Source organism: Sphingobacterium sp. E70 (assembly GCF_019285695.1).
GTDB lineage: Bacteria > Bacteroidota > Bacteroidia > Sphingobacteriales > Sphingobacteriaceae > Sphingobacterium > Sphingobacterium detergens.
Genome location: NZ_CP079104.1, coordinates 108727 through 165279, shown reverse-complemented (window position 1 = coordinate 165279; position 56553 = coordinate 108727). Strand labels below are relative to the sequence as shown.

Sequence of the window (56553 nt, the reverse complement as noted above, 5' to 3'; positions counted from 1 at the left end):
TACCGATGTGCTGTATACCCCATGTCTGATAAAATTTTAAACAATCGATTGCATGGCTTTTAATTTTTTGCAATTTGATTAAATCTCCTATATTTCGCCGACAGAACTGTTTTATAAACAATGGGTAGTACCGATCACCTAAGTAAAGAACATGCTTTTAAGGCTCTTTTTGACCAATACAAAGATGATGTGTTTGGTTATGCCTTACGTTTTTTAGGTCGCGGGAACTATCCGAAGAATTGGTGCAGGATGTTTTTATGAAACTTTGGCTCAACTGGGAGTCAATCGATAGCGATAAAAATATCAAGTCTTATATCTTCACCATTGCCAAACATACCATTTACAACAAATTGAAGTCTTTTGTGGTTCAGCAGACTTATTTGAACGATGTTTTCTACAACTATTCCATCGAAAGCAATGCGGTCGAAGAACTCGTCCATTATAAAGAACTGAAAGGGATCTACGATCAGGCGGTAGAGAAGCTGCCTAGCCAGCGTCAGCGCATCTTTAGACTGAGCCGCGAAGAGAATTTGAGCCATGAGGAAATTGCGGAACAACTGCATATCTCCAAAAATACCGTCAAGGACCAAATGGTGAAATCACTTAAGTTTATTCGCCATTACCTGGAGGTAAATGCAAATTTAACAAGCTTATTGTTAGTGTTTTATCATTATATTCAAAAAAAAAAAAAGAGGATCGTCCCTCTAGCTGACTTGGTTGTATTAGCTCTATATAACCGAGTAAATATGATGACCAACCAAGAAGTAACCGCGCTTTATATCAAGTTTATCCATGGGCAGTGTACCCAGGCTGAAATAGATGTATTGCTATCGGTCCTTAAAGAGGAACAGTATAGGGATGCCTTTCCTGAATATGACCAGATTGCCCCATTTATTTCCAAAAAGATGTACTGACAGCGGATGCTTCGGACCGTATTTTTGCAGCTATTGTCGCGACGGAAATTCCAGCTCAGCCAGTTGCAGATCCACGTTTCAGGCCCGGAAGGTGGTGGGCGGTGGCTGCCTCATTGCTGATGCTATCAGGAATATATTATCTCTTTACGGTACAGCAGATCCCCAAAAGTATTAAAACGGTCTATCGTGCAGCAGATGAAAAGAAAATCTATCAGCTTCCGGATGGGACAGCAGTTACGCTGGACAAGGGTTCCGAGCTCGAGGTATCCAACCATTTCGGCATAGATTCCATCCGGGAGGTCTGGATCAAAGGGGATGGCTACTTCAGTGTCGCCCATGACAAGAAAAAGCCTTTTATCGTGCATACCCTTGCTGGCATGAATGTCAAGGTATTGGGTACCGAATTTAATGTGAGCGCCTGGAAAGATAAAGCATATGTGGTGCTCAATAAAGGTAGTGTCGAAGTGAATGCTGCGGATCAGCAGCTGCGGCTGCAACCAGGGGAGAGGGCTCTTTTCAGTACTTTGGAGCAGCGCATGGAAAAAAATCGGTCGATACGGTCTTCTATAATGCCTGGAAAAATAACTTGCTGGCCTTTGATAACGATCTGCTGAAAGACGTGGTGCGGAAAATAGGACGTCAATATTCCTGCTCCATTGAAATCGCAGATACCAATTTATCGCGGATGACATTTACGGGCTATATACCGAGGAATGACCTGAACCTGGCGTTGAATACCTTAAGTAAATCATTGAATTGTACCGTGGAGCTCATCGACGGCAAATATATTATTGAACCCAACCAATTAAACTAATTATTATGAGTAAAATTCTGAAAGGAATTGCTGGGCCGACATTTGTCCTTACGGCACTGGCAATGTCTCCTGCTGCCCTGGCCTGGGGAGTACCTGGCGTGAAGGAGTCGCCATGCAACGTGTGGAAACGTCAAAATCTATCATCCAGTTGCTGAACAAAATTGAGCGAAAATTCAACGTAAAATTTAGCTACAGCCCGGATTTGCTTAAAGAGATTTCGGCCAATGGATCTGAAGCGCCAAAGTCAAAAGGAGCTGATCCAATTTTTGCAAGAACTGATGCCGGATGCCACAGTCACCAAACTAAATAATGAGCTGTACTCCATTGCGCCCCGCGAACGTCGTACGACAAATTTAAATGCGATGGAATCTGCCACAAATAACATCACTGCACAACAGCAGGGGATCAAGGGGACCGTAAGAAACGACAAAGGGGAAGCGATCAGCGGTGTCAGCGTCGCTGTATTGGGCAAGGCAACTAGCACCAAGACGGCCGAAGATGGTAGTTTCACATTAGAAAAAGCTGCAATTGGTGACCGCTTGGTCTTTAGCTCGGTGGGCTACGACCGGCAGGAACTTATTCTAGAAAATCTAGGTGAACTAAAAATCGTATTATCATCGTCTAACGTCGGTCTGGATGAGGTGGTTGTCGTCGGTTATGGCAATCAAAAGAAGCGAAATATCACGGGCTCCATTTCCAGCGTGTCGGGCAAGGATCTAAATACCTTCCCAACATCCAATATCACCAACGCCCTTGCTGGACGTGTGAACGGGGTATTTGCCAGCCAGCGCAGTGGCGGCCCCGGTTCGGGTTCGGACATTGTCATCCGCGGTAAAAGCACGACCAATGGTACCGCTCCGCTGTATGTCATCGACGGTATCCCGCGTACGCTCAATGATTTTCAGGCGCTGAGCACGGAAGAGATCGAAACGATTTCCATTCTGAAGGACGCCACATCGGCAGCCGTATATGGGGCCCGGGCGGCAAATGGTGTCGTCTTGGTCACCACCAAACGCGGCAGTACGCAGGCGCCCGTCATCACCTATTCCTCTTTTGTGGGAAAAGATACCTATACCCGTGTGCCCGAAAGAATGAACGCCTATGAACATTCGATCTATAGAAATAGGGTAGCCAAATTCAATAATCTCCCTCTGACGGATCCAAGTTATTATACGGATGATGAAATCCAATATTTTAAGGACAATCAGACCAATTACGACTGGTTTAAAGGTGCCTGGCATGATCCCGTTTATACCAAGCATGACCTGACGGTGAATGGCGGGAGCGAAAATATTCGTTATTTCTCATCCATTGGCTATTATTATCAGGACGGGGCGTTCAATAACCTGGACTATAACCGCTATAACTTGCGGTCGAATGTCGATGCAAAGATCTCCGAAAGGCTGAGTGTGTCGCTCAACCTGGATGCCTCCCTGCAAGGGCGCTCAAGACCTTATTGGCCTTACGATGGTGGTGATGATGACCGAATGTTTGACCTCTATCGTGGCCTACTCAACAAACCGCCGATGATGCCCTGGAAAATCGGGGATAACTATGTGCGGGCCTACCAGCAATGGAATCCAATTGCATTGATTGATAATGCAGGTTTTAGCAAATGGAACCGTAATACCTTCAATGGGCTTTTGCGTCTGGATTATAAAATACCGGGCATTGAAGGACTGAAAGCCAATGCGACGATGAACTACCGGAAATACTATGATTATAATAAGACCGTCCGGAAGAAATATAATGTGGCTGAATTTGAAACAACAGGTGGACACAATCACATCACGACAGATAAGGTGATCCGGACTTTGCAGCTGGGGACTGGGAAAACAGTGCCTATGCATCCTTTAATCAGAATAATTCCTATACCCTGAATCTCTCGTTGGATTATAACCGCGTCTTTGGTAAGCACGCGGTGACCGGACTTTTCCTGTATGAACAGAGCGAGGGCAATACCGCTTATCTCTACGGATTCCGCAATAAAATGCTGTCGACCTCGATCGAACAGCTCTTTATTGATGCCGCCGCAGAAAATAAAGATGCGACGGGTAGTGAAACCGAAACTGGTCGGCTGGGCTACGTAGGCCGTTTTACGTACGGCTATGACAATCGCTATCTCCTGGAAGCCAATTTCAGGTACGATGCTTCATTAAAATTTGCACCCGAAGGACGCTGGGGTTTTTTTCCTTCTGTTGCAGTAGGTTGGGTGTTGTCAGAGGAATCTTTTGTTAAAGATAGATGGAGTTTTGTGGACAACCTCAAACTCCGTATTTCCCATGGACTTCTGGGGAACGATGGTGGCGACAATGTGGCTGAATATGGTTATATCAATCGTTATTCAATCACACCAGGTGCTGTATTTGGCGGCGCCACAGCGGGAATTATGCCTGGTGCCTTACCGAATTACGATATTACCTGGGAGAAGACCCGTATTACCAATGCCGGAGTTGACTTTAGTTTTTTAAAGGTGGACTTAGTGGTGCCCTGGAATATTTTCAAAAACACACGTATGATATCCTTGGCCAACGGCTAGCGTCAACACCAAATACCTTTGGCGCCCTGTTGCCAAGAGAAAATTATGGTATTGTGAACAACTATGGGATCGAGCTTTCGCTGCGCCACGATCGGCAGATCAATAAAGACCTGAGTTATTTTGTGGGTGGAAACTTCAGTTTTGCACGTAATAAAGTGGAAAAATGGGATGTCCTGGCCGGAGCATTTGACTATCAACAGCGTGTGGGAAGACCGATCGATTTCATTACGGGCTACCAATCGGAAGGATCGCTCGTACAGCCGCTGACCTTGCAGGGCTACCTACCTATAATGGATTTGCTTATAGCCTAGGCGATGTAATGCTCAAGGATCAAAATGGTGACGGTAATATTACTGGTGCGGATAATGTGGTCTTAAGTAAAAAAGCATCAATCCGGAAATCATCTACGGATTTACCTTGGGTGGAAAATGGAAAGGACTTGATTTAAATGCATTTTTTCCAAGGCGTGGCCAACCGCGAAATTATGTTTCCCAATCGAGCGGACCTATGGGACGAACAGGCTGTACTTCGTATTTTCACGGATAGCTGGTCGCCGGAGACGCCGAATGGAAAATATCCTCGGGTAGGTGGAATCGGTGCCAGTAGTCTTGGTGCCAGCAGGGACGCTTCGTCATTCTGGTTGATGAACGGCAACTACATGCGTTTGAAAAATCTGGAGATTGGCTATACGCTCAGTGACTCATTGATCAAACGCCTGGGAATTGGTGGATTGCGGGTGTATGTGTCGGGAACCAATCTGCTGACATTTGACAGCATCAAGGTGGCCGATCCGGAGGCAATAGCGGGTGACTATGGCGTATACCAGTATCCGATTATGAAGAGTGTTACGGCTGGTTTATCCTTCAAATTTTAACCCCAATGATCAATTAATCTTTTTGAGCAATGAAAAATTTTAACACATTATATAGTTTATTAGCCGCTGGGGTACTCGTGATGAGTTCGTGCAGCAAGGTATTGGACAAGAACGATCTATCGGCGATCAGTGAACCTGTGGTCTGGTCGGATCCCAAATTGGCGACTGCCTTTGTCAACAATATATACATGACACTGCCCGGTTGGGATGTCGGTCTTGCAGACGCTACGGATGAAGCGTCCAGAAAAACAAGCTGGATCGACGGAACAACGACTATTGATAATGGTGGACCTGGATATTGGCCCTATAGTGATATCCGGAAAATGAATATTTTCCTGAAGGAAATTGATGGGCCTCAGAGTACCATTGCCCCAGAAACACGTAAGGTGCTGAAAGGACAAGTGCGCTTTATCCGGGCTTACACTTATTTTGAGATGGTAAAACGTTATGGTGGTGTACCGTTGATCTTAACACCACAGGAGCGTACCGAGGATTTGCTCGTGGAGCGTAACAGCACAAAGGAATGTTTTGATTTTATCGTCAATGAACTGAATCTGGCGGCTGATGAGCTTCCTGCAAAATATACATCCGCAGATGATCTGGGACGGGTTACCAAGGCTGCGGCATTGGCGATGAAAGGTCGTGTGCTGCTGTTTCGCGCCAGCCCACAGTTTAACCCCAATAATACAGCATCCACCTGGGAGACAGCTTACAAGGCCAATCAGGAGGCACTAACGTTTTTAAATGCCAATGGCTATGGTTTGGTAGACAAATATGACAACACAAGTTTATTCCTGGCCGAGATGAACAAAGAGGTGGTCTTTGCCATCCGCTACTTGCAACCTGGACGCAGCCAAAACCGGGATGCTGCGGTTCGCCCCATTGATTTTACGGCCAACGCAACGGGCGGCTGCCATCCAATACAGAAACTCGTGGATGCCTTTCCGCTCAAAAGCGGCAAGAAAGTACAGTGGAATAGCCCACAATTTAACGGTAATGCATCGCTGAGCTGGCAAAATCGGGATGACCGATTTTACACCACCATTGTGTACAATGGTGCCAGTTACCTGGGGACGACCATGGCGCTCTATGATAATGCACAAAATGGCTACGCTTATGGTAAGCAAAATGGTTCACTGACAGGTTACTATTCGCGTAAGGCGATCGATGAATCTTTGGATATCACCAATTCTCAGATCTCGGGAACGGATTTTATCGAAATGCGCTATGCCGAAGTGCTGATGAATATGGCTGAAGCGGCCCTGGAGACAGGCCGTCTGGCTGAAGCTTTTGATGTGCTGAAAACCATTCGCAAACGGGCGGGCATCACCGAAACGACGGCCGGGGATCCCGAACTGGCGGGTAAGCTCTATGGACTGAACCCTGCCATGGGACAGACAGAAATGCGGCAGGCAGTACGGGATGAGCGTTATATTGAATTTGCCTTTGAACAGAAGCGCCTCTGGGATCTCCGTAGATGGAAAGCCATGGATCAGATCATGGTAGGCCAACAGAAACGTTTCGCTTTGGTATTGCATCAGCAGGCAGGAGCGCCGGGAGGGTATACGTATACCCTGACCGAACGTGATTTTTCACCGATGATCTATAACCAGAATATGTATTTTCTACCCTTATCTACAGCGACCATGCAGGGCAATGCAAAATTGCAGCAGACAAAGGGTTGGGGAAATGGTATATTTGATCCATTGGCAGGATTATAAACCCAATAACATACGAGTGCCCTGCTCCAACACCAGCAGGGCAACATTGAAACGACGATTACTTTCCTAATTTATACAGAACATGAGATTGAAGTTACTTTTAGTTGCATTAGCGTTAATAGCCGCGGAAAATGGATTCGCACAGAAAAAGGAGAATAAGCCGCAGGACTGGCTGATCAGTGGTGCTGTACCTTACCAATCCCGCATTGCGGTCGATGGCCAGAATATCGTCTTGGACAACGGGCTCGTGCGCCGCTCTTTTGGATCAAGCCGAATGCCTTCTGCTATGATTTTACCAACTTAACTACAGGACAACAGTTGATTCGTGCCGTAGAGCCTGAAGCTCAGCTGCAGCTCAACGGCAAGTGGTATAATGTCGGTGGGGTGGATGGGCAGAAGGAACGCGCTTACCTGCGACCGGAATGGATGCCTACATTTACGGCAAAACCTGAAGATTTTAGTTATGTCAAACATGAGATCAGTGAACTGGATCCACTGTTGCCCTGGAAGGGGATAAGTGGTGGTCTACACATAAGGCTGCCGGAAAAGGGAAGGTCCTGACTTTTACCTATGCTGCTCCGGCCGCCGCCGCATTACCCGGAATTGAAGTGAAAGTACATTATGCCATCTACGATGGAATCCCGCTGATCAGTAAATGGGTAACCATTCAGAACAGCGGCAACCAGACCGTGCAGATCAATCAGGTGATCAACGAGAAGCTGGCGCTTGTTGAAGAAGAAAGTGCGGTGGTAGGTTCGGTGGAGGACATGAAAAAACAACATGGCCTTTACATCGAAAGTAATTTTGCGTTCAATAATGCCATGCGGTATCATTTGAGCGATCAGTCTTTACATTGGAAAGCGGATTCTACTTATACCTCACAGGTGAACTACGACCTAAAAACGCCCGCGATCATGGAGGTGTACCCGACGGTGGGCGTAGGTATCAAACTTGCTGCAAAGGACAACTTCAGCTCGATCCGCTCCTGGGAGCTGCTGATGGATAGTTATGATCGGGAGCGTCGTGGACTGGCCATCCGAAAGATGTATCGGACCATCGCGCCATGGACCACTGCCAATCCGATCTTTATGCACCTGGTGAGCAAAAAGATGAGCAGGTTTACACCGCCATTGACCAGTGTGCCGCCACAGGGTACGAAGCACTCATCCTTAGCTTTGGCAGCCATGTAAATATGGAGGATACAACAGCCGGAAACCTTGTGGCCTTGAAAAAGTTGGCAGATTATGCGCATAGCAAAAACATAAAAATCGGAGCCTACTCTTTATTTAGTTCGCGCAAGATCAGTGAAGCGGATGATATTATCAACCCGAAGACGGGAAAGACAGGTGGAACGTTTTTCGGGAATGCACCTTGTTTTGGCTCAAACTGGGGATAGGTTATGCCCAACGGATCAAAACATTTTTTGAGAAAACAGGATTTGATATCTGGGAAAATGATGGCCCTTTTCCGGGGATCAATGTGCTTCAACAAGCCACCCTGGTCATCATGGACTCGAAGATAGCCAATGGGTGCAATTTAATATGCAAAAGCAGCTCTATCATTGGCTGAATGCCCGTGGCGTATATATCAATTCTCCGGACTGGTACTTTTGGACGGTTCCAACAAGACGGAATAGGGTATCGGGAAGTGAACTTTTCACTCCCTCGCGAAAATCAGCGTATCCTCAACAGGCAGAATATCTTTGATGCACTTTGGGAACAGAACCCATCCATGGGCTGGGGATTTGTACCCTTAACTGCTTATCAGGGAGGGGGAAAAGAGGCGGTATTGGAACCGCTACATGAGCATCAGGAGGATTATAAACAACTGATGATGCAATACTATGGTGCTGGCGTGCAGGCCTGCTACCGCGGTCCCCGTCTCTATGATACGGAGCAGACCAAGCAGACAGTGATTGATGTGATCCAATGGTATAAAAAATACCGTACGATCCTCAATGCCGACCTGATCCACTTGCGTCGCGCAGATGGCCGCGACTGGGATGGCTTTTTACATGTGAATGCAGCTGAGAAAGGAAGCAAGGGATTGGGGATGCTGTTTAATCCGTTGAAAACTGCCATCACAAGGACCATTGAGATCCCTCTCTACTACACGGGATTAAAGGGAAATGCGAAAATAACTTTTGATGACAAGACGGTAAAAACAGCCTCTTTAGATCATTTGGCTAAAACAACAATGACTATCACCATACCGGCTGAGAGCTACCGTTGGTTTACGGTGGAGTAAATCCCCTGGATGCGGTATCGCTTGAGCACAGGGGTATGAGCGACTATGGTGATCGTTTTGAACTGGGATTATATCCTGAAGCTGGGGTGAAGATTCCAGCAAAAGAATAGGCGTGGTATCTGTTACAGTAGGGTGTGCTTTTAACAGGCTGCATGGCCCCTCTATTTTTGGAGGGGCTTTTTATGTTTCAAGCCTTTGTCTACTATTTAGGGCCAGATGTTCGGGACAATCAATCTGTAATGCTGCGACAGCCATATACTGTTGCAGCAGATTACAGTAGTGAAGGTTTTCTTTCTTTCGGTAATGCTGGCAGGTCTGACACATTCGCTGATGACTGATGACATTGATACAGTATAGCTTGTGCAGGAGCTGCGAAAGGGTGGAAAAGAGATTTTCTTTATCTGTATCAGCCATTTCTCCGATACCCGACAGCAGCGCCCTGTCAAAAAGAGCGGCCTCCAATGCGCTCGTACGGCCTTTCGCAAGTAGCTGGATCGTAAACTTTCTGGAGTCCGAAGGATTGTATACTTTTTCAATCAGCATTTTACGTTCCAGTAGTTTAATGGTGTCGCTGATGCTGGCTTTGGAGATATTAAACGTGCCGGAAAGTAGACTTACGCTAACCTGCTGCTCCGGATGCTGGAGCAGGAAAACAAGGATCTGTAGCTGTATCGGGTTGATGGACTGTTCCGTCGCCTTCTTCCAGGCAAGCGTGCGTATCACCTGCGATACTTTCTCCAGGGCAGATGCGATCTTACGGTCGATCGCTGTCGGAGTGCTGACTGCTGTTTTGGAGGAGCTAATCACAACCTTCCATTTCCATAATAAAATAACCTTTTGTATGCAGGCTCTCCAGCATCTCCGCACTGGCAATTTCCTGATGGCATAAGCGGCATTCCTTGGCTGTTAACTGCAAATCTGCATGTTGTTTTGTGGCCAGGTATTCTTTCCCCATTTGATGGATAATGGCCTCCTCACGGATGTACTCCGAGCAATAATATCAAAATGCATCGTATCGCCATTTTGTTTTTTTACATAGGTATCCCAAACTGTTACTTTCATTTTTTTAATTTTTTAAGATTGAAAACAAGAAAAAGGCTGCAAGGTAGTGGTGCTCTTGCAGCCTTTGCAGCTAGCCCTTTACATCTGCCAGGGAGGCACCGAAGTTGATATGTAAAACATTTCCATTGGGTGTGACCAGCGCCGGTACTGACTGGATCCCTGCTGTTTCCGCTTCGCCGATACGTGCCCGGTCTTCGCCAATATTGACAACTTCTACATTCGCTTCGCCGATAAGGCTAATAATGTCTTGTTCTGCGCTGACACAAACCGGACAGCCGGCGTGATAAAAATTGATTTTTTCATGATAATTGAATCATTAAGTGATGACCTTATTGTCAATACAAACTTAGTTAGGTGTCCTAACTTATAGCTGATCCAGAATGTCGAAATTTAGCACAAACTGGTGGGTATTGTTAATTTACCTTAAGGTTTGTTAAATGTCTGCCTAGCCTCAAAAACATTTGTAATTTAAGTTGTTAATTAGCAATAAACGGAATAAAATGGTTTCTGAATTTATCAAAAATAAACATTTGGCGAATCGTGCCGGATTTGGAATTAGCCTTGAACAGATCGCGACTTTCGAACGGCAGTCGACCGCCGAGGTTTGGCAAAGCTATGCGAGGGCACGCGACTTCGAACCAATAAGTTTCAACAGTACGGACAGGGACGCTGATTATGCCGCACTTTCAACATTGGATGCTGTAGCGAAAAAACAAATACAGCAGCGAAACCGACAACGGAATATTGAGATCAACCTTAATTTTCTGACAGCCATGGTTCATTCGGAGGATCAGCTGCGTGGTCAACTCAACTTTGCAGGAGATCTGGTTTATTCGGAGGATTTCAGAAAAGTGTATGCCACGCTATTGAAAAACTGGCTAGGTGCAGATTCTTCCAAAATATTGGGCTGGAAGAATGGTGTTTATGATTTTATTTAAAGGTAAGAGCCTGTAGGTTGCCATTAACGCATATGCTTCAATCTTGTTTTTTAGACCAGAGCTCCGTACTCGGAAACTTAAATTTGCTGTTGTCAAAATAACGGATCTATCGTGGGTTTCTGTCGCTTTCTAAATAATACATAGATTATATTGATAAGATCGTTTTTATGTATCTATTGTCTCTATACTCTTGGTTTAACGGTAATGGAGTCTTATTAATTTCATAATTGTTGTGAACAATTATGCGCTTTGATTGTTGAAAATGTAAATAAAATGGCTGTTGTTTGAAGAATAATTAATCTTTGATTATATTGAGCCCCTTACTTTACATTTTTAATAACTTTTAGTGCTATGAACAATTTAGAATTGAACGATGTCCAGCAACATTGGGATAACTTTATTTCCTCAGCGATTGCTTGGGCTCCTCGTGTTATTACTGCCGTAATTTCCGCTTTACTCATTTATTTGATAGGTTCGTGGATCATCCGTTTGATCAAGCGGATGATTGATAAAGGCTTTGAAAAGCGCCAGATGGATATTTCTCTGCGACGATTTTTAAGCAATCTGATCAGTTGGATCTTAAATATATTATTATTTATCGTTGTAGTCACCCAGTTAGGGTACAAACTTCAGCTTTTGTCGCGATTATCGGTGCTGCCGGATTGGCCATCGGTCTGGCGCTACAGGGATCATTGTCCAATTTTGCTGGTGGGATTCTTATTTTGTTGCTAAAGCCTTTTCGTGTAGGTGATTATATTTCATCGAGTGCGAATGTATCTGGAACCGTTAATGAAATAGATATTTTCAATACCAAATTGACCACGCCGCAAAATCAACAAGTGGTTGTTCCAAATGGAGTTTTATCAAACAGTAGCATTACCAATTTTACCCAGCTCGGTACGAGGCGTACTTGGTTTGATATCGGCGTTGCCTATAATTCTGACCTAAAACAAGCCAAGGAAATTTTACTTGATGTTGCCCAGAAAAATGAATTCGCTTTTAAGGAGCCCGCTCCACAGGTGGTGGTGACTGAGCTTGGTGACAGCGCGATCAATCTCTCCGTGAGGGTCTCTACTTCAAACGCAAACTTTTGGACCATGCAGGAACAACTGATTATCGATAGTAAGGAGGCCTTGGATAAGGCCGGAATTGAAATCCCCTTTCCGCAACGCGATATTCACATCAGAAGCAACGCATAATCGTTAAAAATCACAAGCGGAGATTATGATTTAATCTCCGTTTATTTCTATTATATAAATAAATTTTAGTGTTCTTATCCAAATCGACTTTTAAAAAGGAATTGTTATCCCCAGTCTGATCTTTATTATTGGGATCTGTCTGTTATCGGTATTTCTCCCAACATTGACAGTACATATCTTAGATACTGTCAAGGAATTTATCTTTATTAACCTCAACTGGGTCTACGTATGGGGGTGACCTTGTTTGTGATCTTTCTGGTCTACCTGATGTTCAGTAAGTTTGGAAATATCAAACTGGGTAGCAATGATAGTAAACCTGAATATTCTTTCTTTTCCTGGATCTCCATGTTGTTTGCCGCTGGGATGGGTATTGGATTGATGTATTTTAGTGTGGCTGAGCCCATGCAACATTATTCGACTGAAGTATTTGCTACAAATCATTATATCAATCGTGCAAAGAATGCGCAGCTCTATACCTTCTTCCACTGGGGTATCCATGCTTGGGCCATCTACGGGGTGGTGGGATTGGCGCTATCTTATTTTGCCTACCGCTACAGGCTCCCGCTTTCCTTACGCAGTTGTTTTTATCCGCTATTGAAAAACAGAATCAATGGAAAATGGGGAATGCCATTGATGTATTTGCACTGTGTAGTACATTCTTTGGTATTACGACAACCTTGGGCTTTGGTGTAGTTCAGGTCAATGCAGGTCTTCAGACACTGGGTGTTGTCCCTGAAAGTAGTTTTACTTATCAGATCATTATTGTCGGCGTTTTGACCTTGCTTTCCATTATATCGGCAACCTCAGGGGTGGATAAGGGCGTGAAGCTATTGAGTAAGATCAATATCATTACGGTGGTCGTGCTGTTATTGTTTGTCCTCCTGCTCGGCCCAACGGTTTATCTGATCAGTAGTTTTACGGAGGGAATCGGCAACTATATCAATAATTTTTTTAGCCTGACATTTGATACCCACGTCTATGATGAAGCTACTTTACCTTGGTTCTACAGCTGGACAATTCTGTACTGGGCCTGGTGGATCTCCTGGTCTCCTTACGTGGGACTGTTTATTGCAAAAATTTCAAAAGGACGGACGATACGCGAATTTATTGCCGCCGTGCTAATTATTCCAACATTGTTCAACTTTATATGGATGTCTGTTTTTGGAAATAGCGCCATCTGGTTTGACATCAATATCGCCAAAGGAGCACTGAGTGCTTTAGCGGATAATCCGGATGCGCTGATGTTTAAATTCTTGGATTATATGCCCTTATCAGGCTTGGTCAACTACTTGGTCATCCTGATCATTATCATATTTTTGTGACATCAGCAGATTCTGGAATATTTGTGATGAACAGTATCGCCACCAAGAATGCCATGAAGTCTCCAAAATGGCAGATGGTCTTTTGGGGAGCCTTGTTGGCCATTCTAGCGTTAATGTTGTTGAATACAGGCGGATTGCAGGCCTTGCAGACCATGACGCTGATTACGGCTTTGCCATTCTCCATTATTATGCTGCTTTTCTGTGTCAGCTTGGTGAAAGCCTTGGTGATCGACAGTAGCTATTATGAACGGGATTTTTCGGTCAGCACAGTGCCTTGGTCTGGAGAGTTTTGGAAGGATCGACTAAAACAAATTGTTTCGTTCAAAAGCCGCGAATCTGTCGATCAATTTATCGAAACTACGGTAGGGGCCGCCTTCGAAGAGCTGCAGGCAGAATTTAAACAGAACGATATTGAAGCCAAGATAAAACTATTGGATAATCCCAAAAGAGTGGAAATCGAAATCCGCTACGATCTGGTCAACAACTTTATATATGGTGTCAAAAACCAAGTTAAAGTGGTTTCTGACTATGTGATGGAGGAGGAAAACCTTCCGGATCTTCAAGATAAGAAGACCTATTTTCCGAAATCTTATTTTGGCGATGCACGTGATGGGTATGACGTACAATACTTTACTAAAAACGAGTTGATCAGCGATGTACTCAAACATTATGAACGCTTTTTAGAAATTATTTCAGAAGAGAAAATGAAATGTTTATCAGCAGTAATGCAAACAAGAAAATGAGTTGAAACGATGGTGATACTTTTACCGTCGCTGGATTTTGCCTGTTGAAAAGTAAAAAGCACTTATTTATTAAAAAAACACTGACATCAGTACTTAACGATATCGACGTAGAGGATTCAACACAGGTATCGTTAAGTACTTTTTGGTTTAATAATAGGAGATATTAATCCTATATTTAGCGTAGAAAATATAGGATCAATTTTATGAATATAAAAACACAAATAAAAGCTATTGCGCTGATGTCCCTTTGTCTGTTATGTACCATTGGTCATGCACAGGAGAGCAACAATAATAAAAATTATGGGCAAAATCAATTTTGAATAAGAAGGCACCAAAGCTGGAGGTAGAGCAGTGGCTGTCTGATGCGCCGGACACAAAGGGCAAATTTGTGCTCATTGATTTCTGGGCCACATGGTGCGGACCTTGCCGCAGGGTCATTCCGGAATTGAATGAGTGGCATAAAAAGTATGGGGACAAGCTCGCGATAATTGGTGTTTCGGACGAAGCGGCTTCTGTAGTTCAAAATGCCAAGGAAATTAAAATTGACTATTACAGTGCTGTAGATACTAAAGGCAAGCTGAAAAAGAACTTGAAGTACAGGGGATACCACATTGCATTTTGCTAGATCCTGATGGTATTGTCCGTTGGGAAGGATTTCCGACCTTGGAAGACCATGAACTGACAGAAACCGTACTCACTAACGTTATAAAAAAATATAGTAAAAAGTAAGAATAACGGCTTTAAATAGTGCTGCTAGTGGGCTACACGATGCAGCGGTATGATTGATTAAATAAATTTATTAAAAAATTGTGGGGTGAATTAATCTTTATACGAGCGAAAGAGTCATAGTCTTAAATAATCTGTATTTTATGTTGAAATATACCCTCGTTTTTTTCTGGTTCAGTTGATCGGAATTAATCTACAAGCCCAATATCGTCCTTCCAATATGGGAAGAATTACAGTTGTCTCCGACAGTCAGCCCTTTATCCTTTCCTTGAATGGGGTCGCCTATAACGATCGGCCGGAATTGCAAGTGACCATAGATGGACTTTCGGATCAATTGTATGCGATTAGCACCCTAATAAGTGGAAGAGGACAGCGGGAAATGGAACGGAGACAGATTACCGTACGTAATGAAAATGGTGATTTTGTGGAGATGATCTTTAAAGTCGGAAGCCAGCGTAATACACGGAGCCGTGGCCAGCTTATTAATCTATTTGCTCAAATTCCAATAGACATGTCATTGGTAGACAATGGCAATGGCGTGGCTTATGCTTACGGTGCGCCGGGCAGACCTATCCATCTGGGGATAATCCGGATATGGGGATTCCACCAATAAATTCCATTACACCGATCAGCAGGGCAGAATTGGATCGTTTATTCAGTCTTATGAACAGGGAACCTTTTGACGATGCGAAATTCAAAATAATTAACCCGATCTTTTCTGAGACAACACTTCGCGTTGAACAGATTAGTGAAATCATGAAACGTTTTCAATGGGATGACGAAAAGCTGAAAGTCGCCAAGGCTGCCTACGGAAATTGTTCGGACAAAAGAAATTATTCCACACTGACAGGAAACTTTACTTTCCTGGGTAATAAAAACGATCTGCTTGACTTCATTGAAAAGCAGCAAAGAATGAGGTAGAACTAATTCTTAAGGTATACAGTGAGCCCAGCATATTTGTTGGGCTTTTTTATAAGCACCTCAATCCCATCAGCAGGGGCTGGACGAATTTAGGTTGATATCCAACGGATTTAAGTTGACGTCCGGCGGATTTAAAACGCTAGTTTGTTCCTAATGACCAATGACTTAATATTACATTGATTTTGATGCCTATGCTTACACTTTGGAATGTAGTTTGATAGAAATTACGTGAACCAAATGTGAGCGGCACCTTGTAAAAGATAGGTTTTTGGTAATATGGCGAATGTAAAATTTGGTAGCTATTCCCCACAAAAGGTGGAGAAAGTAGAAAATGACTTTATTCCGATTGTGTCGCACAATAGAAACTGGGGTGATCCAATTAATTGCTTCTATGTGGAAAATCCACAGAAGAGAATCACAACACTATCTTCGCATCTGGATTCGGATAAGGTGAAGCAAAATTTGGCAATTGTATTACAGGAAAATTATATGATCCTAAATTTTAAAGTTGATAAGGGCAATAAGGGCGCGAACGATAACAGGGGTAATATTACCGTGAAATCGGATAAACTGAAATTCGTTCCGCCAGGCAAAAAGCCTAGCGATGCGCAGTCTTCGATCAAGCTAAAGCAAACCTATGGTTCGAGCTTCAGTTTGTCTATTGTCGCCAATAATATCAAGGATAAGACCGAATCGTTTATTGATTTTTATGCCGATGATGATGATTTCTATTTTTATAATGTGAGCAATGTTTTCTGTGGTCGCGTCAGTCTGACATATTATGAACCTTTGTTTCCAAAAATTTATGCGAATTATCCAAAGCCATATACATCCAAGCCTTGTAACGAAGATCATTTTAATCAATGTGCTATCCGGATGAGTATAGCCTTAATGAAATCTGGAATCGCACTCGATAACGTAAAGAATCTTTCCAATCCTGGTGGTCAGACCTATTGTGGGCACAAGCATGTGCTTGGTGCATTCAACTTAATGAAACATATCGGCACCTTACACTTTTGGAAAAGACGAACAACCTATGATGGGACAAAGCAGCGTGTTTATGATATTGTACGGGATAAAACGGGCATACTCTATTTTGAGAATTTCATCGAAATTGAAAATGAACGACCACGACGTAGTCATTCATATGCGCACATTGAAGTTTGGAATGGATCTGCATTGGTCAGTGGATTCGATATACAGATGTTTGACGCAACGACCATTGTTTTTTTGAAATAGAATAAGACTAGAACGGATGATAAGATTTACTTTTTTGGTGGCATATTACTTTTTTGTTGGGCCTGCAATACAAAAGGCAACAAGGATAAAATTGGTGGAACTGATTCGCTGGCGGCATTGGAGGCCTTTATAACAAAAGACTCAATGGATTTGCTTTCGCACAAAGAGCGCAAAGACAAACAAATATGGATAAACAGGCGTCTAGAGGACTACCTATTGGGCAAGGATTCGGTATTGCCGGATCGTTCGCCTATGGCGCTGACAATAGACGAAAAGGGAGCTTTTCTGAGTTATCGCTACGAGGGTACAATATCTTATTTTCCGTTTAAATTGGGAATGAAGGATTTTAACTATCAAGATATGACCTTGACCACGGTGGCAGACTCGGTCATTGACCTCAAGATGAAAAATGGTGATGATTTTACCTTTGTCCTAAAGCGGGCCAACGAAAATGGAATGCCAGATATCAGTAAATCTTTATTGCAAACTTTGTTGCCTACAAAGAGGCTTGAGCGTATGAGCAAAGGGAGCCACACAGTGGAGAATGGGATAATATGTACTGAAAGAAGCTGGTCGGATGCCGCATATTGCATGTGCGATAGCACGCTGTTTAAATACAAACTAGGTTATGACTATCCCGTACAAACAGGCTTAGGAATGTCTAAACCAGTCTATTACGTAGGAATAAGTGACCGTCAGGGACCCGAAAAAACATATAAAATGGACAGAAGGGAAAATGAGATCCTGCTGAAAGATCTGACGTCGGGAGAGGTTATGTACATCTTGTATACCGATAAAGCGGGAACCCAAAATGTTCCTGTGCAACAATAATAAATATATGGCCGGATAGAAAAATGTATGTGTTTTGTTACATATCAATTTATTCTGCACAAAAAATAATTGACGTATGAATGCTTTTTTTTGCAGCGTAAGCGCGGTTTTTTGCAAGGCTTGGTAGGATTTAACATTTTTTTAACGATAAGTTTGTTCTTTGGAATGCAGTTTGATGTAACTTAGAACAACAGGAATCATGGAAAGATTTCACTAATTTTTTTAAACTTAAAAACACAAGTTATGGCTTTCAAAGCAAGACTCCAGTTTTCAGGTAACGAGTATGACGTACTGAATGCTGACTATTCCTTCACACGTGACGTCGATTCAAAAGGACGTCCTTCATCTTCAGTTTATGGTGGAACGATCAATGTAGAGGTAGAATCTACAGAAGACACTTCGGTGATCGAGGCAATGGTGAACAACCAATACAAGCCGATCGCTGGTACACTATTGATCAAAAAACCGGACGAAGATGCCAAAATGAAAGAGATCAGATTTGAAGATGGTTACATTATCCGCTACGAAGAGGGAATCAATATTGTAGGATCGCATGCAATGACCTACAAGTTTGTGATCTCTGCGCGATCGATCAGTATCGGCGAGGCAACGAGCGAACAAGATTGGCCTAAAGCTTAACCACAGGAGGTTTTGCACCAGGAGATTTAACAAAGATTTGTAACCATTAAAAATTACGATTATGTCATTTAAAACAAGATTATCCCTAGGCGGGAAAGAATACGATGTTATCCAATGTAAATTTTCATTACATCGTGATGTGGACTCAAAGGACGTCCTTCATCTTCAGTATATGGTGGAACAATCAAAGTAGAGGTTGAGTCTACAGAAGATACTTCGGTCATTGAAGCTATGGTGAACAACCAGTACAAAACTGTCAATGGTAAAATCACTTTCAAAAAGAGTGAAGAAGATGCAACTATGAAAGAGCTGAAATTTCAAGACGCTTATATCATCCAGTACAACGAGGGTATCTCTATCACGAACGATCGACCAATGACATTGACACTGGTGCTGTCGTCCCGAGTATTGGAAATGCAAAATGCAACATTAGAAAACGATTGGCCTAAAGCTTAGTCTTAAAGATTAGACCATGAAATTTGGAAAGACGGTCTATCAAGTTGAAGACCGTCTTTTTATAAACTCCTTTAAAAGGTAATGTTATGTATTTTGATAAACCAAAATTAATCATTGAGATGCATATTGAGGGGAAGGAGGTAACGCATTTTCTTTCTTTTAATATCCGTCAGCGATTCAATGCCCACCACGAATTTGAACTTCGTATCGAACATGGCAAATTGGGGATTCCGGGATTGATCAATCTGCAGGATAGCCGATCATATGTTGGCCGCACCTTGGCCATTTCCTTTGGATATGTGCAATCCAGCATGCAGAATTTTTCGGGTATCATCACAGATGTGTCCCTAACGCAGAGCCATGGCTACCAGGGGATATTGCTGATCAAAGGATATAGCCCCACCATCTTGATCGACCGTGGTAAGGATCTGGGATCCTACTATGGTAAGACCCTGAACGATATTGTAAAGCTTGCAACCAAAGATATCGTACAGAACGACCTGCATATGAATGTAAATCCAACGCGTTCTGAACCTATAGACTACTTGATCCAATACCGCGAAAGCGACTTTGAGTTTCTGAATAGACTTTCCGCAGAATATCTGGAATGGTTTTTCTATGATGGTGAACGTTTACACTTTGGGAAGCCGGCAGAATTGCCCGCTGGAAAAGTGACCTATGGCCGCGAAGTGAGCCGACTGGATTATGGCATCCAGATCCGTCCTGTCAATCACTGCCGTTTTAGCTATATACCGCTACATGATCAACTGCTTGAAAGCACAAGTAACATCAAAGCTGAAGGCCATCCGGATCAGGTTTTTGCGATGCAGCGGGCTTCGGAAACCTTTAGTAAAGTATTTAGCCAGCCACTGGATATCCGGGTGGATAGCCAGGGTGAGCTGCAACGTGTTGTACAACAGCAAGAAGAAGCTAATGTTGGTCAGTTGCTGCAGGTATCATGCGATAGCGACTCGCCACAGATCAGGCTCGGTGCACAAGTGGAAATCGAAACCAGCTTGCGCCAGGATCTCAACTTCGTAACGGATACTTTGGGTAAGTTTTTGATCACAAATGTCGAGCATCACTTTGATGATGTCGGCCGATATACCAACCGCTTTGATGGCATCCTAGCGACCACAGAACGTATTCCTGTACGTGACTACCTGCGCCCGCAAGCGGATATGCAGATGGCTGACGTAATTGATAACAACGATCCCAGTGGACAGGGAAGAATTCGTGTGCGCTTCAAATGGCAATGTGCAAATAACGATGAAACCGAATGGTTGCGCGTGATCACGCCAAATGCGGGCACCGGAGACCGTGGCATGAACCGTGGTTTTATGTCCATACCCGAGATCGGCGACCATGTTATTGTAGCCTTCGAAGAAGGAAGTGTAGCCCGCCCTGTTGTACTGGGGAGCTTATATAACCAAAGTACAGCAGATAGCACGCCGCAGATTCAAAATCATCTAAAAAGCATCACGACACGCACAGGACATTTAATCGAATTTGATGACAGCCAGTCCAGTCAAGGGATCAAAATCACAGATATCAAAGGGAATATTGTCCATATAGACAGCCAGGGTAGCAATGTAACCATTACTGCACTCGAAAATATGACCTTGAATTGTAAGAATATGCAGATCAATGTGACTGAAAATATGGATGTACAGGTCGGAAAAGATCAGAGTACCTCCGTGGGCAACAATCAAACTGTATCAGTCACTAAAGATATCGCTACGACAGCCGGAAATAACTATTCACTTTCGGCGACAGGAGATATCTCTGAAGACTCAGACAATCGGACCGAAATTGCCAGCAAGGATTTTAGCCGACAATCTGAAACATCGAATGAACTCGCTTCTGAAATGACCATGTTCAGCAACAAAGAGAATATGACGCTGCAGAGTGGAAAAACCATAGAAATAAATAGTGTCGAGAAATCTAAACTCTTTTAATGAATGTGGGAGATTAAAGGAACATGGAATATTGAAATAAATCCTTCGCCTAGACAGCAAGGGTCTGGCAAGAAATCGATCTGTGCAGACAAGATATTCTTGTTGTTATTCATGTTACTGAGTGTGGTTTCCAGTTGTCAAGAATCAAAGATGAACGAAAAAAACAAGTGTGGGCTGGTGCTGTTGTTGCGCCCAAGGAATATCCAGTAGAGATTTATAATGGTGCATTGAGCAGTAATGAGTACGCTTATAACTTTGGCCCGATCTACGGGATACTTAAACAGGGCTGGAGTTCGTCAGGTAAAAGTATGGGTAGACCGGATACGCCCATTGAATTTCCGGATGAACTAAAGATGACTTGGTACGCTATTCAAGAACAAAAATTCTATACGGGAAATTGGAAATTGGATAAAGAGCAAATTTCCAAGGTCTGGCAGGAGGGAAGCCTAAATGTAAAAACAGGGACTAAAGAAGAGTTTGAAACACTAATTGTTGGTTTAGCGCCTGGAGGGAATGTCGCATTGTGGGCCGAAGGGGCACGGCAAGTGCTATTGGCTACTTTTCAGGCACATGATACTACAATCAATAAAGAAACTGCAAATCCGGATTTTGAGCATTTCTTTCGTCAAGAATATAGGGATGTGGCGTATACACCGGAAAAATTATACGGCACTGAGCTTTACGCGCAATTGCAGGGCAAAGGGTGGCCGGATCCTAAGCTATACCTCGATTATAACAAAAAGTATGCGTGGAAATTTGCAGTGGAAGGTATTGGCATAGGTCCCAAAGATTATTTTTATTACAAATGCTTTAATGGTGAAAGAGATCAGTTGCTCAATACAAGTGATGGCAATACGGATCTGCCGAAAGCGATCCCTGAACATATATCTGTCAAATGGCAGGATAGCAAACAGCAGCATTGGGTTGCAGATACAAGATTTAAATATGATGTGATAAAAAAGCTTTTGAACAATTTGATCCTGCAGAAAAAATAGATCTTCTGATTCAGGTGGATATTGCTTCAAATGTATTGAATACTTATCTGAAGTCATCCTCAAAGCAGGTTAAAATTGTTGGATATGATCTGGCCTTGGTACCGGTAGATAATTAATGAATTTATGGCAAATGTTGTATTTAAAGACTATAATCCATCGCCTCGGAATACGCAAAAACGTATTCAGTAACGATAAATATATTTTTGATGGCACCAAAAACAATAAGAGTAATTCGGATGCCCGAGTGAACAATCACAGTTCATTTGAAAAATACGGTAAATCGGACGATGAGTCCAGTTACCAGAATGACTGGTCCAATGTTGCCCGATTATGGGAGAACTGTACCAATCCGAATCTCTTGTATATTGAGGGGATAGGTACTACAGACCTTAAGGGTGACTCGACAATGGGCTACGCTTTTGGGTCGGGCTGGACAGGTATTCGGTTTAAAGTGCGTAAGGGTTGTGAACAGGCGGCCGCTATTATCAAAAAGAAATGGATGCCAATCAGGGAAAGTGTTGCGGGAAATTATATTTAATGTATATGGCTTCAGTCGCGGTGCCGCTGCTGCGCGGAATTTTGTCTATGAAATTGGGAAGGCTGCTTATAAAGGGCGAAAAACTGAAACCGAAGAGGTGACAACCTATTCCGATAGCGACAATATGCCCGGTCGGGAAGAAATGCCCGCAGGTGGACACTTAGGTTACGCGCTCAAAGTCAAAGGGGTAACCTTAAATCCGGCTTTTGTGAAAGTGAATTTTCTGGGCATTTTTGATACTGTAGCTTCTTATTCACCGACTCCTGTACCCCGATTTTCAAACGATATCGGCGAATTGAACCTCAATACGCTGGGCAAAGCACAGCATGTCGTCCATTTTACAGCTAGGGACGAGATGCGGGAAAATTTTCGCTGACTCGATCGCCAAAGGGGCTCGAAAGAGATTTGCCAGGGTGCACTCCGATATCGGGGGAGCTACCTGACCGGTCGCGAGGTGAAGGAAGAAATCGAAACGGCGAAGCTCTCTTATGGAAAGTTAGAAACTCTTCGGGACCGTTTGATTGCAGATGGATGGTACAAGCCTGGGGAGTTGACAATCACTGGTGGTTGGTATTGGGCGTTGCGTGGAGAGAAACAATTGGTATACAAGGAGTATAGCTTTATTCCATTGCATTTTATGGGATATTTTAGTAAAGATCATAATGCACAAATAGACCAAGAAAAAATGAAAGGCAAGTATAGCATACAAGGGCATCCTACCTTGGTCAGTGTGGAAGCAAAGCTGAAAGCCTATGTTTTTGATGGTGCTCCTTATCCCTATGCTGGCAGGGAACTGAATGCAGCGAATTTAAATGAGTTAAAAACACTGCGTTACAGCTATTTCCATCGTTCGGCGCGAAGGGAAGGTGTTGGAATGGATCCAAACAACGATTGGAAGAGAGTGGAACTGGAGGAATAATTTGATTAAAATAAATAGGCTATGGCAATATTAAAACAAGCAGCTAATATCAAGATACGTGTTCAGTCTGATTATAATTTAGAGGTGGCTGGTAAGGTGCAAAAGCTTGCTGACAAGCTGAATGTAGAAGCTAGAGAAGGCAATCTGGTATTGGCTTGTAATAAAGTCATACATGGAAGAGGAAATAAGGAGGTGTAACCATTATGTTCAACAAAAGCAAAAGTATTTTCTTTCAAGAAGGGGAGCTGGATCCCGTAGGTGCGGTAGTTGAAGAAAACAAATTGCTGCTCGAGAGTGTGTTGTCGTCGTTCAATTGGAGGGTTGGTCAAAAAATGGATTACGGTATGCTGTTGAATTTTGGACCTGAATCCAAGCAGACAGAATTAAAATATACCTGCAGTTTGACTAGACTTTCCAACGATGCTGAAGGCAATTTTGTGTTTGAGCTGAATAGGACAAGTGCAGTATATATTGACGAAATACTACCCGATCTGATAGCAGATAAATTGGCTTTTGAAGTAGGTAAGGTTTTCTATCCCTTGCATTTGATGGTTGATCCATCCGGTGAATTACGCGGTATTGCCAATACAAACCAGATACAGAGTCGTTGGCCTGGCGTGAAAGATGCACTCAGAAGTTACTTCCAAGGAGATTTCTTTGAAGACTATCTTCAAAAGATGGAAAAACTGATGCTTCATGAGCATAATATATTTTCGGCGATCAACAGGACAGATTGGTTTATACGTGTGTTTTTTCAACCTTTCTATAAGTTGTATCCTGCTCAAAATATTGCTAGAAGGCAATTTTTTCCAAACCTTCCAACATTGTCGATGCAGTATCAACTCATAGAAAACATGATGCCAGAATTGAATCATTTCGGGGCAATAGAATTAATACAACAGGGGCTGTTGGAACAAGATGCTGATTACGGAATAATCTGTTCTGGTCGTAGCGAAGCACATTATATTTTTCATCCACAAACGCGGATTTTATTGGCTGCCAATGGCTATTGGGAGTCCAAGGTCGAAGGTAACCAGGTGCTAGTGGGGCTGAGGATGTTCTATCTGCCGGAAGAGGATGGCGATTTTGTGTTTGATTATAATAAAAAAATAATACAACTGCACAGGCCGATCTTGGTACGGGAAGCCTGAATAAACAAAAAGATGAAAAGAGTACCTGGGCGAAATTATTTAACCTTTAAAAAGATGGCAGAAAAACATGTAGTTGTTCAAGGGGCACAATGTATGTGCAACTTCGGTACAGCGCCTGATAAACTGAAGGTGCTAACGAATGATAAGGACTTTGCAAATGATAGCCAAGGAAGTAAGAAACCGATTGCTACAACAAAAGATATTGGAACTACATTCGAAAAAAATATGTTTGGATCCTGTTCCAAAATGAATAACAAACCTTGTAATGCTGTTGTACAGAGTTGGTCGGGGTTCTATCCGGATACTATTTTATCCAATGGTGGAAAAGTACTATTGGAGGATAGCAAAGCGAGCTGTCCAATAGGAGGGGCTGACTGTATCCGTGTGATTCAACATGGTCAGCAAGCGGAACCGTCTCAAAAAAATATAGACAACAGCTCGAAAGAAGTACAGGGACAATTGAATCCTATGGCAAATATGATAACTGATCAAGGATCTTTTGAAGGTATTGAAGTCGCAACACGATAAATTATGGCTAAAGGTGTTAGAAAAATAAAATGGACTGGGGAGGGGCCAGTTTACAACGGGACAAAAGGATCTGTTCCAAATTCTTTACTTGTAATAGCTCCCGGAGAATACGTATGGTTTCAGGTGGGGATTGGCATCCGGGTACTACCGAAACGGAAAAAAGAAGGATCTGAAATGGGCTGTACAAAATAAAGAAGGAAGAATAGAATACCAAAAGACGCTAGGATGGAACTACAAATATGGGTTTCGTCTTTCCAGAAAATTATGTGGCCCTTATACCTTTTATGTGGAGGCTTCTTGGAGTGGCAACTTTGATGGTAAAGCAGGCTTAAGTCTCCGTGGAGAAGCTCCAGCGCGAATTGTTGATAGCCGATGGACGAGAAATGAAGGAGGGGAAGACGTGCGGAAAACATATCAATTTTCGTATGGTGAATTGATTTGGCTCCGTCTTTTACCGAAGGGCTAAACGGGTATAATAATGTGGAAGTACGTGTCTTTAGACGATTGAGATCTGCATTTGGCCTGCTTCCGAAAGATGATGAAGTAACCCGGAAAATCTATTTATGCCAGGTTATCAATGGGGAGATTAATTTGCGTATCCCAAATACTTATTCTTGGGGTAAGAGTATACCCGATCGGGCATCTGTGGAGGAATTTTACGTTAGGGTAGTACATCCCGTCACCAAGAAATATATCGCAGATACGATGCCGAAGCCCAGTACAGCTCATGCTCGGTTTTTAAGAATCAAGGATAATGAGGTTTCCCAAGTAATAGAAACCCCTCAAAATAGGGTGCCTGTAACGATTTATGAACCGGATAAGAATGCGGCCAGATTTGAGCCCTGCAGATTTGAGCAAATTAAAATTACCGAAGTAGGAAAACGCCTGTTATCGTATTTGATCACGGCGGCGGTGTCAAAAATAAATCAAACCCTAGGGAACCTGTGTTGGAATCGATATTCTTTGAAATAGGAAAAACAGAATTAACCCCGGATAGTCGCAAGAAGATGGATACCATTTTACAATTTATTTTGGAACATAATGGTTCTTCTATCCGATTGGATGGTTACGCTTGTGTGATTGGTAAGCAGATTGACAACCAGGTGCTCTCGGAAAATAGGTCAAAGACGGTTAAGGAATTCTTTATTAAAGGAAAATTGGCGGGAGGCCGGATCACAACGGTGGGCCATGGCGAACTAAATCCTACCGACGATAAAAAAGGAAGGGACAATCTAAAATATAAGGATGAAAAAGATTATATCAATAATCGTAGGGTTGATATTTCATTTGAATATTACGGACATAATGCTGATACAATTGTTTATGATACAATTTTGGGTAGTAAACCCACAACCATAACCGTTGATCCTGTCAATTTTGATACAAAGGCATGTTTTAGTAAAACCAAACACAAAAAGAAATTAAGTTTTCGAACACCAATATCAAAAATGGACTTGGGGCAGTATTCCAGCTATCTCTCGTCTATCAGATACGAATCTCGTACCACTGAATTATATCTGGCCGAGGTACTGTCTGACCAATATACGGTCTTTCAGTTCGGCTAACGATTATATAGTTCATTTTCATTCCTGCAGGTACTTTTCTGTTGAGAATAATCCACCTCTAAAAATCAGGGTGTTCCCAGATATCAAATGGAAACTAAATTTCTTTCTTAATTTAACAAATGACTTAAGTGTTAAGTGGCAGAATGTTACACCAGAGCAACATAGAGAATACCAGAGCAAAGCTGGTAAAATTGGCGCGGAGAATAGGTGGAAGCAAAAAGATGCTTCATTTGGTTTTGGCTTGTTGGCTCAATGGAACAAGTCTGGTGAAAATTATGGCTCAAAACTAGAACTCAAAACTTCATATGAAGGAAAGTTCAAGAAACTTTATGATATCTTCTCCTCGATGGGAGATTTAGCAAAAGCATTACTGCTGAAACAAAGGGGCCGTCAAAACGAGTATTCCAGGTGTTCCAGTGATGATAGCGGTCAAACCACCTAATTTGAGCTTGGAAGGGGAATGGTTTCTTAAAAAAGTGAAGAATAGTGCAAATGTTGACGAGATCGGAACGGAGGTTTCAATTAAGTTGGCTGCTAATCCACTAATAGCCTTGGAAATCACAATAGACCTGCTAGGAGCAATTGTTTGGGGAGTTTCGGGAGCAATCTCGAGGGGCGCAGCGGCACCAGGTGTGTTAAAATTGTATCAAAAAATCAAAGACCAGTTGATGACTGGCGCGAATGTTGGGACAGACGATTTGGGGTTTAAAGCGAGTGTAGATATATATATGGACTTGGTTATAACGAACGAAATATTAGTTGATAGTACTTTTGCTTTTAATACGGTAGGAAAGCCTTCTGACTCTAAAATTGATATATCCGCAAAAGGCAGATTGAAAGTAGAACTGAAGGTAGGTATTAAAGTCAAAGGTGAACTTTCTCTAGTTGTGGTTAAAGTGCAAGGATATTTCGAAGCATCTGCATCCGCAGAAGGATCTATAACGTTTGGACATAAATTAAATTATGATGCTAAAGGCTTATACTATCGCCCTATTCTAGGATTTGATGGTTTGAATGCCAAATATATTGTAGCTGTATCGCTCTCTTTGGCAAAGAAAATTAAAAAGATCAAACGAAAATGGAAATGACTGAGGAAAAGAAAGTCGTGCTCGCAGAGGGTAATTATGATAACGTTATTCCAAAATTTGATATAATAGAAAAAATTGAAAAGACCTTCAATGTTGACGCAAATATTCCGTTAATTACAAACTAAAAAAACTATGAAAATATATTTATTGATGTTACTATGTCTAATTGGAGTTACTTCCTGTAATTCTCAAAATAGGAATGATTTGCTGGCAATTCATTTTAATCAATCCGTTTCCACCTTGATTAGTGCGCAAAAATTGGAAGAATTCCAAGATCCGAATTATGGAATCTATACGTTTAAAACAGATAAGTTGGAAGGATTCAAAATCGGAGATATAGATTTGTCGACCTACAAGTATCCGAATGGCCCAGTAGCAGATTTTAATAGAATACAAGTATATGTGGACGACCGAACTTCTCAGCAATATTTAGGTTTCCGGTATACTACGGTAAAACAGGATGAAATAAAGGAATTAGTTAATTATCTGAAGAAAAAATATCCAAAATTTGAACAAAGAAAAGATTCAACCGGTGAGGTTTACTTTTGGGATATAGAATCTTTAAATGCCTGGCTTTTCTATTATCCAAGTGTTTCTGTGGATAGCAATGGCAAAGATTTCCTAAATTCTAATTTCCTCTATGTAAAGAAAGGAACTCGTGTAGAGAATAGTCAGGATACGAGTTACAATACCATTTTGGACAATTTTAATATGATGTATCCTAAAAATTAAAACTCATGCAAAAGCCATATTACAATTTGGATTTTGGAGCGACGATGTGTAAACTTCAAATTAAAGTGAATGATCTTGAGGTCTTTATGTTAAATATTGATGGCCAAGTGGCTTCTGAAATACCTTTGAATGGTGGAATATTCGGTAGTGGTGAACAACATATTGAAATTAGGGCCTTGCCTCTGGAGGGTGAAAAACTGCTCAATCCGCAAGCAAATTTTCATTACCAAGTAAAAGCTGTTGACGTAAATACACCAAATTGGGATTTTATAAAAAGTTTTGGAAAACATCAGATTGGACCTGAGCCAGAACCTAAACCTTTTCTTCTGAGCAAGGGTGTCTTTCATGCGGATGTTCCCTATGTTGTATCCAATTGGGGAGATCTCGGGAATGTAAATGAAGATGATCTCAAAGAGAGATTATTTAGGATATATCGCGAGATCATAGACGCTGGTAAAAAAGGTGACTATAACAAATTGTTTGCTGCTATTGAGCTCACCGAAAGGAGGAATGCTTTGACTCTTTATCTTTCTGAAGTAGAGGTGAAAAGCAGAGTAGATGCCATAAGGAAGGATATTAAGGAGGGCTTCAAGATGATGGATCTGGATAAACACAGTGTTGTTGAAGTAGCTGGCAATGGTCGATTGTGCCGCTTGGTACGGATAGATGGAAATTCGGCATTGGCATTAGAAAATAATGAAACAGCGGAGGAGCTTATTATTGAACTTTGGCTAAGCCAGGATAAAAATAACAATTTAACTGTTTTCTAGTAAAACTGACTAGGATTGTTCGAGGGGTAAGGTAAGAATTTGAACTAAATAGGCGTGGGGTTTGTGTGCTATTTATACTGCTGTCTTTGTGGTTTTTGATCGGTTGTACATCTAATAACCCAAATGAACAAGTAGATTTTTCTGTAGTTAGGTAAAGCAGCCCCAAAAAATATTAAAAATGTAGCAAGCAGCGAAGGGGATAAAAATGATCTGTTTGAATTTATAGAAAAAGAGTAAAGAATAAGGTAAAACTAATTCGCATAGTATTTCGGAAGCCCAGCATATTTGTTGGGCTTTTTATAGCAATCTTCATCCAATGTTGGGGCTGATACGAATTTAAGGAAATATCCAACGGATTTAAGATGATAACTGACGGATTTTAAACCGTTGTTTGTTTCTAACAGGCAATGCCTTAATATTACATTGGTTTTGTTGCAGTAGCTTAGGTGTTGGAATGTGTCAGGATAAGAAGCGTTAACGATAAGGTAAGTTCAACTTTACAACAAATAGATTAGTCACTTAAAAGAATTGTCGTAGTGGTAGGAGAAAAGAGTTAGCCTGCGATAGGTTATAAGGATCGGGAAGAAAATAAAAAATCACCGCTTAAATAATAATAATAAATTAATATAACTATGGAAACTTGTCTTTTTACTTGTTTTAGGATATTATACGAAAAGTGCTGTGGGGATATTTTTTAAGAAATATGATTTTGATTATTAATGTTTTACCGCTATGCTTTTTGAGCATTTTAGCTTGTGTGATCAAAAGGAAAAACAGGTATTGTAGTTCTCCGTTGCAGTATTACAATATGCTAAATCAGGTGTCTAGTATAAATAATTACCTATTTGTGGCCTGTTTTTTGCTTTTACGTTCAACGAAGTATTTTGAAGTATCATACTAACGTTAGTTCATATATTGAATAGATTAATGCTTGTGCCACTAGGTTTATTTTGATCTGTTTTAATTATCCAAATGCTGGAATATATGATTGCGATAGTTTTAGAAAAAGGAGTATTGAAATTATGAAACCAATAAACCAAAAGGAAATAAGTGCGGCTTATCGCAAGTTTATTATTTTGTTTACGATGCTTTTACTGGTATCACTATCGAGTTTTTTCTCTACTTGAAAGCTGCTGAGAAAGAGTATGTGGTCTTGAAAGAGCAGTATGAAGAGGTCGAAAATCTGATGAATTCGAGGGCGGATATCAATAGACAATTTGCACAGATCAATCAATATTTTAGAGATATTGGTCAGGGAATGCGGATATGTCAGCTATCGCCAGAAAACGGGTGCTTCAGAATGAAATTGCCAAAAGTTCGGGCCATATCAGTCGAGTAATTGATGGTTTAAAGGCAGATAGTAGCAGAGCTAGCCTGAAATTTTATCGACAGTTAAATAGAGATGTGATTTTAGTTTCCCGCTTACAAGATTCATTATTTTCTACCAAAAATCTGATTGAAAGTAAACGTATGCAGCTCGAAAGTTGTATCCTAATGAATAACCAAATTAACAAAGTTGTAAACCAAGGCTCGATTGTAGGGAGGTAAAATATGATAAAACTTAGTTTAGCTGAAAGACGTGAACATTTTCTTTTATTGCTGGGAGCTTTTGTACTGGCAATGACAATATTAGGCTTTGTTCTTTTCTATAGTGACGGTCCTCGGTTTGCAATATCAAAAGAAGACCTTGCATTGCGTATCCAGGATGACCAGAAATTTGAAGAGTCTGCAAAAATGGCCTTACGCTATGTGGATAGTGCCTCCTTGCAGATCAAGCGATTTGATCCATCAGTGCAGGCTGTATTCATTGAAAATGATATTAAAAAACATTTAATGATGTCAATGCCATTTATGCGCAGAATAGTTTCGACAACAGATATGGCATATTTGCACAGGCAGCAGTCCTCTATGAGAATTACTATGTTGACCGTCGGGAGCTTAAAGGCAATATAAATGATATAGACCGTATATCTAAAAATCTGGATGATTGCATCGTAAACAGGAAACAATTGCAGCAGACCATCAATATGATGAATGCGCGTTAATACATATAAATAATCAATTATAGCTAAATGGATAATAATTTTATTGAAGAGGAGTCAGTACAGAAGGTTTCCAAGAGTAACCCTCGTATCTATTTGTTTATCATCATCTTTTTAGTCATTGCGATTTTAGCGGGATTGCTATATTTCTTTAAAATCTATACCAAAGCAGAAGAGAAGATCAGCGCCAAGATAAACAAGACTGAAATTTATTTGAATGAGGATCTGATCTATGCAGATAATACCAATGGTGCAAAGAAATGGGTTTGGGAGTTTGGAAATGGCGATAAATCGACAAAACAACAAGGGACTTATCGCTTTCCGGCTGTAGGCTCCTATGTCTTAAGGCTCACGGTAAACGATAAACTCCGTGAACAGTTTTTTGTGTCGGTGAAAGACAGTGTCGTTCATTCTTTGGCACAGGATACAACCTTATTTATCAGTGGTTCGACCAATGGCATTGTACTGGAGGAGATACGACTGGAAGCAAATGGTCCTGGCGAAGTGTTTGAATGGTGGTTTGGAGAGACAGGAAAAGTGGATGCAATAGGTAAATCTGCGCTCTATACCTATACAAAACCTGGTATCTATAAGGTGCAGCTCCGTTCGGATAAAAGCCCAAAATTTGTTTTTCACACGATACGTATCGTCGATCCAACAGCTGATATCAACCAGCTTGTCACTCCAGGAAAAGGAGCTCAGGATGCACTCAATGATCTGAAAGAAAAAATACAGGATATTGCAAATGGCGCAGATTTTAATGCAAAGTATAATTATATCCTTTCAAAATATCTGTGTGGAGATGAAAAGGTCAAGGTAAATGTAGAGATGGACGGGAAAAAGAAGCAAATGGATATCTACACCTATCTGATGGGACTTACTTTTTCCAAAGGTGTCACGATCAATGAGGTAACTGTAGAAAGTGCTTCGACACCAAATGCAACAAAAGAATGTCCTACATTAATCAAAGTTAAACAATCAAAATAATAGCAAAGTCTTACTATGAGTATAGCTAAATATTTCCTGCCTTATACCTTATGCCTTGGCTTGTTATGGGGAGCGTTGGGTACAGATGCTGTCAAAGCGCAATCTGCAACATCCTTTGGTGGAAGTGTTGTCGGTCTACCCGTGCCTTATCTTGAACCCAATCCTGCGACCTCGACTAAATTGTCTCTGGGCAAATCTAATCTTCCTTGGATTGTGTTTTCTGACCGTAATGATAATTACACCACGACCTCGCCAGGAGGAACACTGATGATGGAGAAGTTGACCTTTATGCAGCCATTCTATGTTTCGGAAGAAAAGATGGTTATCTAAAGCTGTTACGCTTCAGCGAGAATATGGTGCGTGGGCTTAAATTGAAAGACAAAAACATGCAGAAAGTGTGGGATGGATTGCTAAAGATAAATTATTGTTATGGCAACGCTCTTTTGTTGATGTCGCGACCCGTTTTCCAAATAAGGCATTGACGATTATTAATGATGTTGAACCTTTGGTCGCCGGACAATATTATTTTGACAAAAAGATTCGATTTATGTTTTTGATGGTCCAGATCTGAAAAATGGAAAAGCGAAAGTTGCACTTCATAATTATGTATATGTCTTTAAAAAATCGGATGATGGCAAGCAGCTGCTTATCGGTTCGGCTGATCAGTTTGTTCCCAGAGAGGCTGGCAAATATGTGAAAGGATGGGTATCCTCATCTGTTGTTCAGAACTGGGGCCACCGTTTGTATTTTGCGCCCTATACTTTCCAGTCTCCAGAAGCTGATGTTGTTATGGAGAAGATCAATAAAGATCGTATCGATGGACTTGAGCCTTACAAAATAGACCCATTGATCGATACGGCAAACATTACTTTATTGGGCGTACCTGTGCAAACGGTAGATGAATCGGGAATCGTGACAAACTATGCCATTGACGTATTCAATAAAACTAATAATAAACTATTGACGATCAACGGTGCCGAATTGACTTACCCTGGGTTAATTAACCTCATTAAAAATAGATCGAAAATCAATATTATTTTTGTTATCGATGGTGGAAATGCCATGCGCAACCACTTTGCGAGCTTGACTAATACTATTCAAGGATTTGAAAATAGTGTTGAAACGATTTTTAACAAGCAGAACATAAAGTATGGTAGTGTGGTCTTCCGAAACCCTTCTTCTTGTGGTGGACGAACTGCAAAAATGGAACTTACCGAAGACTTCCGCAAGTTGACGGGCTTCTTGCGCGAGCAATCCAAGATCACAAGCAACTGCGATCGCGGTAATTCTGAACAACCTCTTTTTGAAGGCATAGGCGAGGCGACCAACTTGGTTAAAGATGTGGCAAAGCAAACGAATCTATTTGTGATTGTAGGATCTACAGGCAATTTAGGCGGTGCCAATCCCAGTCAGATCTCCTCTATTGCCCGAAGGGTTGCGGATGTAGAAGGTCGGATGGTTATGTTACAAGCGTATAATAGCACGCAGACGACATTCAATGATTTCATCGTACAATCGAGAAAATTGGTGTCCAGTGAAGCTTATTATGCTGCTGAACGACGTAAATTTCAATTGGTTAAAGGAGAAGCTTTCGAAATCAATCCTACGATTTTAATCTGACGGATTCAATATCGTATTACTTGGATTTTCCGAAAAATAGCCTTATCCAGGGCGGAGTGGTGTTTCCAACCCGGGGTTCATCGCTCAACAACAAGAGTTTCAATGTGGCGTTTTACCGTTTCATGGATGAAACCCGCGAGGATATACGCTCACATATACACAGCTTGGATAGTGCCTTCCGCCTAACGGGAATTGAAAATGCCAACATCAATCCAAGTGTTGCTAAGTCATTGGGTGGCAAGTTTAACCAGGATGTCGGTGAATCAATGCCACATAATGCCTTTAAGTTTGCTTCTATGCTGAAATTTAGCCCTGACTTGCAGTACCAATTAACTAAGGGTTTGGATTTTGATCTTGTTTTGAATACGGGGAGTTCAACGAATTCAACAGCACCTTGTCTGTGATGACCGGAGATAATTTGGTCAAAGATGATAATTCATTCAGAAAGAAACTGTATCAGAATTACATTGAGGCCTATAAGAAGAAATGGCCAATGTATAGTGCTGGAGCTGTCGACAAATGGACCATTGGAAAGTATTTTTCAGTTATGTTAGGGCTTCCTATTATCCACAATACATTTACAGATATGAAAGTGGAAGCATTAAAAATAAGAAGGAAATGACACTGGAAACTTTTGAAGCTTATATTGTTTATCTGCAACAGGTGATGGCAATGACTAGATCGTATGCTCAAAATCAAGGTAAATTTTTCTCCAATGGGGAGCAATATTACCGTGTCCGTGGTAGTTTCTTTAATATCAATGCACCTCAAACAACCAGCAAATGACGATCAGCAACTTTAGTGAATCTGTTAAATTAGCCATTCATATTGCTCAAGCTTTAGCGGAGGAATATCATCAGAACCAATTTGGTCCAGCTCATTTGCTGAAAGCGTTGATGCATAAGGATGTTGGCTTGCGACAATTTGTTCAGTCTATTCATAAAGATGATCAATATATTGCTGAGTGGGCCGAAATTCGTATGGACGAGTTGGAACGATCGAATATTGCGGTTCCAGCCGAAGAAATAAAAGGAAATGAAGGGGTCATTCGTTTGCTGGATGAGGCTGATCTCGTCAGGATCAAACTCGGACTTGATTTAATTACACCCATCTGTTTGCTCACGGCCATTTCAAAGGCAGGAATTGCTTTTGATGTCAATCAATTAAAATCCTTCCCGATCAAGGAGAAAGAAATATATGACCTCTACGTAGATCAGAATCAAATCGGTCAGGCTGTTTCGAAAGGTGGAAATGAAAGTAGCGATATGAATAGTAGCGCTACGGTAAAAGGAGCATTGCATCAGTATTGTGTGGATCGTCTGCAATTGGTGCGTGAAGGTAAATCTGACCCGATTGTGGGGCGGGATAAGGAGATCCGGATGATGATGGAGATCCTCTGTCGGCGCAACAAACCCAATGTTATTATTGCTGGTGAAGCCGGGGTGGGTAAAACTGCGCTAGTGGATGGTTTTGCGATTGATATTGTGAATGGAAATGTGCCGGCACTGCTGAAAGATGCTCAATTATTCGAACTGGATCTGGGGCTTTGATCGCCGGGGCAAGTTACAAGGGGGAAATCGAAGATCGCTTAAAAAAGATTATCACAGAAATAAAAGGTTTTGATAAGGCGATTTTGTTTATCGACGAAATCCATACGTTGTTGGACAATAAAGGACCGATAGGCTCCGGTGCCGGAAATCTGCTGAAGCCCGAATTGGCAAGGGTGAAATCACGGTAATAGGAGCAACAACCTTGGATGAATACCGAAAGATCATCGAACCTGAACAGGCATTTAACCGACGCTTTGAGTTGCTCCAGGTAGCAGAGCCCTCGGAGGAAAAAACCATCAAGATGCTCGAGAAAGTGTTGGATAAATACGAACAGCACCATGGTTTAAAAGTCGAGCTGGATGCACTTCCTGTCGTCGTGACGCTGGCAAAGCGTTACATGAAGGATCGGCATCTGCCAGATTCTGCATTTGACCTCATGGATCGTAGTATGGCAGCTTTAAAGTTGGCACAAAGTGGTTCATTGGAAATTCTTGAAAATGCCGATAACGAATTTGAAGTGTTGAAATCGGGTCAGCAGCACAAGAATGAGATTCAGCTCTTGAATGATTACAAATGGCTGACGGAGGTACTTTTTAATAAGTTAAGTCCGATTCTGTTGGGCTTGCTGACCGAGGAAACAAGTTTTGAAGATTTTGACTCCGTGGCACAATACAATGAATATCTGGAGCGTATTGTCCCTTTGTTAAAGGAGCAGGCGCAGCAACTATCAGACACAGTGACTAAACAGGATATTGTGGCGGTGATGGCCTATAAAACAGGGATTCCGATGGGTAAACTGCAGGCTGGAGAAAAGGAAAAGTTGCTACAGATCGAAAGTTACCTCCAAAAACGTGTTGTGGGACAAGATCAGGCTGTGAAAGCAGTGTCCGAAGCGATATTAGAATCAAGAAGTGGGCTGAATAAAAAGGTCAGCCGATAGGTTCATTTTCTTATTGGGACCGACTGGAACGGGAAAAACGGAGCTCGCTAAATCAATTGCTGAATTTTTGTTTAATGACGAAAAAGCAATGATTCGTTTTGATATGTCCGAATTTAAGGAAGAGCATAGTGCCGCATTGTTGTATGGTGCTCCTCCGGGATATGTGGGCTATGAGGAGGGTGGATTATTGGTCAACAAAATTAGACAGCAGCCCTATTCTGTATTATTGTTCGATGAAATTGAGAAAGCGCATCCGTCGGTATTTGATACTTTTCTTCAAATATTGGATGAGGGGCTTATGCATGATCGTTTGGGTAAAGAAGGTGATTTTAGCAATGCGCTGATCTTGTTTACCTCCAATATCGGTAGTGAATGGATTGCAGGGCAAATTGAATCAGGGCAGGGCTTTCCAAAACATAATCAACTCATGGATATTATGACCGCTCATTTTAGACCTGAGTTTTTGGCCAGAATATCTGAAATTGTGCCTTTTGCACCTATATCTGAAGGTAATGTCGTGAAGATATTTGATATACAATTGCGACAGCTTATCCAACTATTGGATAAGCAGGCTGTAGCACTGCGATTGACAGAAGAGGCGAAAAAGGCGATTGCGTTGAAAGGTTTTACACCTAAATATGGTGCACGACAACTTGCTGCAGGAATCAGAAATGAACTGCGAAGACCCATTTCCAAAATGCTGATCGCGGGAGAACTGAACCGGGGCGATCTGTTGACGGTGGACTGGGATGAAAAGGCAGAAAAATTGATCTGGGATATAAAACAGAAATAACCTGTATGTCGTTTTAGGACAGCGGAATAGCGGGCGTAAATAATGAATATTTACCAATATTTTGTTATATTGTATATAAAATAGGAAAAATTTAAATAAGTATAAACTTAATTTTTTGAAATATGTTTGAGTACGAAATTGGTGGAAACGAAAGAAAAGTAGAGACTTCGGAGTCCATTGTGGACATCTCGTTCAATAAAACGATGTTTATTCAGAAGCTGACTGACAATGAGCCCTTAAGGCCTGAAAAAGTTGAAGGACTAAAGAAAGTAGATGATGTCTTTGCCCATTTTAAACCGAATGTGGATGTATCGTTTGAGGACGAAGATGGAGCGGCAGTAAACGAGAATTTGAAGTTTCAAAATCTTGGCGATTTTTCGGCCAAGAATCTAACGCAACAAAGCGATTTTTTATCTAACATTAGTGTACAGAAAGAACTTTCTGCGAGTGTCATCAAACAGCTGAAGTCTAATAAAACGTTGAAATCAGCAATTGAAAACGCGGAGACTAAAGAAGCATTTATTAATGTGCTAAAAATTTCATCGCAGAATTGGAAGCAAATAAATAGGAAACAGATGGCAAATACACAACAAGAAAAAGCGGCGCAAGCGGGTACCGCTGCCGGATATAAAGAAGTAAAAGATAGGTCAGCAAAAGAAAACCTGCAAGATAGCTTGGATAAATTGGTTCGTGTCGGTGGTTTTGATCTTTTGGAAGCCTCTGTGGACGGGATTCAGAATTTGAATCCTGAAAGGAAGGCACGGAAGCAGATTTTTTTGAGTGATGATCAGAAAAAAAAAGAACGGGAGCAGCTGAAGAAGAAGATGGAGTTATGGGTGGATCTTTTGGAGAACTCGGATTCTGTTGCTGGAATGGTGGAGAAAAGTGCTGAAAAATTAAAAGTTGCTGAAGAGACCTTGAATCGTAATTTGGGGTGGCATTGGAAGCTAGCCGCGACCTGGAGCAATCTTACCGTTCGGTACATTTATTCTACAAAAATACGGAGTCGGATAAACTGGACAACGTGGTCTTGATGAATGCAAGTATGGATCAACTGACGGACCTGGACAATCCTCGATTTATCGAATATGTTTCCGAAGAATTTAAACAAAATTATGATCGTCTGGATCTTCGGGATAACTATTCGCTATTAGTGGTCCCTGGCTATTTAGGTTCCAATAAGGTGTTGGACCGTTGGGCAAAGATTGCCAATGTCAATAAAGCAATGCTGGTAACAGACTTTGCGGATCTGGATCAACCTGATGATGTCATCGATCTGTTTACTTCAGGTAATTATACCAGTGCTGAAGCCTATAAATCGAATGTCATTATGACAACCAATTGGTTGATCGGGCGTGAAAAAATACCACTGTTGGCGAAGAGGAGGATCTGACTGTACCAGGCTCTGCTGCTTTGGCGGGGAAAATGTACTACACATTGATGTCACAGGTGACTGCTGGTAAAAAACATGGTACAATCAATGAGGTCGATGGTGTAAAATTCGACTTGAAAAAAAGTGAGATCTCCCATCTTGAACGTATCGGTCTAGTACCGATGGTCAATGAATATGGTAAAGTAATGGCTTTCTCAGCCAAAACATTGTTCAATGGCGATAATATTGGTCTACAAACTTATTCGGTTGTCCGCGTATTTGATTATGTCACCAAAGTCTTGTTTGATTTCTTAAACAGAAGAGCTTTTGAGAACTGGACAACCAAAACCGAAAAAGACCTTCGTGCACAGATCGTTAAGTTTCTGGACAGTATCCAAGGACCAGACAGACTAATTGAACGATTTAAGATTATGCGTTTTGAACGTGATGATCAGCAGAAAGATAAGATTCACTTGGACATTCACATCACACCTTATTTTCCGGCAAAAAGTTTTATGGTAAAACTTGATGGTTATAAAGGGGAGGATGAAAGCACAACTTGGGCAAGTGAATATAACCAACAATAAGTGATTTGAAATGGATTTTTACTTAGATAAACCACTGCAGCTGGACCTTCCGGTTCAAAGTCAACGCTTAAAAGAGGCTGACCTGGGAGATCCATTTCAAACTACCTGGAGCTGATCATATTTACGCGCAAAGGTGAACACCGATTCAACGCTGATTTTGGCTGTGCAATCTGGGATCTTGATTTTGAGCTTATTGTCAGCGAAAGCCTCTGGGAAGAGAAGTTCCGAAAATCGTTGCTAGACTCGATCACGCGATATGAATGGCGTATTCAGCAGGTTACGGTACAGGTCAATATTTCTGAAGTGGAGACATTTTTTCCAAAACGGAATGTGGCTGAAATTAAAAAGAAGGTGATGATCTATGTGGAAGGAAAGATGGTGGAAACGGGCGAACGATATGCGTTCAGCACTTCGCTTTTTCTAAGCCCACTATCTAAATAGTGAGATTTAAATGAACGATATTTTTATTCGAGCAAAGAGGAGATTCGGAACAGGATCATCAAGAAAGCACAAGAACTTTGGGGATTCAAAAGGTTTTTGACTTCGATCCCTTAGTTCTGCTATTAATGGAGGTACTGAGCAGTGAGATTTTTCAAGTTTCCAATGATGTGCACGATTTTGAAAACCGAATTTTCGATAAGATCGGTCGTCTGCTGGCACCGGATTATCTTGTCGCTCCGCTACCGGCTCATGCTATTCTATTTTATCAACCCAATGAAAATGAGGTGCGTGTAAGCCCTTATCTTCAGATGAACATGAAGAAGAAAATTGCAGCTGGGGGCTCAAAAGGAGAGAAGATGATGGAAATGAATTTTTCAAGTTTGGAGGAGGTTGATCTGTTTCATGGAAAGATCCGTTATATGGCTACGGCCCGCCAATTGTACGAAGTGCAGCCCAACTCGAAAAAGTATTGGGGAAATCGGTACACCTGACGACAGAACATGCCATCTATTTGGGGATCAAATGCTTGGAGGAGCATAAGATGAAATCTTTTGAAGGATTGAATTTTTATTTTGACTGGGGAAATTACCAAGTTAACCGAGAGATGTACAAAGTACTGAACTTGGGAAAATGGTATCTCAATGGAGTCCCAGTGAAGCATCATCAGAATAGATTCCTAAAGAAAAATTGGCGATCAGAGGAAGAGCTCTTTGGCCGTAAAAATTATCTTTTAATCTGAGTCAAGATATCGAAGGGTACTACCAGCAGCATTTTTGACGTTGGATGATGATCTGGACGAGATCTGTTTTGGAAAGGAACAAAGTATACCTGAGGGAATTACGGCTAATTTTGATGCGCAGATCGTCAGCAAACTGGATCAGGATCTGGACTGGATCAGAATTGATATGCCTACTTCGCTCCCAAATCAGCTTTTGGAGGAACTACATGTACAGATAAATGCGTTTCCAGTTGTTAATAAACGTCTGGTTGAAGGCAAACATCGGGTGAAGGCGCTTAAAAATATTGTCGCAATAGAAACTGCCGAACTTGAACAGCTGCTCACGGTAGAGGATGTCGTGGATCAGGAGGGCGAACGCTATAGCGAAGTGCCCTACAACCGGTCTGGGGTACATGCCGATGCTGGATTTTATACCGTGCGGCAGGGCGGCGTTGAGCGATTGGACGGTCGGACAGCCAAGGACCTATTGGATTACCTATTTGAGTTGATTAGAGATGAGAAAGCGGCATTTGCATCTTATAATGCTGATTTTCTGAACACTATACTTCGTGAGTTGGATAAAAACCTAGCGTTAATCCAGCAAAAGGGTAAAGCACTGCATTTGAGCCAGAATGAGTTTAAACAATATATTGTTATGAACGCCAAAAATGACGGTGATCTCGTGTTCACAAAAATGTGGCTGACACATGCTGAATTGGCAAACGGAATCAGTGTTGGCAGTCAATTGCAGCTACAGCTGGGGGCCGCAAAAATTATGAACAGCTAGTATTGTTGACCAATAGTAAAGGTGGTCGCTCTAGACTCAACCGGCGAGATAGTTTACAAGCTTTCAAATACAATGTAACTACCGGAGATCGTATTGTCAGTAAAAACGATATCATCAATTTTATCAAGCTTGAGCTTGGCAATGTGGTAAAACGTATTGAAATAAAGCCTGGAGTGGTTATGGACAGTGATCCGAGGAGAGGATTTCAAAAGACAACGGATATCTATGTAGAACCGGATTTGGCTTTTGATTTAGAAGGCTCGGAATGGAAGGAATTATTAGCCCAAGTGCTGGGGAAATTACAGGTACGCAGCAGTATGGAAGTACATTATAGACTATTAGTAAAATAGCCTAGTTTTATAAGTATGACGTATGCCCGAGGATACTTTGATTGTGACCATGTTTGTCACTTAAGTAGCTGTGTTTTACTTCGGGTAGGAGATCATATGTAATATGAACGTTTAATTGAACGGGGAATAGATGGTCTAGGACAAGATGAATAATATATTCATCCTTGGCATTAGGCAAATAGTTCTTTAATAGTTGGGGATAGGAAGGACCTATCAGAATCGCGAGATAAGTCTCGTTAATTTCATATGTCATGGACGTCAAACTATCGACTCCAAGCTGACAATGACCTAGTCGGCCAGAAGATATATTTATCTCAGTCCAATCTAGGACACGGTCACGCGTTGATAGCTTGAGATCGATGGGAATATTGAGCAGATTGCGCAAGAGCTGTTGTGCATAGCCGAGATCATTTTTATGAGTATGAATTTCAGGAATAAAATGCATCCAGATCACACGTTGGCGTGCATTGAGTTTCTGTAGTTCAGGCCAGTTGGACAAAAGTAGGTCGCTCATTTCTTGATGGCTTGTCTGCATGTCAAGACGGCTTTCATATTGATCCAACAGAGTACGTAGATAAAATAATTCGTTTTCAAATGGAGCGAAGAATTTTCTTGCATTCTGTTCTTGGCGTCTTTTGTTGCGCACATCCTGAATCATAACATCTTCGTCAAGGATTTCACTGCCCGCATGTAGGGTATGAAAGAGACCTTCTGGAAGCATATCATAAAGTCCTTCCCGGTTCATATTGATTCGGACAAACTCTTCATTGCTGCTTTCAGATAAATAGGTGTCAACCTGTTGGATTTCTGTCGAGAAAGGACGACGGCTCGAACCCGCGCAGCGAAAGATGATGTGATCTGGATCAACACCGCGCTGAATCAAGTCGGCGGCTTTTTGGCTTGCTTTGATATCCGAAACCATACTATTGCTTGAAAATAAACTGTCCTTTTTTTTCATTGAAAGAATTATTTCTTGAACCCTAAAACTCGATCAGCTAATTTAACTGAGATGAGTGATCAGTATTGTAAATTTTTGTTTAAAGATAGTATATTTGTTTGTGAATAGTGCAACAGTTGAAATGGAAGTTCAAACAGTTTTTTTAAGGTACATCCTTGCGCCTTTATTGGTATTTATTTCGGCCATTGTAATGTCGGTCTGGAATAAAAAGAATAGTCTTCTGAGTAATAAGAAGCTTATCATTTCGATCTTGTTGGGAGGATTGGCATTGGCATTGCCTGGTTTTTTCGGATTTTTGGGTTTTGCATTTATGCCCTGGGGCTATTTCATGACAATGATCTATGCATTTGGGGTGGGGTTTTATGGGTATATCTGCTGAGCAAATGGGACTTGAATAGCTTAGAAAATAGAAAGGTTTTCGTGTTTTTTGTGATGTTGGTCATGTTGTTGCTCGGACTATACATCTATAAACTATTTTTTGATTGGATGAGTCCTTTCCGATTAGGGTGGTGGGCAGCGACTAGCGTTTCGATTTTCTTTGTGCCGATGTTTTTTTGGTGGACTTATATTGCGTTGCTTTCTATTCCGATGGAGATCCATCGAGTCTGGGAGTATCCACGATTTCCTGAAGAAATTAATTTGGACCACCTTGATTTTGACAAATTGCTGGTATTGGAACTGGAATTATACAAGGATAGCAAAGATGTCGAACCATTACGTGTAAAGGTAAAAGCCCCTGAAAAGATGAATTTCGGTTTGTGGTTTCAAAAATTTATCGAAGATTACAATAGTAAATTTCCCAATGCGCCAGTTCGCTATGCCGATATTGGCGGAGAATATCAGAAATGGATATTTGTTGTGAAACGGTCTGTTTTCAAGCGAAATGTCTATATCGATCCAAGTTTGGATATTTCGGGAAATCAGATTACAGAAAAAATGACCATACACGCTAAGCGTGTTTCAGAAACAATAGGTTAACAAAGAAGGATATGCAAAAACCATTAAATTACGAAGGCATCAACTGGATTGATGGTATGAAACTTTCCAGCGGGGATTTTGTTCATACGGATCTTTTTACGCAGGATCTCGTGCGCGATAGCATTTCGGTGGGGCTGAATGGTACTAATTTTGGTTTATTACCAGCTTTTGCGGGATATGAACGTTCATACGATATATCGCTTATCAAAAAAACAACAAGTTATCTGGAAGTTGAAGTTCGATTTTGTAATGCGGTGACCAGCGATGGTAACCGAATCAACATAGCATATCAGCAAGGAGCAGTTGAAGCAAGTTTCAGTGCCTATATGGATGTTTCTAAATTGGCCCTCGGCGAGCATTATGTGGTTTTACATGTAAATCCCTTTAAAAGATCAGCTTTTGGCGAACCTAATCCGGAAGAGTCTCCGCTCCGTTATCCCTATGTAAAAAAGAGTATACAATCGATATTGTGAGTAAATCTGATGTCAATCAAAGGCAAGTGACAGGATCATTTCTGCCGATTGGTAAGTTGTTTCAAGAAGCACAGGAGACCATATTGATACAGCAATACATTATTCCAAGTATGTACGTCGAGAGTCATCCGCTATTGATGGATTATCACAATCGCTTCTATCGCTTGCTGAATGAATTTCAAACGGCTGCCTATAAGATCATGGATAAAACAGTTAACAGACCTAAAATCACGGAATTGGGGCTGAATATCCGCTTTATTACTGAAAAGATCTTGGAATATATGGCTACGACATTTTTTGAATATAGATCTGTTCTCCCACAACGGGCACCCATATATCTGTTAAAATATTTTTCTGATTTTGCCCATGTATTTTTCAATGCTGTACGTTTAGTTGAACCTGCTGAACGGGAAGAAATGCTTAAATATTTCTATGAATGGAAAGATGTGACACCAGGTAATTTTGAGGAACGCCTATCCAATCTCATTGAAATGCGGTATAATCATTTTGAGATTGCTGAGGCCATGAGCTGTATTGCTGATTTTATGGATGTTATGGTGTCGCTATGGGGCAAATTAGCAACATTGGAATATATCGGTCAGCGACGGAAAATATTGTTGTTGCGGAGCAGAAGGTTGTTCAGGAAGTGCAGACAAGACGTACTTGGTCTTTGTTAGATTAACATATTTATTATTTTAATAAGTAAGGCCTTTGAATCTTTATTTTTTTGCTTATGTTAGCAGAAGATGAAGAACGTATTGTTAATCAACGGAGACCTTTTTAAAACAGCGTCCACTGATTTTTTGATGGATGCTTACCGCGCTGGTGTTTACCAAGCCGATGGTATTGTGCATGATCTGAAAATCGTTGACTTGCTTTTTAATTATAATATCAAACTTCCGTCCATCTACTCAAGTCCATTAGAGATTGATCTTCAGGATGCACTGCGTGAGCTACATTGGGCCAAACATATTGTCTTATTTTGCCCAGTCTATCGCTCCTATATACCTTCCAAAATAAGAGGGTTCTTTGATCGTTTATTCCTGTCCAATCAGAGCAACTTAGACCCTAATCGCATTGACAATAACTTTTATGGGAAATCTGCACGTATTGTCAGTATATTGGATAATGAGCTTTTTCATGAATATAGTCAGTTTAAGAAAACAAACTTTATGAGTATCAAGAAGGATGTTTTTGAAAGGTGTCATATCTCTCCGGTGCGAACTTCGGCAATGGGAGAGTTGCATAACTTAAAAAATTCATACAGTGAAAAATGGGCCGAAAAGTTAGCTCGGTTTGGAAGAATAGACTTGCTCTAAAAAATTAAGGCTTGCTTCTTTTTTGTCTTGATGACCCTTGTTATAAATCTGTCCATTAATTTCTTGTACTCCCAATTGAAAAGTGATACTTCCCTGTAAATTTTTGTTATCCAACTTTATTCAGACATTTAAAAGTTCTGGGTAGGGGATCACTTTTTTGTACGTATAAAAATCATCGCGATCGCTGTGGTGACAGCACCGAAAATGAAAGCAAAAATAGTAGAATTAATGGCATAATTCTTATAGTTGAAATTTGCTTCCGCTTCGGCTGTTGTTTTATAATAACCTATTTCGACCGATCGCTTGATGACGTTGGGGAAATACTCCGGACTGATGACATAAGAAATAATCCATTGTGTCAGCGGACTTAATAAAGCGATAATAGCAGAAAGCACTAAGCCCGAAATTAATCCCCGGGTATAGCTCATATTACCGTTGTAGAAATTTTTCTTCTTATCTTTCATTGCCAGTACCATAAATAGGATTGCCGGGATGGCAAAAGATTGGTTAGGTAAAGGTGATAGTCAATATACTTGCCATGGAGCCCACACACTTTTTCTAATAGCATCCACACTAAAGTCATCAGTGTGAAAAAAATAGCCCATTTAATCTCAATTTTAATATTTTTCATAATGCTCAGTTTTAGACGGTATCTTGTTATTTCTCTGGAAAACCATCAATAATCGGTTTATTAAATATAATATTAATTTGGATAGAAAAAACAAGGCTTTACCTGCTTTTTTGCGGTATCTAAATTGACTAAACTCCCCATCTAAAGCGATTCATCTCCGAGGTAATCCTGTAGAATTATTCCGTACTGACAAACTGTTGTCTTTTGTTTTACTAATTTTATATACCAATAATAGGGGGCGGGTTGATAATGCAGTAAAATGCTGAACCCTGTAGAAATATTTCTGTGGGGATAATCCCGTCGAGATCCGGAAATAATAAATAAACTACAAATGAATAAGATACATCAGGTAAAGGAAGTGCAGTCCATCAGTATTCACACACAGGCGGAATGGCGGCAGTGGCTAATGGATAACCATCTTGTGGAGAAATCCGTGTGGATTATCTGTCATACAAAGAATTCAGGGCAGCCGGCTGTAGCCTGGAGTGAATTGGTGGATGAAGCATTGTGTTTCGGCTGGATTGATAGTACAAGAAAAACAATTCAGAAAGGCTCTTTTAAGCAGTTATTCAGCAGACGTAAGTCCAAGGGAACTTGGTCTAGGGTCAACAAGGAAAAAATAGTGAAGCTTATTGCGAATGGACAGATGACTCCAGCAGGACTGGAAGTAATCAGATTGGCCCAGGAAAACGGCTCGTGGTCCGCTCTCGATAGTGTAGAGGAACTGTTTATTCCGGAAGATCTGGACAGCGCATTGAAGAGCTATCCTGAGGCTGAAGCATTCTTTGCCGGTTTGAGTAAATCAGCAAAAAAATGTTGCTGCAATGGATTGCGTTAGCGAAGCGTCCTGAAACCCGAAACAAACGGATCGTGGAAATTGCGGAACAGGCTGCTTGCCAAATGAAACCAAAGCAATTTCGATAATCTTAATGATTGAATAAATAAATTATTATTTGTAATTATTCTAAATAAGACTTATCTTCGAGACGACATAAGCACTTAAATTTGTTGTTTCATAGGAAGACTAGTCGTGAGATTAGTCTTTTTTATTTAGACTGCCATAATTTTTACGACAGTCTAATGTGTGGTTATTATTTATTCTCAAGTGCCACTTCCTGTGCTTTGTAGTAACTTTCAATCAAGGCCTGGTAATTTGGCATGACCATGGAAAGTGCTTTGGCATATTTCGTCGCATCCTTGTGTTGCCAGCTTTTTAATACTTCACTGATAACAGCAGTAGTTGTGATTGGGATAACTCCTGCCAGCTGTAGTCTTGCAAGAGTTACCTGAGTCGATAGCGGGCTCATATCCCCAGAGGCATCAATGACCGCAAATACCTCATAACCTTCGGCGATCGCTGAAATAGCAGGAAAGGCAACACAGACACTGGTCAGTACTCCCGCAATCACTAATTTTTTCTTCCCGGTATTCTTCACTGCTTGAACAAAAGCCGGAGTATCCCAGGCATTAACCTCTCCAGTACGACCAACATATACAGCTTGTGGCGCATTTTCGTGGATTTCGGGCATTAATGGTCCATTGGGGCCTTTGGGTTCTGATGCGGTAGTAATGACCGGAATATTTTCTATTGCGGCAATTTGGGCTAGTGCCACGACATTGTTTCGTAATGTAGGTACTTCGATATCTTTGACTGTTTGGAATAGACCACTCTGGTGGTCGATTAGTAAAAATGCAACATCATCTGCATTGATTCTTGTTGTAAGTGCCATAATTTTAAAATTTTAATTTGTATAATAAATCTTTGGTTAAAGGTAGGCAGCGTATTTGTAGTGGAAAATAAAGCAGATTAAGCCTAAGACTTAAGGTACATTAAGTCTTAGGAAATGAACTGTTTCGAAAGAGGCCGTTCATTAGGAATACATTCTAGTTCGGAACTGATGGAACAACCCTTCATGGGCACCTTAGTATGCAAATGGGAGAATTTAGTTACGGTTAACAAATTATAAGTCTTCTCAAGTGGATATTAAAATAGTTCTGTTTGATGGAAAGAAGACTTAAAGGCTCACGCCACGTTTCCAAGGAATAAAATCGTCCTGTCGAAGTTGTACTGCTTTAGGAATGATTTTTCCGCTGGCTGCCAAAATACAATATTCAAGGATTTCTATTCCCATTTGCTCAATTGTCTTCTGGCCTTCGATAATGGCTCCTGTATTGATATCGATGATATCAGACATGTGGGTGGCTAGTCGATTGTTGGTGGCTATTTTGATCGTTGGGCAGATTGGATTGCCTGTCGGTGTGCCTAGACCTGTAGTAAATAGCATGAGGGTTGCTCCAGCGGCGGCTTTTCCTGTCGTTGCTTCCACATCATTGCCAGGGGTACAGACAAGACTGAGTCCAGCTTTGTTTGCCGGTTCGGTATAATCCAGAACAGCTACTACAGGTGAAGTACCTCCTTTTTTGCAGCTCCATTGCTCTTTATGGCATCAGTAATAAGGCCATCCTTAATATTCCCAGGTGAAGGATTCATATGAAAGCCGGACCCAGCCTGTTCAGCTGCAAAGCTGTAGTCACTCATCAGCTTTATAAATTTATGAGCGGTTTGTGCATCTTGCATGCGGTCGATGAGCTGCTGTTCGGCCCCGCAGAGTTCAGGAAATTCGGCCAGGAGAACCTTGCCTCCCAGAGCAACCAGAAGATCCGAGCAGTAACCTACTGCGGGATTGGCAGAGATGCCGCTGAAGCCATCGCTACCACCACATTTGACGCCAAGGGTAAGTTTGCTGATTGGTTGTGGTGTTCGTCGCAGTTTATTGGCCTCGACCATGCCAATAAATGTTTCTTTAATGGCATGCTGCATAAGAGCTCTTTCACTTCCTATTTGCTGCTGCGAAAATACAAGCAACGGTTTGTTAAATTGGGGGTTGCGATGGAATAGTGCAGCGCGAAAGTCTTCGACTTGTAGATTCTCGCAGCCTAGGCTCAATACAGTAACACCAGCAACATTGGGATGATCTGCATAGGCGGCTAATAAATGGGCAAGTACAGTTGCGTCTTGCCGGGTTCCCCGCAACCACCTTGATGCTGTAAAAATTTAATGCCGTCAACGTGCGTAAAAACACGTGCTTCATGTTGCGTGCTTTCGGGTGATAGATCCACTTGCTCTAGGTTTTCAATAGAATCATAAGCGCGCAATAGAGCCCGGGTATAATTTTTATATATATTGGAACTGCCGTAACCCAGTTCTTCCTCCATGGCCTGCCGGAGGACATCAATATTTCTATTTTCACAAAAAACGGTTGGAATACATAGCCAGTAGTTCGCAGTGCCTACACGACCGTCTGCACGGCGGTAACCCATAAAATGTCGATCTTTGAATGAGCTGACATCTGGTGGTGTCCATTGTTGTGAAAATCCTCGGTATTGAAAGGAATCCACAGCATGTTGGGTATTGGCAGTGTCCATCAGACTGCCTTGTGTCACATCTTGCGTTAAACGGCCAACGACGACACCATACATCAGGACCTCTTGCCCAGCTTTCAGGTCCTCTATAAAAAAATTTATGTTTGGCCGGAATATCATTATGGAGGTAATACGTGTTGGATCCGTTTCTTACGGTAGTCTGTGCGTATAAATCCCTCAGTGCGACAATTACATTGTCTTTGGGATGTATTTTAAGTGTATTCATACTGTTTGCTGTTCGAAAAGATAATCAACTATGGTGCTGCGTAGTCCCAACTGTTTAATACGTTGTAAAATTTCACTGACCATGCAGGCAAGTCCAGAGTAGTTTAGGAGAGACTCACCCCAGATCTGCTGGTCTGCTAGTAAGGATTGAACGGGATCAGGCTGTTGCAGATGTAATTGCACTGCAGTGCGGTAATCGTCATGAAAGTCGTTTTCTTCAGTGGTCTGCTGCATCAGCAAAATATAGGCTGCAAAGCCGATGGCGACCCCTGTGGGGGAGCTTGATGCTGGCCATACCAATAAGGCAGTATAGGAAGCACCCGGGTCTTGATCTTACTGCTGAATTGTATGGCAATGGAAATCCATTGATGGGAAAGAAATGGATTTTTGAAACGGTCAATGACGGTATGGGCAAACTGGTCAGCTTCTGTAGTTAGGATTCCTGTTTGCAGGAGGCTAGGGCCAATTTCCTTGAAAAGGATCTGACGGATATAACAGTCCAGGACTGCATCTGTAAAGAATGTTTTGACATCTCCAATACCGGAAAGTATAGCCAGACCACAGCAGAGTGTATGAGTCGCATTTAACAGGCGGAGCTTAATCTCTTTGTACTTAGTGATATTTGGAACTATTTTGATCGATGGATCCAGGGCTGCAAAAGACAGCTTGTTGTGTACAACACTGCTATCCGATTCGATGGCCCATAGCCGGTAGGGTTCTGCCATTATCGCAAGTGAATCCACATAGGGCAGTGTCTCTGGGGCTACCTTATTGAGGACAATCCGGTCTACTAGCGAATTACAGAAGTAGTTTGCTTGATCAACCCAATCGATAAAGGTGTCTTCAAGTTGTTGCTGATGACATAAATTGAGGATAATATCTTTAAGTACAGCAGCATTGTCTGTAATGAGTTCGGTAGGTATAATGACCAACCCTTTGGTCGGATCCGCATCGAAATGCCGATAACGAGCATATAGGTAAGCAAGTATTTTAGCGGCAAGGCTTATTGGTGGACTGTCATGGATTGTACCTTCGGAGCCGACAATACCAGCTTCGGTGGTATTGGAAATCAGGATCTCCATTTCGGGAGATCTGGCGGTCTTTAAGATTTCATGCCATTGTTGCTGCGCAGACAATACGCGGGAAATAGCAGCATTGACCTGTCTAGAGACGATATGCTGTCCATCTTCGTACCCCTGTACAAGTAAAGTATAGAGCGAATTTTGCTGTTCAAAGGCTGTTGTACTGCCTTGATCGGTCGACTTGACGACTAAAATTCGGCCTTGAAAGATGCCAGCGAGATTGGCTCGGTGGATATAGTCGTCAGGTAGGCCACGCAAAAGGGCTCCAGTGCCAAATTGGATCACCCGTTCAGGTAGTGTCAATAGAGACAGCTCGGGGATATCGACCCATGTGGGATCTATAGCGTTCAGCTGCTTCCAAGATAATGTGGCTTTATTATTTTCCATTGTTCGTTTTTTTAGCGCGGCAATTGGGTTTTGATCTGATTTACAATTCTACTGTTTATTATGAAAAGCAACAATGAAAATCAATGATAACGTTATCGGTCCGATTTGCTCTGATCAAACTGTCAGAAAAGTTTTATTGATCGTTTGAACGCTTTATATAGACGGCGGATTTTCGGTAACGCTACCGCTACTTTATTCGGGCAATCTGTTGGATTTCTTTCTCCAAAGGTCTTTCTTTGGGTATAACGCAATGGAAATAAACTAAAATCCAACAATTTAAATCGATAAATTATGATAGCTCGTATCGACAGTAAACATTTGTTTTATGTGGGGCTAATTGGCTGTTATTTCTTCCTTTTTACCAAGGGAGCTCATGCACAGCCAAGCACCCGGATAGGAAAGGTGATCAGCACGACGGATCAGAAACCGCTACTGGGAGTGACGGTGCTAAACCTCAGCACGCAGCTGGCGGAGCACACAGACCAAGAAGGTAATTTTAGTATCAGGGCTGCGGTGGGGATAGACTCAAGTTCTCTTTGATCGGGTATAAATCGGCGGAGTTGCCTGTGACGGCAGCAGGCTTATTGACCGTTGGCCTTGCACAGGAGAATTTTACCATCGATGAGGTTGTGGTAACAGCACTTGGTATCAAAAGGGAAACGAGAGGACTTACCTATGCAACACAGCAGCTTAGTGGCAGTGCCGTTAATGACGCTAGGGACAATAGCGGGAATATCATGAGCAGTCTCACGGGTAAAGTGGCCGGTGCTGTTATTACCACTGCCGCCTCCGGTCCCGGTGCTTCAGCACGGGTGGTTCTCCGCGGTAACAAATCCATTTCAGGAAATAATAATGCCCTGATCGTTGTCGATGGCGTACCATATGACAATTCAAGTGCACAGCAGGCGACTGGTACGACCTATAACTACGGTACCAGTGATGGTGCTGCCAATATCAATCCGGATGATGTGGAATCCATCAACGTGCTCAAAGGTCCCTCAGCAGCGGCGTTGTATGGAAGCAGAGCTGCAAACGGGGCAATTCTGATCACGACCAAACAGGGAAAGTCGGGACGATATACGATAGATTACAACGGAAGTGCCTTCTTTGATCAGGTCAACCTACTTACCGAGTTTCAAAATACCTATGGCCGAGGAAATGGTGGTGTCAGCGGGACAAACATCGGGGAGAGTTGGGGACCAAAGGCACAAACCTATAAAAATAATGTTAAGGACTTCTATGAAAATTCGGCAACTTTCAATAACAGTATCAGCACCTATGGTGGTACAGAGAAGCTGCAGGGATATGTTTCCTATGCCAACAACAAAATCGGCGGGATTATCCAGGGTAACTCACTTAAACGTAACAGCCTTAATCTGCGCGTCAATACGGAGCTTATTCCCAAATTGAAAACGGATGTCAAACTCAATTATGTCAATCAGCAGATTGACAACCGGCCACGCCTGGGGATATGGGGATTCCTGTTGAAGCCTATATTATTCCACGGGACATGGATAAAAATGAACTGATGGATTATGAGACCATCGATCCCAATACAGGTCAGCCCCTACGTAAATACTGGTCGGGATCGGCCATTTACGATAATCCTTATTGGAGTATCAACCGTACATCTGTCAATGAAGTACGTGATCGCATTACAGCACTGGGTTCGGCGACTTATCAGCTTAAGGACTGGATCAGCATCATGGGCAGATATAGCTTTGATAAATATATTGATAATACGGATGGTTCCTTTTTGCGAGTACAGTATCTGTTGGCGATGTGCGCAAAGGGGGAAATATTATGAGACGAATGCCCGGTACCAAGAAAGTAACCTTGACTTTCTGATCAACGGTAAAAATCCGTTGACAGAACATATCGCCATTACCTACAATCTCGGGGCTAGTACACTACGTCGGAAATACAGTAGTTTTCAGAATATGGCCAATGGTCTATCCATTCCAAATGAGTTTAGCCTGAAAATGGCAACGACGCCTGAGTTTTTAGCTATAGCAGGCTACGAGCGCCGCCTCAATTCCGTTTATGCCAGTACACAGCTATCCTTTGACAATACTATTTTTTTGGATATGACTGCCCGTAATGACTGGACCTCAACATTGAAAGCACCGCACAGTTATTTTTATCCTTCTGTTGGTATGTCTGCGATATTCAATGAGTTGTTACAGATGCCTGCTTGGGTCAATTTTGGAAAAATTAGAGCATCTTATACTCAGGTCGGTAATGATGCTGATCCGTATCTGCTCAGACAGCTTTATTCATTTGGATTGGGAGCCGGAAATGGATTTATTTCCCGCTCGCCGATTAAAGCTATTCCAGACCTAAAACCCGAATTGACCAAGTCATTTGAAGCAGGTCTTGATATGAAATTCTTTGGAAACAGACTAGGTTTTGACCTGACTTTGTACAAAAGCAATACGGTAAATCAGCTACTCTTTCTGGGGCTGCCTATGGCTAGCGGTTATAGCCGGCAATACATCAATGCAGGGGATATTGAAAACCGAGGACTTGAACTGCAGCTGATGGCAACGCCTATAAAAAGCGAACATTTTTCTTGGGAGACGACGTTGAATTTTGCCAGTAACACCAACAAGATAATCGCATTGCACGATAAAACAAAACGAGCCAATATTACCGACAATAACAGGTATGCCACAGTTGTGGTAAACGAAGGAGAGAAGTATGGTGACCTCTACGGTTATGCTTGGAAACGTGATCCACAGCGTGGAAAATTTGTGGTGGATGGTAGTGGGTTGCCGGTGGTAGAGGCGAATCAAAAATTAGGTAACTTTAATCCCAAGGCTTTATTGGGTTGGTCCAATTCCTTTTCATACAAGGGTTTTACGCTCAATACATTAGTGGATGCAAGAATTGGAGGAGAAATAGTCTCAGGAACTTCAGCCTACCTCGCAGCCTTTGGTGTAGCAGACTACACCTCAATGTATCGCGAAGGTGGTCTCGTACTGGATGCTGTGGATGCTAATGGTGCCGCCAATACACAAGCCATCACCGCGCAGCAGTTGTGGACACGTGTATCACAAAATGGCCGGGATGGTTGGGGTGAGTTTTTTACTTATGACATGACTAATGTGCGGCTCCGGGAATTGTCCATTACTTATAGGTTGGACTTAAAGAATACCTCGGTATTCAAGAATGCAGGGCTATCCCTAACAGGACGTAACCTCTTTTTATCTACCGCGGAAAATCCAAACTGGATATACCGGGAATTGGGAAGACAAAAACCCGATAGACCCCGAGGCTGCGCTGGGAGCTGGCAATTATCAGGGTGTGGAAGTTGGACTACCACCGTCGGTACGGACATTCGGGCTAAACTTAAAATTAACCTTTTAACAGTTGTAAACATGAGAAGAAACATGCTATATGGTGCTTTGCTAGGATTGAGCCTTATTTCTTGCAGCAAAGATTTTGATCGGATTAACAGCGATCCCAACAACATCACGGTGATCACACAGCGTGAGCTACCCTTTATGTTTGCAAAAGCACAGTCTTCGGCTGCGATGAACCGTTCTTTTACCAAACCGTACAGAATCTTGGCGCCGATCTCTATGGACAGTATTTTGCATTGACAACTAATTCTTTCAGTACGGATCGCTACCTGCTGACACCTGACTGGCAGCGGAGATTCTGGACTGTGGTGTATGTGGATACCGCGCCGCAGCTTAAAAGTATTATGGATAATACCGAGTCTGGTACGGGGAAGCGGCACTCGCGAATATTATGTGGGTATATGCCTTTCACCGCTTGACTGATCATTTTGGTCCGATCCCTTATTTTGCAGCAGCAGAGGCTCGCGATGTCATTCCTTACGATCCGATGGATAAGATCTATGCGGATTTTTTTACTCGTCTTACGACAGCGGTAGACCAGCTGAAAGCCCTGCCTGCGAGTGCAACAATCTTTCAGGGATATGATCTAATGTATAACGGAAATGTGGAAAATTGGATCCGCTTTGCGAATTCCATGCGCCTACGGCTCGCTCTTCGGATATCAAAAGTAGATCCCATAAAGGCAAAGTTTGAAGCTGAAGCTGCGGTGGCAGCAGGTGTGATGACCAGTAATGGTCAAAATGCCACCATGCTCAAGTCACTCTCGGGCAACGATACCAACGGTCTTTCACAGGTGGCTGTTTGGAACGAATTTTCGATGAGTTCAACGATAGCCTCATATCTCAAAGGCTATGAAGATCCAAGATTGGGTATTTATTTTCAACCCAGCTTGAGTGGAAAAGTCTTTAACAGCGTACGTAATGGAGCTATAGCCACCGATCTTGGGCAGCCAAGAAATCAGTCGAGAGCCAATTCCAATGTGGGTACCTACTGGGTGCGCTACAATGGCGAAGTGCTTGAAGGTAATTTTACACAGAATTTTCATATTATGTGCGCCGCCGAATCGTTTATGCTGCGTGCGGAAGGCGCTCTGAATGGTTGGAATATGGATGGTACAGCACAGGTGCTCTACGAACAAGGAATACGTCTGAGTATGGCGCAATGGGGTGTCAATGATGAAACAATCATCCGCAATTACCTTTCCTCAACGAATAGACCGACCGCTCCGGGCGATTACCATAATTCTCCAGCAGTTGCCGTAACTCCAATTAAATGGAGCGGTACGGAGGCTGAACAGCGTGAACAGATTGGTGTACAGAAGTGGCTTGCAATCTATCCCAACGGTATGGAAGCATGGGCTGAATACCGTCGTTCAGGATACCCAAAGATGTATGCGGTGCTACAGTCCGACAATCCCGACCTGCCGGCTGGAACATTTATCAAGAGGTTGCCTTACCCTTTGACGGAAGTGACAGACAACTTTGCCGAATTGACAAAGGGTCGTGCCTTGCTCGGTGGAGCGGATAACGCCGCAACTAAACTTTGGTGGGACGTGGATTAAGGGTTAAATAAGGATGAATTTTAAACTATATACAGTCACGCTTATGATGACATTCGGACAGCAGGTAGCTGCACAGACAGCCCTACCGGAAATACTATCCATCCCAAAGGACATTGATCCGCTCAAGGAATTAATCGAAAGTCAGGCGGATGAACTCTTGTATAAACTGCCGATGGATCGTATTGTAGACCCTGAACAACTCTTAAATCAGATTCATACCAATCTTCAATTGGGTAACAGCGACGATAGCGATCTGGATATGCGGGTTGTTGCTAGCCTGGACTGTGGTGGCTATACGGTATATAATCTGATCTTTCAAAGTCTGCCGGGCGTATACGTCCCAGCCAACCTCTATGTTCCCAAAGGGCAAGGGCCTTTTCCAGCGATATTAAACAGCCACGGTCATTGGGCACCGGGACGTCGTAGTGAAATCGTGCAACGGACATCTCAAATACTAGCAAGCAATGGCTATGTATGCCTTAGTATCGATGCTATGGGGGCGGGGAACGTGGACGTCGGCACGAACATGAATATC

The 56553-nt window shown here is 42.0% G+C and carries 76 protein-coding genes and 10 pseudogenes (1 of these 86 only partly in view); 78 read left to right on the top strand and 8 right to left on the bottom strand.

Annotated features, from left to right (window positions below):
• Window positions 1-120: 120 nt before the first annotated feature.
• The 18 genes from KUH03_RS01240 to KUH03_RS01155 all read left to right on the top strand — a co-directional run bounded on the left by KUH03_RS01240 (window position 121) and on the right by KUH03_RS01155 (window position 9219).
• Window positions 121-261: a hypothetical protein gene (locus tag KUH03_RS01240; RefSeq protein WP_257091199.1), complete on the top strand. Its 141-nt coding sequence runs from the start codon at window positions 121-123 to the stop codon at window positions 259-261.
• Complete coding sequence (locus KUH03_RS01235) at window positions 243-914, top strand: sigma-70 family RNA polymerase sigma factor (protein ID WP_257097978.1); 672 nt, start codon at window positions 243-245, stop codon at window positions 912-914. The genes KUH03_RS01240 and KUH03_RS01235 overlap by 19 nt, the downstream gene beginning before the upstream one ends.
• A 101-nt stretch (window positions 915-1015) precedes the next feature.
• Window positions 1016-1528 carry a FecR family protein gene (locus tag KUH03_RS01230; protein ID WP_257091198.1) on the top strand — a complete coding sequence of 171 codons (513 nt, stop codon included), beginning with the start codon at window positions 1016-1018 and terminating at the stop codon, window positions 1526-1528.
• Window positions 1501-1728 (top strand): DUF4974 domain-containing protein, encoded by a 228-nt coding sequence (locus tag KUH03_RS01225; protein ID WP_257091197.1) that lies wholly within the window; start codon window positions 1501-1503, stop codon window positions 1726-1728. Before KUH03_RS01230 ends, KUH03_RS01225 begins: the two co-directional genes overlap by 28 nt.
• A 5-nt stretch (window positions 1729-1733) precedes the next feature.
• Entirely contained in the window at window positions 1734-1883 is a 150-nt protein-coding gene (locus KUH03_RS01220; RefSeq protein WP_257091196.1) for a hypothetical protein, read from the top strand.
• Window positions 1884-1952: 69 nt separating this feature from the next.
• A complete protein-coding gene (locus KUH03_RS01215; protein ID WP_257091195.1) occupies window positions 1953-3608 on the top strand; it encodes a SusC/RagA family TonB-linked outer membrane protein in 1656 nt (551 codons plus the stop codon).
• A gap of 8 nt (window positions 3609-3616) precedes the next feature.
• Window positions 3617-4267, top strand: a complete 651-nt coding sequence (locus KUH03_RS01210) for a TonB-dependent receptor (RefSeq protein ID WP_257091194.1) — start codon at window positions 3617-3619, stop codon at window positions 4265-4267.
• Window positions 4268-4296: 29 nt separating this feature from the next.
• The gene (locus KUH03_RS01205; protein ID WP_373564606.1) at window positions 4297-4578 is read left to right on the top strand and encodes a hypothetical protein; all 282 of its coding nucleotides are present in this window, start codon (window positions 4297-4299) and stop codon (window positions 4576-4578) included.
• Window positions 4579-4586: 8 nt separating this feature from the next.
• Window positions 4587-4715: a hypothetical protein gene (locus KUH03_RS01200; RefSeq protein ID WP_257091193.1), complete on the top strand. Its 129-nt coding sequence runs from the start codon at window positions 4587-4589 to the stop codon at window positions 4713-4715.
• A 36-nt stretch (window positions 4716-4751) separates the two neighbouring features.
• Entirely contained in the window at window positions 4752-5141 is a 390-nt protein-coding gene (locus KUH03_RS01195) for a hypothetical protein (protein ID WP_257091192.1), read from the top strand.
• A 29-nt stretch (window positions 5142-5170) separates the two neighbouring features.
• A complete protein-coding gene (locus KUH03_RS01190) occupies window positions 5171-6862 on the top strand; it encodes a RagB/SusD family nutrient uptake outer membrane protein (RefSeq protein WP_257091191.1) in 1692 nt (563 codons plus the stop codon).
• Window positions 6863-6944: 82 nt separating this feature from the next.
• Window positions 6945-7166, top strand: coding sequence for a hypothetical protein (locus KUH03_RS01185; RefSeq protein ID WP_257091190.1), 222 nt, complete (start codon window positions 6945-6947; stop codon window positions 7164-7166).
• Between the two features lie 14 nt (window positions 7167-7180).
• Window positions 7181-7423, top strand: coding sequence for a hypothetical protein (locus KUH03_RS01180; RefSeq protein ID WP_257091189.1), 243 nt, complete (start codon window positions 7181-7183; stop codon window positions 7421-7423).
• A gap of 47 nt (window positions 7424-7470) precedes the next feature.
• Window positions 7471-8052, top strand: a complete 582-nt coding sequence (locus KUH03_RS01175; RefSeq protein WP_257091188.1) for a hypothetical protein — start codon at window positions 7471-7473, stop codon at window positions 8050-8052.
• A 2-nt stretch (window positions 8053-8054) separates the two neighbouring features.
• On the top strand, window positions 8055-8258 hold the full coding sequence (locus tag KUH03_RS01170; RefSeq protein WP_257091187.1) for a hypothetical protein: 204 nt from the start codon (window positions 8055-8057) through the stop codon (window positions 8256-8258).
• Window positions 8234-8431, top strand: coding sequence for a hypothetical protein (locus KUH03_RS01165; protein ID WP_257091186.1), 198 nt, complete (start codon window positions 8234-8236; stop codon window positions 8429-8431). The genes KUH03_RS01170 and KUH03_RS01165 overlap by 25 nt, the downstream gene beginning before the upstream one ends.
• Before the next feature lie 6 nt (window positions 8432-8437).
• A complete protein-coding gene (locus KUH03_RS01160; RefSeq protein WP_257091185.1) occupies window positions 8438-9109 on the top strand; it encodes a hypothetical protein in 672 nt (223 codons plus the stop codon).
• Entirely contained in the window at window positions 9091-9219 is a 129-nt protein-coding gene (locus KUH03_RS01155) for a hypothetical protein (protein WP_257091184.1), read from the top strand. The genes KUH03_RS01160 and KUH03_RS01155 overlap by 19 nt, the downstream gene beginning before the upstream one ends.
• A 70-nt stretch (window positions 9220-9289) precedes the next feature.
• Here the strand turns inward: KUH03_RS01155 and KUH03_RS01150 are convergent, their stop codons facing one another.
• A complete protein-coding gene (locus KUH03_RS01150; RefSeq protein WP_257091183.1) occupies window positions 9290-9916 on the bottom strand; it encodes a MarR family winged helix-turn-helix transcriptional regulator in 627 nt (208 codons plus the stop codon).
• A pseudogene (locus KUH03_RS01145) lies at window positions 9909-10120 on the bottom strand (DUF2024 family protein). The gene KUH03_RS01150 and the pseudogene KUH03_RS01145 overlap by 8 nt, the downstream one beginning before the upstream one ends.
• Window positions 10121-10275: 155 nt before the next feature.
• On the opposite strand from KUH03_RS01145, the gene KUH03_RS01140 reads away from it, so the two are divergent.
• From KUH03_RS01140 to KUH03_RS00895, 48 genes and pseudogenes are all read left to right on the top strand, one after another.
• Entirely contained in the window at window positions 10276-10455 is a 180-nt protein-coding gene (locus tag KUH03_RS01140; protein WP_257091182.1) for a hypothetical protein, read from the top strand.
• Between the two features lie 246 nt (window positions 10456-10701).
• Window positions 10702-11109: a hypothetical protein gene (locus tag KUH03_RS01135; RefSeq protein WP_257091181.1), complete on the top strand. Its 408-nt coding sequence runs from the start codon at window positions 10702-10704 to the stop codon at window positions 11107-11109.
• Window positions 11110-11460: 351 nt separating this feature from the next.
• A pseudogene (locus tag KUH03_RS47900) lies at window positions 11461-11634 on the top strand (hypothetical protein); the annotation flags it as partial.
• Window positions 11635-11681: 47 nt separating this feature from the next.
• Window positions 11682-12308 (top strand): mechanosensitive ion channel family protein, encoded by a 627-nt coding sequence (locus tag KUH03_RS01130; protein ID WP_257091180.1) that lies wholly within the window; start codon window positions 11682-11684, stop codon window positions 12306-12308.
• A 228-nt stretch (window positions 12309-12536) separates the two neighbouring features.
• Window positions 12537-14373, top strand: a pseudogene (locus KUH03_RS47895) (BCCT family transporter).
• Between the two features lie 316 nt (window positions 14374-14689).
• Window positions 14690-14998: a TlpA disulfide reductase family protein gene (locus tag KUH03_RS01110; RefSeq protein ID WP_257091176.1), complete on the top strand. Its 309-nt coding sequence runs from the start codon at window positions 14690-14692 to the stop codon at window positions 14996-14998.
• 279 nt (window positions 14999-15277) lie between these two features.
• The gene (locus KUH03_RS01105) at window positions 15278-15712 is read left to right on the top strand and encodes a hypothetical protein (protein WP_257091175.1); all 435 of its coding nucleotides are present in this window, start codon (window positions 15278-15280) and stop codon (window positions 15710-15712) included.
• Complete coding sequence (locus KUH03_RS01100) at window positions 15694-16020, top strand: DUF4476 domain-containing protein (protein WP_257091174.1); 327 nt, start codon at window positions 15694-15696, stop codon at window positions 16018-16020. The genes KUH03_RS01105 and KUH03_RS01100 overlap by 19 nt, the downstream gene beginning before the upstream one ends.
• Window positions 16021-16296: 276 nt before the next feature.
• Window positions 16297-17259, top strand: a complete 963-nt coding sequence (locus tag KUH03_RS01095) for a type VI secretion system amidase effector protein Tae4 (RefSeq protein WP_257091173.1) — start codon at window positions 16297-16299, stop codon at window positions 17257-17259.
• 117 nt (window positions 17260-17376) lie between these two features.
• Window positions 17377-18090, top strand: coding sequence for a hypothetical protein (locus tag KUH03_RS01090; RefSeq protein ID WP_257091172.1), 714 nt, complete (start codon window positions 17377-17379; stop codon window positions 18088-18090).
• Between the two features lie 243 nt (window positions 18091-18333).
• Window positions 18334-18729 (top strand): type VI secretion system tube protein TssD, encoded by a 396-nt coding sequence (tssD, locus tag KUH03_RS01085; protein ID WP_120257239.1) that lies wholly within the window; start codon window positions 18334-18336, stop codon window positions 18727-18729.
• A 61-nt stretch (window positions 18730-18790) separates the two neighbouring features.
• On the top strand, window positions 18791-18922 hold the full coding sequence (gene tssD, locus KUH03_RS01080) for a type VI secretion system tube protein TssD (RefSeq protein WP_257091171.1): 132 nt from the start codon (window positions 18791-18793) through the stop codon (window positions 18920-18922).
• Window positions 18913-19185, top strand: a complete 273-nt coding sequence (gene tssD, locus KUH03_RS01075; protein ID WP_257097974.1) for a type VI secretion system tube protein TssD — start codon at window positions 18913-18915, stop codon at window positions 19183-19185. Before tssD (KUH03_RS01080) ends, tssD (KUH03_RS01075) begins: the two co-directional genes overlap by 10 nt.
• An 86-nt stretch (window positions 19186-19271) precedes the next feature.
• Window positions 19272-21143, top strand: a complete 1872-nt coding sequence (locus KUH03_RS01070; protein ID WP_257091170.1) for a type VI secretion system Vgr family protein — start codon at window positions 19272-19274, stop codon at window positions 21141-21143.
• Between the two features lie 134 nt (window positions 21144-21277).
• Entirely contained in the window at window positions 21278-22138 is an 861-nt protein-coding gene (locus tag KUH03_RS01065; protein WP_257091169.1) for a DUF2931 family protein, read from the top strand.
• Window positions 22139-22253: 115 nt separating this feature from the next.
• Entirely contained in the window at window positions 22254-22676 is a 423-nt protein-coding gene (locus KUH03_RS01060) for a hypothetical protein (protein ID WP_257091168.1), read from the top strand.
• Window positions 22654-23052: a DUF2235 domain-containing protein gene (locus KUH03_RS01055; RefSeq protein ID WP_257091167.1), complete on the top strand. Its 399-nt coding sequence runs from the start codon at window positions 22654-22656 to the stop codon at window positions 23050-23052. The genes KUH03_RS01060 and KUH03_RS01055 overlap by 23 nt, the downstream gene beginning before the upstream one ends.
• A gap of 78 nt (window positions 23053-23130) precedes the next feature.
• Window positions 23131-23595, top strand: coding sequence for a hypothetical protein (locus KUH03_RS01050; RefSeq protein WP_257091166.1), 465 nt, complete (start codon window positions 23131-23133; stop codon window positions 23593-23595).
• A 21-nt stretch (window positions 23596-23616) separates the two neighbouring features.
• Complete coding sequence (locus tag KUH03_RS01045; RefSeq protein WP_257091165.1) at window positions 23617-23793, top strand: hypothetical protein; 177 nt, start codon at window positions 23617-23619, stop codon at window positions 23791-23793.
• Between the two features lie 5 nt (window positions 23794-23798).
• A complete protein-coding gene (locus tag KUH03_RS01040; RefSeq protein ID WP_257091164.1) occupies window positions 23799-24746 on the top strand; it encodes a hypothetical protein in 948 nt (315 codons plus the stop codon).
• A 54-nt stretch (window positions 24747-24800) separates the two neighbouring features.
• The gene (locus tag KUH03_RS01035) at window positions 24801-25274 is read left to right on the top strand and encodes a DUF4280 domain-containing protein (protein ID WP_257091163.1); all 474 of its coding nucleotides are present in this window, start codon (window positions 24801-24803) and stop codon (window positions 25272-25274) included.
• 130 nt (window positions 25275-25404) lie between these two features.
• Window positions 25405-25740 carry a hypothetical protein gene (locus KUH03_RS01030; RefSeq protein ID WP_257091162.1) on the top strand — a complete coding sequence of 112 codons (336 nt, stop codon included), beginning with the start codon at window positions 25405-25407 and terminating at the stop codon, window positions 25738-25740.
• Window positions 25713-26246 carry a hypothetical protein gene (locus KUH03_RS01025; protein WP_257091161.1) on the top strand — a complete coding sequence of 178 codons (534 nt, stop codon included), beginning with the start codon at window positions 25713-25715 and terminating at the stop codon, window positions 26244-26246. Before KUH03_RS01030 ends, KUH03_RS01025 begins: the two co-directional genes overlap by 28 nt.
• On the top strand, window positions 26222-26839 hold the full coding sequence (locus KUH03_RS01020; protein ID WP_257091160.1) for an OmpA family protein: 618 nt from the start codon (window positions 26222-26224) through the stop codon (window positions 26837-26839). Before KUH03_RS01025 ends, KUH03_RS01020 begins: the two co-directional genes overlap by 25 nt.
• 70 nt (window positions 26840-26909) lie before the next feature.
• Window positions 26910-27281 (top strand): hypothetical protein, encoded by a 372-nt coding sequence (locus KUH03_RS01015; protein WP_257091159.1) that lies wholly within the window; start codon window positions 26910-26912, stop codon window positions 27279-27281.
• Window positions 27282-27366: 85 nt separating this feature from the next.
• On the top strand, window positions 27367-27927 hold the full coding sequence (locus tag KUH03_RS01010; protein WP_257091158.1) for a hypothetical protein: 561 nt from the start codon (window positions 27367-27369) through the stop codon (window positions 27925-27927).
• Window positions 27924-28052, top strand: a complete 129-nt coding sequence (locus KUH03_RS01005; RefSeq protein ID WP_257091157.1) for a hypothetical protein — start codon at window positions 27924-27926, stop codon at window positions 28050-28052. The genes KUH03_RS01010 and KUH03_RS01005 overlap by 4 nt, the downstream gene beginning before the upstream one ends.
• Window positions 28053-28131: 79 nt before the next feature.
• Window positions 28132-28659 (top strand): hypothetical protein, encoded by a 528-nt coding sequence (locus tag KUH03_RS01000; RefSeq protein ID WP_257091156.1) that lies wholly within the window; start codon window positions 28132-28134, stop codon window positions 28657-28659.
• Window positions 28660-28664: 5 nt separating this feature from the next.
• Window positions 28665-29429, top strand: a complete 765-nt coding sequence (locus KUH03_RS00995) for a hypothetical protein (RefSeq protein ID WP_257091155.1) — start codon at window positions 28665-28667, stop codon at window positions 29427-29429.
• Window positions 29430-30552: 1123 nt separating this feature from the next.
• Window positions 30553-30768, top strand: coding sequence for a hypothetical protein (locus KUH03_RS00990; RefSeq protein ID WP_257091154.1), 216 nt, complete (start codon window positions 30553-30555; stop codon window positions 30766-30768).
• Between the two features lie 212 nt (window positions 30769-30980).
• Window positions 30981-31474, top strand: a pseudogene (gene tssO, locus KUH03_RS00985) (type VI secretion system TssO).
• Between the two features lie 27 nt (window positions 31475-31501).
• Window positions 31502-32458 (top strand): PKD domain-containing protein, encoded by a 957-nt coding sequence (locus KUH03_RS00980; protein WP_257091152.1) that lies wholly within the window; start codon window positions 31502-31504, stop codon window positions 32456-32458.
• A gap of 15 nt (window positions 32459-32473) precedes the next feature.
• Complete coding sequence (gene tssR / locus KUH03_RS00975; protein ID WP_257091151.1) at window positions 32474-32788, top strand: type VI secretion system protein TssR domain-containing protein; 315 nt, start codon at window positions 32474-32476, stop codon at window positions 32786-32788.
• Window positions 32789-32855: 67 nt separating this feature from the next.
• The gene (locus KUH03_RS00970) at window positions 32856-33029 is read left to right on the top strand and encodes a hypothetical protein (protein WP_257091150.1); all 174 of its coding nucleotides are present in this window, start codon (window positions 32856-32858) and stop codon (window positions 33027-33029) included.
• Window positions 33002-33127 (top strand): annotated as a pseudogene (locus KUH03_RS47890) (hypothetical protein); the annotation flags it as partial. The gene KUH03_RS00970 and the pseudogene KUH03_RS47890, both read left to right, overlap by 28 nt.
• Window positions 33128-33151: 24 nt before the next feature.
• Complete coding sequence (locus tag KUH03_RS00965) at window positions 33152-34078, top strand: hypothetical protein (protein ID WP_373564605.1); 927 nt, start codon at window positions 33152-33154, stop codon at window positions 34076-34078.
• A gap of 20 nt (window positions 34079-34098) precedes the next feature.
• Window positions 34099-34482: a type VI secretion system protein TssR domain-containing protein gene (locus KUH03_RS00960; RefSeq protein WP_257091149.1), complete on the top strand. Its 384-nt coding sequence runs from the start codon at window positions 34099-34101 to the stop codon at window positions 34480-34482.
• Window positions 34482-34864, top strand: a pseudogene (locus KUH03_RS47885) (hypothetical protein). The gene KUH03_RS00960 and the pseudogene KUH03_RS47885 overlap by 1 nt, the downstream one beginning before the upstream one ends.
• A complete protein-coding gene (locus KUH03_RS00945; protein ID WP_257091146.1) occupies window positions 34861-35628 on the top strand; it encodes a Clp protease N-terminal domain-containing protein in 768 nt (255 codons plus the stop codon). The pseudogene KUH03_RS47885 and the gene KUH03_RS00945 overlap by 4 nt, the downstream one beginning before the upstream one ends.
• Entirely contained in the window at window positions 35625-35816 is a 192-nt protein-coding gene (locus KUH03_RS00940) for an AAA family ATPase (RefSeq protein WP_257091145.1), read from the top strand. The genes KUH03_RS00945 and KUH03_RS00940 overlap by 4 nt, the downstream gene beginning before the upstream one ends.
• A 14-nt stretch (window positions 35817-35830) precedes the next feature.
• Window positions 35831-36568: a hypothetical protein gene (locus KUH03_RS00935; protein WP_257091144.1), complete on the top strand. Its 738-nt coding sequence runs from the start codon at window positions 35831-35833 to the stop codon at window positions 36566-36568.
• Between the two features lie 13 nt (window positions 36569-36581).
• The gene (locus KUH03_RS00930) at window positions 36582-37361 is read left to right on the top strand and encodes an AAA family ATPase (RefSeq protein WP_257091143.1); all 780 of its coding nucleotides are present in this window, start codon (window positions 36582-36584) and stop codon (window positions 37359-37361) included.
• A 122-nt stretch (window positions 37362-37483) separates the two neighbouring features.
• Window positions 37484-39320, top strand: a pseudogene (locus KUH03_RS45110) (DUF5458 family protein).
• A 93-nt stretch (window positions 39321-39413) separates the two neighbouring features.
• Window positions 39414-39761, top strand: a complete 348-nt coding sequence (locus KUH03_RS00915; RefSeq protein ID WP_306429917.1) for a GPW/gp25 family protein — start codon at window positions 39414-39416, stop codon at window positions 39759-39761.
• Window positions 39762-39778: 17 nt separating this feature from the next.
• Window positions 39779-40252: a type VI secretion system baseplate subunit TssF gene (locus KUH03_RS00910; protein ID WP_257097968.1), complete on the top strand. Its 474-nt coding sequence runs from the start codon at window positions 39779-39781 to the stop codon at window positions 40250-40252.
• Entirely contained in the window at window positions 40231-40500 is a 270-nt protein-coding gene (locus KUH03_RS00905) for a hypothetical protein (RefSeq protein WP_257091141.1), read from the top strand. Before KUH03_RS00910 ends, KUH03_RS00905 begins: the two co-directional genes overlap by 22 nt.
• Window positions 40501-40534: 34 nt before the next feature.
• Window positions 40535-41266: a hypothetical protein gene (locus tag KUH03_RS00900; protein WP_257091140.1), complete on the top strand. Its 732-nt coding sequence runs from the start codon at window positions 40535-40537 to the stop codon at window positions 41264-41266.
• 5 nt (window positions 41267-41271) lie between these two features.
• Window positions 41272-41616 (top strand): hypothetical protein, encoded by a 345-nt coding sequence (locus KUH03_RS00895; protein WP_257091139.1) that lies wholly within the window; start codon window positions 41272-41274, stop codon window positions 41614-41616.
• A 7-nt stretch (window positions 41617-41623) separates the two neighbouring features.
• On the opposite strand, the gene KUH03_RS00890 is transcribed toward KUH03_RS00895, so the two are convergent.
• Window positions 41624-42574 (bottom strand): hypothetical protein, encoded by a 951-nt coding sequence (locus KUH03_RS00890; protein WP_257091138.1) that lies wholly within the window; start codon window positions 42572-42574, stop codon window positions 41624-41626.
• A gap of 121 nt (window positions 42575-42695) precedes the next feature.
• Here KUH03_RS00890 and KUH03_RS00880 point away from each other — a divergent pair.
• From KUH03_RS00880 to KUH03_RS00865, 4 genes and pseudogenes are all read left to right on the top strand, one after another.
• A pseudogene (locus KUH03_RS00880) lies at window positions 42696-43552 on the top strand (TssN family type VI secretion system protein).
• An 11-nt stretch (window positions 43553-43563) separates the two neighbouring features.
• A complete protein-coding gene (locus tag KUH03_RS00875; RefSeq protein ID WP_257091135.1) occupies window positions 43564-44025 on the top strand; it encodes a hypothetical protein in 462 nt (153 codons plus the stop codon).
• Complete coding sequence (locus KUH03_RS00870; protein WP_257091134.1) at window positions 44022-44702, top strand: hypothetical protein; 681 nt, start codon at window positions 44022-44024, stop codon at window positions 44700-44702. The genes KUH03_RS00875 and KUH03_RS00870 overlap by 4 nt, the downstream gene beginning before the upstream one ends.
• Window positions 44703-44771: 69 nt before the next feature.
• A complete protein-coding gene (locus KUH03_RS00865) occupies window positions 44772-45344 on the top strand; it encodes an NAD(P)H-dependent oxidoreductase (protein ID WP_120257260.1) in 573 nt (190 codons plus the stop codon).
• Window positions 45345-45493: 149 nt separating this feature from the next.
• Here the strand turns inward: KUH03_RS00865 and KUH03_RS00860 are convergent, their stop codons facing one another.
• Window positions 45494-45838 carry a DUF4199 domain-containing protein gene (locus KUH03_RS00860; RefSeq protein ID WP_373564919.1) on the bottom strand — a complete coding sequence of 115 codons (345 nt, stop codon included), beginning with the start codon at window positions 45836-45838 and terminating at the stop codon, window positions 45494-45496.
• A gap of 468 nt (window positions 45839-46306) precedes the next feature.
• On the opposite strand from KUH03_RS00860, the pseudogene KUH03_RS00855 reads away from it, so the two are divergent.
• Window positions 46307-46899, top strand: a pseudogene (locus KUH03_RS00855) (YdeI family protein).
• Between the two features lie 167 nt (window positions 46900-47066).
• On the opposite strand, the gene KUH03_RS00850 reads toward KUH03_RS00855, so the two are convergent.
• The 4 genes and pseudogenes from KUH03_RS00850 to KUH03_RS00835 form a co-directional block, all read right to left on the bottom strand.
• On the bottom strand, window positions 47067-47705 hold the full coding sequence (locus tag KUH03_RS00850; RefSeq protein WP_257091132.1) for an isochorismatase family protein: 639 nt from the start codon (window positions 47703-47705) through the stop codon (window positions 47067-47069).
• 285 nt (window positions 47706-47990) lie between these two features.
• A pseudogene (locus tag KUH03_RS00845) lies at window positions 47991-49624 on the bottom strand (UxaA family hydrolase).
• Window positions 49621-49857, bottom strand: coding sequence for a hypothetical protein (locus KUH03_RS00840; protein ID WP_257091131.1), 237 nt, complete (start codon window positions 49855-49857; stop codon window positions 49621-49623). The pseudogene KUH03_RS00845 and the gene KUH03_RS00840 overlap by 4 nt, the downstream one beginning before the upstream one ends.
• A complete protein-coding gene (locus tag KUH03_RS00835; protein ID WP_257091130.1) occupies window positions 49857-51092 on the bottom strand; it encodes a tagaturonate reductase in 1236 nt (411 codons plus the stop codon). Before KUH03_RS00835 ends, KUH03_RS00840 begins: the two co-directional genes overlap by 1 nt.
• 291 nt (window positions 51093-51383) lie before the next feature.
• Here KUH03_RS00835 and KUH03_RS00830 point away from each other — a divergent pair, with 291 nt between their 5' ends.
• The 7 genes in view from KUH03_RS00830 to KUH03_RS00800 are tightly spaced (at most 58 nt apart) and all read left to right on the top strand, a layout consistent with a single transcriptional unit that may run on beyond the window.
• Entirely contained in the window at window positions 51384-51632 is a 249-nt protein-coding gene (locus KUH03_RS00830) for a carboxypeptidase-like regulatory domain-containing protein (protein ID WP_257091129.1), read from the top strand.
• Entirely contained in the window at window positions 51629-52621 is a 993-nt protein-coding gene (locus KUH03_RS00825) for a TonB-dependent receptor plug domain-containing protein (protein WP_257091128.1), read from the top strand. The genes KUH03_RS00830 and KUH03_RS00825 overlap by 4 nt, the downstream gene beginning before the upstream one ends.
• Complete coding sequence (locus KUH03_RS00820; protein ID WP_257091127.1) at window positions 52564-52899, top strand: hypothetical protein; 336 nt, start codon at window positions 52564-52566, stop codon at window positions 52897-52899. The genes KUH03_RS00825 and KUH03_RS00820 overlap by 58 nt, the downstream gene beginning before the upstream one ends.
• Before the next feature lie 58 nt (window positions 52900-52957).
• Window positions 52958-54697: a TonB-dependent receptor gene (locus KUH03_RS00815; protein ID WP_257091126.1), complete on the top strand. Its 1740-nt coding sequence runs from the start codon at window positions 52958-52960 to the stop codon at window positions 54695-54697.
• The gene (locus KUH03_RS00810) at window positions 54694-54876 is read left to right on the top strand and encodes a hypothetical protein (protein WP_257091125.1); all 183 of its coding nucleotides are present in this window, start codon (window positions 54694-54696) and stop codon (window positions 54874-54876) included. Before KUH03_RS00815 ends, KUH03_RS00810 begins: the two co-directional genes overlap by 4 nt.
• Window positions 54849-56018: a SusD/RagB family nutrient-binding outer membrane lipoprotein gene (locus tag KUH03_RS00805; RefSeq protein WP_257091124.1), complete on the top strand. Its 1170-nt coding sequence runs from the start codon at window positions 54849-54851 to the stop codon at window positions 56016-56018. Before KUH03_RS00810 ends, KUH03_RS00805 begins: the two co-directional genes overlap by 28 nt.
• Window positions 56019-56031: 13 nt before the next feature.
• Window positions 56032-56553 carry the 5' portion of a S9 family peptidase gene (locus tag KUH03_RS00800; protein WP_257091123.1) on the top strand. Its footprint extends 48 nt past the window's final position, so only the first 522 of its 570 coding nucleotides appear in the window; the start codon lies at window positions 56032-56034; its stop codon lies beyond the right edge, outside the window.

What these genes read in the sequence shown, in the direction of transcription:
- KUH03_RS01240 (WP_257091199.1), top strand. Translation starts at nt 121, where the DNA reads ATGGGTAGTACCGATCACCTAAGTAAAGAACATGCTTTTAAGGCTCTT.
- KUH03_RS01220 (WP_257091196.1), top strand. Translation starts at nt 1,734, where the DNA reads ATGAGTAAAATTCTGAAAGGAATTGCTGGGCCGACATTTGTCCTTACG.
- KUH03_RS01215 (WP_257091195.1), top strand. Translation starts at nt 1,953, where the DNA reads ATGGATCTGAAGCGCCAAAGTCAAAAGGAGCTGATCCAATTTTTGCAA.
- KUH03_RS01200 (WP_257091193.1), top strand. Translation starts at nt 4,587, where the DNA reads ATGCTCAAGGATCAAAATGGTGACGGTAATATTACTGGTGCGGATAAT.
- KUH03_RS01195 (WP_257091192.1), top strand. Translation starts at nt 4,752, where the DNA reads ATGTTTCCCAATCGAGCGGACCTATGGGACGAACAGGCTGTACTTCGT.
- KUH03_RS01190 (WP_257091191.1), top strand. Translation starts at nt 5,171, where the DNA reads ATGAAAAATTTTAACACATTATATAGTTTATTAGCCGCTGGGGTACTC.
- KUH03_RS01185 (WP_257091190.1), top strand. Translation starts at nt 6,945, where the DNA reads ATGAGATTGAAGTTACTTTTAGTTGCATTAGCGTTAATAGCCGCGGAA.
- KUH03_RS01170 (WP_257091187.1), top strand. Translation starts at nt 8,055, where the DNA reads ATGGAGGATACAACAGCCGGAAACCTTGTGGCCTTGAAAAAGTTGGCA.
- KUH03_RS01100 (WP_257091174.1), top strand. Translation starts at nt 15,694, where the DNA reads ATGGGGATTCCACCAATAAATTCCATTACACCGATCAGCAGGGCAGAA.
- KUH03_RS01095 (WP_257091173.1), top strand. Translation starts at nt 16,297, where the DNA reads ATGGCGAATGTAAAATTTGGTAGCTATTCCCCACAAAAGGTGGAGAAA.
- tssD (WP_120257239.1), top strand. Translation starts at nt 18,334, where the DNA reads ATGGCTTTCAAAGCAAGACTCCAGTTTTCAGGTAACGAGTATGACGTA.
- tssD (WP_257091171.1), top strand. Translation starts at nt 18,791, where the DNA reads ATGTCATTTAAAACAAGATTATCCCTAGGCGGGAAAGAATACGATGTT.
- KUH03_RS01070 (WP_257091170.1), top strand. Translation starts at nt 19,272, where the DNA reads ATGTATTTTGATAAACCAAAATTAATCATTGAGATGCATATTGAGGGG.
- KUH03_RS01060 (WP_257091168.1), top strand. Translation starts at nt 22,254, where the DNA reads ATGAATTTATGGCAAATGTTGTATTTAAAGACTATAATCCATCGCCTC.
- KUH03_RS01045 (WP_257091165.1), top strand. Translation starts at nt 23,617, where the DNA reads ATGGCAATATTAAAACAAGCAGCTAATATCAAGATACGTGTTCAGTCT.
- KUH03_RS01040 (WP_257091164.1), top strand. Translation starts at nt 23,799, where the DNA reads ATGTTCAACAAAAGCAAAAGTATTTTCTTTCAAGAAGGGGAGCTGGAT.
- KUH03_RS01035 (WP_257091163.1), top strand. Translation starts at nt 24,801, where the DNA reads ATGGCAGAAAAACATGTAGTTGTTCAAGGGGCACAATGTATGTGCAAC.
- KUH03_RS01005 (WP_257091157.1), top strand. Translation starts at nt 27,924, where the DNA reads ATGACTGAGGAAAAGAAAGTCGTGCTCGCAGAGGGTAATTATGATAAC.
- KUH03_RS00995 (WP_257091155.1), top strand. Translation starts at nt 28,665, where the DNA reads ATGCAAAAGCCATATTACAATTTGGATTTTGGAGCGACGATGTGTAAA.
- KUH03_RS00980 (WP_257091152.1), top strand. Translation starts at nt 31,502, where the DNA reads ATGGATAATAATTTTATTGAAGAGGAGTCAGTACAGAAGGTTTCCAAG.
- tssR (WP_257091151.1), top strand. Translation starts at nt 32,474, where the DNA reads ATGAGTATAGCTAAATATTTCCTGCCTTATACCTTATGCCTTGGCTTG.
- KUH03_RS00945 (WP_257091146.1), top strand. Translation starts at nt 34,861, where the DNA reads ATGACGATCAGCAACTTTAGTGAATCTGTTAAATTAGCCATTCATATT.
- KUH03_RS00890 (WP_257091138.1), bottom strand. Translation starts at nt 42,574, where the DNA reads ATGAAAAAAAAGGACAGTTTATTTTCAAGCAATAGTATGGTTTCGGAT.
- KUH03_RS00875 (WP_257091135.1), top strand. Translation starts at nt 43,564, where the DNA reads ATGCAAAAACCATTAAATTACGAAGGCATCAACTGGATTGATGGTATG.
- KUH03_RS00865 (WP_120257260.1), top strand. Translation starts at nt 44,772, where the DNA reads ATGAAGAACGTATTGTTAATCAACGGAGACCTTTTTAAAACAGCGTCC.
- KUH03_RS00850 (WP_257091132.1), bottom strand. Translation starts at nt 47,705, where the DNA reads ATGGCACTTACAACAAGAATCAATGCAGATGATGTTGCATTTTTACTA.
- KUH03_RS00840 (WP_257091131.1), bottom strand. Translation starts at nt 49,857, where the DNA reads ATGCAGCAGACCACTGAAGAAAACGACTTTCATGACGATTACCGCACT.
- KUH03_RS00835 (WP_257091130.1), bottom strand. Translation starts at nt 51,092, where the DNA reads ATGGAAAATAATAAAGCCACATTATCTTGGAAGCAGCTGAACGCTATA.
- KUH03_RS00830 (WP_257091129.1), top strand. Translation starts at nt 51,384, where the DNA reads ATGATAGCTCGTATCGACAGTAAACATTTGTTTTATGTGGGGCTAATT.
- KUH03_RS00820 (WP_257091127.1), top strand. Translation starts at nt 52,564, where the DNA reads ATGGGGATTCCTGTTGAAGCCTATATTATTCCACGGGACATGGATAAA.
- KUH03_RS00805 (WP_257091124.1), top strand. Translation starts at nt 54,849, where the DNA reads ATGTGGGTATATGCCTTTCACCGCTTGACTGATCATTTTGGTCCGATC.